Consider the following 56,878-nt stretch of genomic DNA (forward strand, 5'->3'; position numbering starts at 1 on the left):
AAACTTCACAAACTAATAATACTATAACGATTACCGTTGTCTTAACGACCCCCTACTCTGCTATAAATAATGAGACCTTGGCATCCGCAGTTGAGAACTTTATAGTGAGAGACTTAAATATGACAACAAACTTAATTCTCTCAAATGGGACATTGTTTTATGGGGATACTGCAGTGAATATTGCTGTGAGGGTAGAGGGATGAGGAGAGGTCAGCTCCTATCCATAGATGCACTGCTTTCACTTGTAATTGTCGTTATGGTCGTTGGGGTAGTTATAAATACAAATGATATGATAAAAGCTGAAATCACGAATTTGGTTGAATGGTATGACAGAGCAAACATTGCTAATAACATGCTGGATATCCTGACAAAAAGTCCGGGGTATCCTAAGGATTGGGATATCACTAATACCCCAATTAGGGTTCTTGGTTTAGTTTCTCCCAATTATCCTCCGTCTCTGGCTTATAACAAAATATTGGGGCTTAAAGAAAGAATTCAAGATGGAGATCCATCAGTTATAGATAGCTTAAGAAATCTAAGCTCTGGAAAAGATTTTATGTTTGAGATATATCTCAGAAAATATTCAATTAGCACAAGTGGATTTCCAATCACTGGGATATATATTATTGTTGGAGCACCGAATAACAATGTTAATTTTAGGCTTTCAGATAGTGGAAATTCGCCTTTTGATGTTGTTTGTGGTTCTGTAACACTTAATGGAGAACCTCTCTCATCATCTGCTGGAAACATCCTACTCGATTTAACTCCTGGTGACGTTGTTGAATTTATACCTCTTGAAACAGTTTATGTATATTCCAGAGGGAGTCTTTTAGGAACAATTCCTCCCAACGCGGTTGTAACTGTTGAGGTTATTGATGTGGGATCAAACCTACAGTTAAGATACAATGCAGCAACATGCCAGCTTCAGTTCACTGGAATTGGAAGGGTTTATGTTCAAGTTAAGGCTTATGCTCCTCAAGATGTCAACTTAACATATGATTTTACTCCCGTTTCCAATGTAACAGAACCATCCCTTAGAATAATTATGATAAATGGTACAATTTATGCTCCAAACGGCACTCTGTATACATATAATGATGCCCTGAGTTCGATGAATAATTCTCAATGGGTTGAAGTCGCAGAAAGATCACTATCAATGGTGAAGAAGATTTATAAAAGCAACCTAACATTAACTTCAGTTTTCAGTGGAGTGGAACCCATAATAATAGGAAAATTGAAGCTTGAAATACCCAACTATGCCTATTTGAACGTGACGTTGATAGGTACTGAGGCGAATGCATCATTTTTGGCTGTAAATGGAGATTCTGTTGTTGGTATATTTGCATATAAATCCGGAAACATAACTGAAGCTGTAATTGTCGAGAACGGCACAATAGTGAAGAAATATTCTGGCTTAAAGGGAAATGTTATGATACCATTGAAGGATATCTTTCCGGAGGTTAACATAGCGGAGCTTTACATAACATCTTTTGAAGGAACTGAACTTTTTATCAATATTACTTGGAACTTGGGAGTTATACTGGAGCCAAGGGTAGAGTCATGTAGACTAAAGCTTTGGGTGTGGGATGAGAAATGAGAAGGCGGGGATTTGTATTAACATTGGATGCCTTACTGTCACTGCTTTTGATAATGATATTTGTGTCCACGGTAGCTGTCATAGAGAATAATGTCGGTACATACACGACGTATATGAGAGAGCAAGAAAAGTACATAGCGGAGGATACACTAACCCTTTTAAGAAGTACCAGTTTAAAAGAACTCGTACCTCCACAAAAAATCCAAGAATGGCTTGCTGACGGGACTCTGAATACCACCCTTGTTTCTCCAGATATGTCACCGCTGGATATTGTATCGACATATTGGGCAACTGAACTTATATATCCCTCTGCAAATCTAAGACATAAAGCTGAGATAATTTTAGGGTATGTTCTCAACAGAACTTTGAGGGGATATAACTATGAGCTTATGATAAACAACTATACGAGCCCATATTTGAGAAAAACTGGGAGTAACTCCTCAAGGGTCCCAAACATATCTCCTGCTACCCTTATTTTAAGCGGCTATGCTTACAATCAGACTCCGAGAGGGTATATGGCAAGGGCGTACCTGACAAAGGCTACATACAGAAGGCAGGAAATAATTGGCATACAAAGGGTTTTGGCGTACTGTGGAGTATCTAACACGTTTAGAGTGGAAGCTCCAATTCGTTTGCCTGATGATGCTTCGATTAATAATGCAGACATTAGACTGGTTGCAAGGACTTCTGCTCAATATTCCTACTTCGAGCTAAATAATGTGACACTCCCATTGGGAACTTCTGACATAACTAATATCTTACACGGGGGATTAAACGTTTTGGAAGCCACCTTTACACCGGCATCTTGGTATTGTTACGAAATGGGATTCGGAAGCGGTTCAACTCTCTTTGCAGATTATACAACAAATAGTCTAAGTGTAGAAGATCCCGCCACGAGATATGGTGAGTTATATCAGCTTGAGAGTGACAGAACGGGAATCTACTATTTAAATGCTCTTTTCGTACCAGGGAACATAACGGAGATAAATATTCACTTGGAAACTGAGGGAGTAAGAGATATAAGGATTTATTATAGCTATGGGTCATATCACTATGAGCTTGTTCACAAAACTGTTCCCACCACAGGCAGGCAGATAGTTGATATAACAAACTCTGAAATCGTGTCTGCCTTAGCATCTTATGGATTTACATATGAGAATCTGAGTAGAACCTATTTCAAGCTGATAATAGCGCTTGACTCTTGGTGGGATGAATCTCAAAGGAGATTTGTGTACGACACTACTCCCAGGAGAAGAATACTCTATGGATATGGAGCTTCCAGAATAGAGATTAAGTACATTCCACGGGTTCTGGTAACTCAATATTCGATACCTCTGTCAATTTTTATTGATTATAATGACATTACATACAACGGGCCATGCTATGGCGTTAGATGTGCCGAGATGACATTTGATTATACTCTTCCAGAAAATGCGAAACCATGGTACGTGGATATATGGACTGCTATTCAGTTTACAACATTTACTCCAGACGCTACCATGACGCTTTCTGAAAATGGTTATACGTTCTACGACTATTACCCAGACATATATTTGATAAGGGTAGCATACACCCGATTAACTGACACCATGATGGTTCCTGGCCGTACAAATACATTCAGGGCATACAGTACCGATGCTTATCAGTTTGGATTCAGAGAGGGAGAAAGTAGGGGGGTTGTTAACTATTTCATAGAAGGATATGCTGGTTATGGGGATGTATTTCCCCAGCTTCTCCAAGGATATCCCCGATATAAAGGATATAACCTCACATATTGGTATTATGATGGTTCAAGTACTTATCAGCGACAAATATTGATCGGAGACCCTCCTTATAAGCCGATTACAGTTGATGATCTGGATCCTGAAAGGTATGCTGTTGACGATGCGATACTAAGGCTTTTCAATAATCTCAACTATATCAACGATGTAAATCCAGATGACTGGAAAACACCCCCATACGATGGATCTCAAAATAATCCGATAGATGTGGACTTACCTGAGGGTGTTAAGATAGCATTTGCCTCGATGGGAGAGATACCCGGGCTATTCAAACCTATCACAATAACCCTAAGAGTATGGAGGGAGCAATAATGAAGAGGAGAGGTTTTTTCTTAAATTCTGCAGTCCTCTTGCTTCTGATACCCTTGCTTCTGCTTTTAGCTACTTATGAGGATGTTTCCTCTCAAGTTATTCAAGCTCAGAGTGTAAGAACCCAAGCCGAAAGAACGTATAGAGTTGCCTCTTTTTTGGAGTTAGATTTTCAAAAAGCTCTGGAAATTTCTGGAAAAAGGGCAATTATCACGATCATTGATTATGTATCTGTGACAGGAAACTTTGTTTCTCCAACTTATATGGTAAACAATACGATAAGGGATTTAATTCTTGAGGGCACATCTCCAAGTTTAATTGGCTACGATCCAAATAGAGTTATGAGGGGACAGAGTCTTAGAAGATGGCTCCTCAACATCAGTGCTGATTTAAGGGATCAGGGATTTAACATCAGCCCCTCTATTGATGAAATACTGAACTCTATGGAGATTACAGTTGCTCCTTTGGACTCCTTCAGGGTAGTTATAAAAGCCAGGATACCCAACATAACAATACGGGATGTCTCAGGCAGGATAGTTTATACCGGAGCGATCCCAAGTAATGGAGGTTATATTTATTCAATAGTTGATATTCAGAATCTTGAAGATCCTATATTTTCTGCAATGACTGGTGGTAGATATTACAGATCAATTAGGGCATGTCCATATTCTTTTCCAGAGCTTTTAGATAAGCCAATTAAAGTTTTAGAGGGGAATGGTAGCAGTACAGTCAATCCTTTTGTGGAAGAGTTTTCAAGAACGGTTGATCCAGATAGAATATACTTTGGAGATTATTATCCCGGAACAGGAGCAGCGGCATATGTTTTGTTAAATGATCCAGAACAGAATGTCACCGAACCTATTGTTTTTAACACCACATTAAATGGAAGAAGAACTTCTCCCTTAGAGGTTTTCAATGAAGGAGATATGGGCGTGTTGGTCTTTGGAAATGTAAGCGGAGCGGGTGGAACAGGAACAGCCACAGGTTGGTGTTCTATTCTTAATTATCGGCTTAACCTTACAATTCAAAACAATGTGGGAGTAGATCTTGTTGACTATCAAATACCTCTTCTGTTGAGCACCTCGAAGGGATTTACATCCCAATTGCTTAATTTTATATTTACAAATACTCTCAATACATATGGAGGGGATCCCTACAACACAAATGCTTCAATTGCGATATATGACACAAATTGCAATCCTATCCCATTTTGGATTGAATATTGGGATCCAGTCAGTGAAACTGCCCTCATATGGATACGTGCTTCTATTCCTGCTGGAGGTCAGTTGAAAATAGAGCTGTATTTTGGCAATGAAACATCACCAACAAAGGGAGATGGGGATAGTGTTTTTGAGTTTTTTGATGACTTCAGTAGACCTTGGACCAACAAGTGGGTTGCAGTATCAAGAAATCAACCATATTCTCAGGCAAATGGAGAACTAACAATAAACGGTGGAAATAGCATATTTGCATTGAGAACCCAGCTGGCATTGGGATTGTATGGGGGATTTGCAGTTAGGTTTAGAATGAAAGCAGAGGGAGAATATGCAGACTGGGATGCGGGAATTGGCGTACAAGATTACGATGGAAATGTTCTTTTGTTTACAGATGACACGACTAATAGTGGAGATGGATTGGCCATTCATAGACCTTGGTGGAATTTTGAATCTTACACAATAGGGAGGTATCCCATAAGTACGTATCATGTATACGAGGCATTATTGAAACCGTATCTTGTATATTACAAAGACGCCAAATTTAATGATGTAACTGATTCCAGGTCCAATGACGACTTGGGGAGTAGGTACTGGGTGGAACCTTTAAACTATTTGTATCTTGTAATTGACAGTGAAAGAACTTGGAGACGGGCAACTTATGACTTTATTGCAATTAGGAAGTATACCATTGATTCAACCCTTCTGGAAGATCCATTTAATGGCATAACTTTTTACTGGTCTACAACATCTCTTGCGGACTTGGTGGAGACAAAACCCTCATCCACAACAACGGCTACAACAATATCAAGTGCAAGAGCATATGATGTCCAACCTTTTATAGACTGTATTATGGATCAGCGATATTTTGGTATTTACAATGCCCCATCTTTCTTTGAAAGACTCGAGGGAAGCACAATTAATCATGCCGCATATGAAGCCTTAGCTCACCAGCTACAGGATGAGCTTGGGGTTAAGTATGGGAGTCAGTATTACCCAATTGGATTAGTCAGTTTCATGATACCAGATCCTACATATGATCAGAAGCTCTTTGATCTCTTCAATACCCTGGGACTCTCTATAGAGGAAGGGCAAACGAGCTTTGACTATTATTTCCTCAAGTATTACTTCAAAGGAGGAGCAAAAGTAACTGGTTATAGGATGTGGGGAGTTTCCCAAGGAGTTACTTCTCAGGGAGATTTTAGCAGTGTGCCATTTTTCATAGATAATCAAACAGCTGTAGCCATATTTGGAGTCCAGGGGGCTCAGGATTTACTTCAGAGGTGAAATCAAATGAATCTTGAAGAGTTATTCTATAGAGTGGGCGAGTTTGTAGAATCAGCATGGGAAAAGATAAGAGACTTCATAAATCCAAAACCTCAAGAGGAGCCTCCAGCCTTTAAACTTTTGGGAAGAGTTGTAAAGAGGAAAGTTACAGTTCACGAATTGTTAGTTCTAAAACTTCAGTTGACTTTTCTGTTCTATCTGTTCTTAGCTCTGCTAATTGTGGTTTTTCTGCCAAATGAGTTATATTTAGTTATTTTGACGGTGGTATATTTTGTATATCTAAGAGCAATATTCCGCAAATATAGAGAGTTTTTTATTGAATATAAGCCGTATCAGGTATTTTATTATTCCATTAGCGTCATAGGATTCTTTGCATTTTTTGGGTATGTGCTTTTGAAGAGATTTTCTTTAGACATTCGTTATTCGTTGGGCTACCTTGTCTTTGTTTTTGTTGCAGTTCTAATGTTTAGATTTTATTTCAAATCAAAATACGGCAGGGATTGGACCTATGGTGTTATAGAGGATATTAAAGAAAATGTTGTGAAAATTAGTGTTCATGATGACATCAGAGCAAACGTTAAGCCCGGAGAATACTGGGTTGATAAAGTACCTGATGTTGAAATCGGAAGAATTGTGAAAGTTTTAGTTGAGGAAAGGACATTTAGGGGAGCAGTACCAATAAAGATAATTGAAGTTTATTTAAGCGACCACCCTTCATCATCAAAAGCCTCAACAGAAGCAAAAGAAGACAGGGAAAGCAACAAAAGCTTGTAAATTCCGGTCCAAGGCTGCTTCTTATAAGTTTTTACAGAGAGCCATTCATTTTCCTTAATTCTCATTAATTCTACGGAATCAGTTGGAGGAGTTATTAGTATCTCTTCATTTTTTTCGTATAATGTAAAGCCAAGTTCTTCTAAAATCTGTCTTATCACTTCTATGGCTTTTCTTCTGTCTTTAAACGTTATTTTGTAGTAGATGGTATAACCCATTTTAAACCCTCATTAGTACTCTTAAAAAAAGTAAGAATAGAAACCTTAAAAAGTTTTCTATTTTACTATTGTAGATTAAAAAGAAAATTAAAGTTCGCCACAAAGCTCAGCAAAGTTTCTATATATTTCACTTCCTTTTTCTGTGTGTGCAACTTCAGGATGGAACTGAACCCCATATATAAGTAATCTTTTGTGCTTCATTGCCTCAACTTCACAGAACTCGCTCCTTGCTAAAAGCTCAAAATCCTTTGGCAGTCTTTTTACCTCATCCATATGACTTTCCCAGACATTTAAACGTCTCGGTAAACCCTTAAAGATGTCATTTTCCTCTAAGATCTCGACCTCAACTAAGCTGTATTCTGCTTTTTCTCCTCTCCCGACTTTTCCGCCAAAATATTTTGCTATTAGCTGGTGGCCGAGGCAAATTCCCAAAATGGGAACATTGAAGTCTTCATAATTTTTGAGTATAGCTTCACAATTACCTGTTCTTTCTAAGCTTGGTCCTCCTGAAAAAATTATCCCCCTTGGTTTCATTGCCTTAATTTCCTCAAGAGGGGTTGTATTTGGTATTATCCTCGCCTCAACGCCTAAATACCGTAAAGTCCTCCAAATTCTGTGAACGTATTGTCCGTGGTTGTCCATTATGATTATCATCTTCACTCCCTCACTCAAACTCTATCGTCGCAGGAGGCTTGTTCGTTATATCATAGAGAACTCTACCCACTTGGGAGATTTCGCTTGTAATCCTAAAGGCTATCCTCTGCAGAACTTCCCAGGGAACGTTCATCGCGTTTGCAGTCATCCCATCTAAGCTCTCAACGATTCTAACGGCTATTGTCTCTTTGTAAGCCCTTATATCACCCTGAACTCCGACAGTCTTTACATTTAAGAGCACGGCAAAAGCCTGCCAAGGCTTTAAGCCAGCTTTTTCAATTTCCTCTTCAACTATTGCGTTTGCCTCTCTAACAATAGCGACTTTTTCGGGGGTTACTTCACCTAAAACCCTAACAGCCAGTCCCGGCCCTGGAAAAGGCATCCTATTATAGATTTTCTCTGGCAATCCAAGTTCTTTGGCGACTTCTCTAACCTCATCTTTGTACAAATCACGAAGAGGTTCTATGAGCTTTAAATTTAAGCGCTCTGGAAGACCGCCAACGTTGTGGTGGCTCTTTATCTTACCTTTGCTCTCAATCCAGTCTGGAGCAATTGTTCCCTGAATCAAAAACTTTGCATCTATTTCTTTGGCCACTTCTTCAAATACGTCGATGAAAACTTTTCCGATTATCTTTCTCTTCTGCTCCGGGTCGGTAACACCCTTCAAAGCATTGAAAAAGCGCTCTTGAGCATCAACGTAGATCAAGTTTAACCCAAACTCATTTCTGAATGTTTTTATCACGAATTCTGGCTCTCCTTTCCTTAAAAATCCAGTGTTTACAAAAACAGCATAAAGTTTATCTCCAATTGCTTTGTGAGCTAAGATAGCTGCTGTTGAGCTGTCAACTCCCCCAGATAAAGCTATTATCGCCTTTCCATCTCCAACTTTCTCTCTAATTTCTCTAACTTTTTCTTCGATGAAGCTTTCCCACATGAGCATCACCTTTTTCTTTTAACATTAAAGAGCAAATTTATAAATTTATGCTATGAATTTATTGACATTTTTATGTTAAAATTTCATCGAGCTTATCCTCATCAATGGCTTGCTTTATCTCCCTTGCAATCCTCCTTCCAGTGCTCATTGGCTTTTTGTACTTTAACCAGGTGTAAGGGGAGCCGTTAACAAATGGATTTGTTCCAGCGACAATTCTTGCAGAGATTTCAAACACCACAAATTCAAGCTCATCTGTGAGAATTGTCTCTAAGCAAAAAGGTCCCCATAGACCGCCCATAAGCTTTTCTGCGGCTTTAACAACTCTTTCACCCATCTCGATAACATCCATAAGGAGAGATTCTCTTAAGACAATGGGTATATTCCCTATGACAACATATGAGTTCTCTAAGCTTAAACCTAACTGGTCTCTTGCCGGAATCCTTCCAATTCCGTCAACGTTTGTTTCGTACCTTCTGTCAATGCTCATAAGCTCGAGCTCCTCGTTGAGCTTTGAGTAGAAGTAGTGTGGATATACTGGAACTCCAATTATGTATTCTTGGATTTGAACCTCCTTAAGCTGCTCTTTATTTTTGATTCCAACTTTTTCAGCTTTTGTCCAGAAATCTTCGGGGTTTTTTGCTAAAAAATAACCTTTTCCACCTTTTGCTCCATGAAATTTGACTATCACAGGCTTGTCAATATCGTCGGGGTCGTTGTAGACTCTTGGTATTTTTAGCTTTGCTTTTTCGAGCCATTTTCTCTCTAATTTCCTGTCACTTTCCCACTTAAGGACTGTTTTATTCCCATAATACGGAACCTTCATGCTCTCAACTTTCTCAATTCCGAGGTGAGCAACAAAAGACCCGTGTGGAATTACTATGGCATTTCTTTTAAAAAGTTCTTCTTCGGGACATTCTCCTATTAAATACTCATCAGCAACTGGAAAATATTTGGTGTATAGAGGTTTGACTCTCTCCCTTCCAAAGACTATGGTTTTGAATCCTTCATCCTTTGCACCCTTTAAAATCTGTAGTGCCGAATGAGAGGCATAAGTTGCTATCTTCCACTTCATTTACTCACCAAGAAAATGTTAAAATTTTATATTTTTAAGTTTTATTTTAACAAAAATATGTCTAAAAACAAAGCTTTCAGGTTTAAAATTCAAAAGCCCATTTTGGATAAATGCCATTTAAACAAGCTAAGCATAGATCATCCAATCCAACTGCTTTTATTAATCCTTTGATGCTCAAATATCTTAAGGAATCTGCCCCAATCTCTTTTCCTATCTCCTCAATCCTCTTCCAAGAGGCAATAAGTTCGTGTCGTGTTGGGATGTCAATTCCCATATAGCAGGGATATCTTATCGGGGGCGATGCTATTCTGACGTGGATCTCTTTTGCTCCTGCTTTTTTAAGCATTGAAACTATCCTTTTCATTGTGGTGCCTCTTACAATCGAATCATCAATCAAAATTATCCTCTTATCCTTGATGACTTCCTTAACTGGAGAGAGTTTGAGCCTAACTTTAAAATTCCTCTCAAATTGAGTTGGCATTATGAATGTCCTACCGATGTATCTGTTCTTTATTAAGCCTTCTTCATATGGAATTCCGCTTTCTGTGGAATAGCCTATTGCTGCAGCTCTCCCTGAATCTGGGACTGCTATGACAACATCTGCAGTGATGTTGTCTTCTTTTGCCAATTGCTTTCCCATTTCAACCCTTGCTTTGTAAACAGTTCTCCCCTCAATAACGCTGTCTGGACGAGCAAAATAAATAAACTCAAAAACACAGTGGGCATGCTTCTTCTTAGTCAAAACCCTATTTTCAACATCATCTGAGACAACAAAGGCTTCTCCTGGCTTTACATCTTTTGTTTCGACATCAAACATTCTTAGTGCTGAATCTTCAGAGGCGAAGTAATATCCATCCCCAGTTCCAAATGCTAAGGGTCTGAAACCTAAGGGGTCTCTGGCAACTAAGATTTTCCCATCAAACAGAAAAGCCAAAGAATACGCTCCTCTGACTTCGTTAAAAAGCATTCTCATGGCTTCAAATTCATCCTTTGTCTCTGAATAGTTTTTGAGAAAAATTAATCCCAGGAGTTCACTATCAACGCTTGTTTTGAATTTGAATTCTCCTTCATACTTTCTTCTTAATGTCAAATAATTAGTCAGGGTTCCATTATGAACTAAGGCAAGTCTTTTCCCACAGCATTCAACTTCAAGGGGATGAGCTTCATTTAATCCGCCAAAAGTCGAGTATCTTACATGTCCAATAGAGATATTTGATCTCAGCTTATTTAAAATGTGTCCCCTAAAAACTTCAGCTACAAGACCCAGCCCCTTGTATGTTCTTATTTTATTCCTCCAAACGCTGATTCCTGCACTTTCTTGACCCCTGTGTTGCAAAGCGAGAAGTGCATAGTATGCTTTTTGGTTTGCATTCTCTGTTTTTGCTGCAAATACTCCACACTTCTCCCTCATATGACCACCGTCTTAACAAGTAATAGTTAAAGAGAGCTTTATTTCCACTGGAACTTTACATTCACATGCTTAAAAACTTTGCCCTACATTTGACAGAAATTTGTCTAAAAAAGGCTTTTAAATTATAAATTTTAACAAATTCTTGGTGAAGATTATGGAGGCTTATGAAGGAAAAGCCAAGAAAATGATACCTTTGGATGAGGGAAAGTATTTGATGGAGTTTAAAGACGATGCAACAGCTTTTGATGGTAAGAAAAAAGCACAGTTCAAAGGAAAAGGTTGGCTAAATGCTCAGATTTCAGCAAAAATGTTCAAGCTTTTAGAGGAGCATGGTATTAAGACACACTTCATTGGCATTGCTGGAGACAACAAGCTGATTGTGGAAAAATTGGAAATGTACCCAATTGAAGTTGTTGTTAGAAATATTGTTGCCGGTAGCTTGAAGAAAAGGCTTCCATTAAGAGAGGGAACAGAGCTAAAAGAACCAATTGTTGAGCTTTATTATAAAAGTGATGAGCTTGGAGATCCGATGATAAACTATTATCACGCTAAAATTCTTGGAGTTAGCGAGGAAGAAATTAAAGAAATGGAGAAAATTGCACTTAAAGTAAATGGAGTCCTCAGAGAATACTTCAAAGAAAGGGGAATTCTGCTTGTTGATTTTAAGCTTGAGTTCGGCAAAAATGCTAAGGGGGAGATAGTTTTAGCCGATGAAATTAGCCCGGATACATGCAGATTTTGGGATGCAGAAACAAAGAAAAGCTTAGATAAAGATGTTTTTCGCTTTGATAAAGGAGACTTGATTTCGGCATATGAGGAGATTTATAGAAGGATAATGGGTTAATTTAGCTTTTTAGAACATGATTTTGTAGTTTTCAATTTTTATTTTGGGTTTTTTAATGATTTTTCCAATCTCATAGCTCAAATAATATTTGTTGAGAATCTGCAATGCCTCCTCCTTATCTCCTTGTGAAACTATCACAACAAGACCAATCCCCATATTAAAAACCCTAAACATTTCCTCTAAAGGAACCCCATTTTCGTAGATTAATTTAAAAATCCCACTAATTGGTGGCATTTCAAGGGAAAACCCATATTTTGTGAGCCTCTTTAAGTTTAAAAGCCCTCCACCAGTTATGTGTGCCAATCCTCCAACTTCAACGTTTTTCAAAAGCTCTAAAATCGGCTTTACATAAATTCTCGTTGGCTCAAGCAAATGCTCCCACAGCTTTTTGCCTTCAAACTCATATTCAAGCCCATACTTTGGAATTAAAAGCTTTCTCGCTAATGTTAAACCATTGGAATGAATCCCAGAGCTTTCAATGCCGATGACAACATCTCCCGGTTTAATTTTTTCTCCTGTAATGACTTTGCCCTTTTCAACGATCCCAATAGCGGTACCCGCCAGGTCAAATCCGTTGATTAGATCGGGCATTACAGCGGTCTCACCGCCTACAATTGCAATTCCGCTTTGTTTAGCTCCCTCGTAGAGACCTTTGGCTATTTCTTCGAAAATTCTATCATTAGGCTCCCTCACAGCTAAGTAGTCAACCAAAGCTATGGGCTCAGCTCCAACACAGATTAAGTCGTTTACGTTCATTGCGATCATATCAATTCCAATTGTGTCAAACTTTCCGACAGCTTCAGCCACAAGAATTTTTGTGCCCACTCCATCAGTGGTCATCGCTAAATAGAAGTTTTCAAAATCAATCAATGCAGCGTAATGACCGATATCTTTAGCAGGCACTCCTATCTTTCCCTCTCTTAATTTGAAGGTTGCTCTTGCGAGTGAAATTATGCTCTTTAGTGTCCTTTGTGTTTTTTCTTCATCCACCCCGGCTTGTGCATATGTGAGCATTTGGAATCACCAAGGGAAAATGGGGAAATAAGTTTAAAAATTTTGTCATTTTTATGTTTAAAAATGCTTAAATATATGCTCAATTTTAACATAGCAACGTCAATATTTTGGGTGATGCAAATGATTGAGATTAGAGATGAAATTGGAACTCCTCTAACAGACTCTGCTGTTAAGATTCTCCTCCTTGGAAGCGGTGAGCTTGGAAAGGAAATAGCCATTGAGGCTCAAAGATTGGGAATTGAGGTAATTGCGGTGGATAGATATCCCAATGCCCCAGCCATGCAGGTGGCTCACAAAAGTTATGTTGGAAATATGAAAGACAAAGACTTCCTGTGGAGTGTCGTTGAGAGGGAAAAGCCCGATGCAATAATCCCAGAGATTGAAGCAATAAACCTTGATGCACTTTTTGAATTTGAAAAAGAAGGCTATTTTGTTGTTCCAAATGCAAAAGCAACTTGGATCGCTATGCATAGGGAAAGAACGAGGGAGACACTTGCTAAAGAAGCAAAAGTTCCAACATCAAGATACATGTATGCTACAACCTTAGACGAGCTCTACGACGCATGTGAAAAGATTGGTTATCCCTGCCACACAAAGGCAATAATGAGCTCAAGCGGAAAGGGTTCATATTTTGTCAGGGGTCCAGAAGATGTTCCAAAGGCATGGGAAGAGGCAAAGAAGAAAGCTCGTGGCAGTGCTGACAAGATAATAGTTGAAGAGCACATAGATTTTGAGGTTGAGATAACGGAATTGGCTGTAAGGCACTTAGATGAAAATGGCAAAGTTGTTACCACCTTTCCAAAACCTGTGGGGCATTATCAGATTAAAGGGGACTACCACTCAAGCTGGCAGCCTGCTGAAATAAGTGAGAAAGCCGAGAGAAAAGTTTATGAAATTGCAAAGAAAATAACAGACGTTCTTGGAGGCTTAGGTTTATTCGGGGTTGAGATGTTCGTTAAAGGCGACAAAGTATGGGCGAATGAAGTTTCACCAAGGCCTCACGATACTGGAATGGTTACTTTGGCCTCTCATCCGACTGGATTCTCAGAGTTCGGTCTTCATGTTAGAGCGGTTTTAGGCCTGCCAATTCCAGCCATTGAAGAGAACGGTATTAGGAAATTCCCAATCCTAACTCCAGCAGCAACGCACGTCATTCTTGCAAATCAAGAAGGTTATGCCCCAAAGTTCAGAGGTATCTTTAAGGCTCTGAACATTCCGAATACAACTGTGAGATTATTCGGAAAGCCTTCAGCGTACAAAGGAAGGAGATTAGGAGTGGCTTTAGCTTGGGACAGAGATGTGAAAGTTGCAAAGAGAAAGGCAGAGCAAGTTGCTCACATGATTGAGCTGAAAACAAGAAGTGGGGAATGGCAAAGCCAAGAGTTCGTAAAGGAGAAGCACTTGCTTTAGCTTCTCATTCTTTCCCTGTACTCCTCGAGCTTTTTCTTTAAGCTTTCATCTTTTAGTGCCAAAATCTCAATTGCGAGCAAAGCTGCATTTTTTCCATTGTCTATTCCCACCGCAGCAACCGGAACTCCAGGAGGCATCTGAGCTATGCTCAAAAGAGCATCTAAGCCGCCAAGCTTGGCCGAAACAGGAACACCAATAACAGGTTTTGTGGTGTAAGAGGCTATAACTCCAGGTAAAGCTGCGCTGAGTCCAGCTATTGCTATGAAAACGTCGTAGTCTTTTTTTGCCAGCTCTTCAACTTTCTTTGGGTTTCTGTGAGCGGAGGCAACTTCAACGTCGTAGCTAACGCCAAATTCATCCAGCACTTTTGTGACTTTTTCAGCTATGTGGGAGTCACTTTTGCTGCCCATAACTACGAGCACCCTCATTCTACCACCAGCTCGCTTTTCTGTGTTTAAGCTTATAAAGTTTTCGACATATTTATGTTAAAATAAAGCTTAAAAAGTGAAAATTTTAACAAATTTTTGGTGAAGACTATGAAAGTTCTTTTAGTTGGTGCTGGTGGTAGAGAAAGTGCAATTTCCGAAGCCCTCGTAAAAAGCGGTGCTAAGCTTTATGTAGTTGCAAAGCATGTTAATCCAGGCATTAAAAGGTTAGCTGAATGTTACGGTTTGGCAAAAGAGACAGATGTCACGAAAGTCTTAGATTTTGCTCTAAAGTGGAATGTTGATTTAGCTTTCATCGGTCCAGAGGCCCCTTTAGAGAAAGGCATTGTCAACCTTTTGGAAGAGAATGGCATTCCAACAGTTGGGCCGTCAAAAGAGGCTGCTCGGCTTGAGACGAACAAAGCCTTTGCAAGAGCTTTGATGGAAAAGCATAAAATTCCAGGAAGAAAGCTCTTCAAAGTCTTTGATGACGTGAAGGAGATGGAAAGGTGGATTGACGAGTTTGGAAAGCCTGTTGTAGTTAAACCCCTCGGACTAACAGGTGGGAAGGGAGTTAAAGTAGTTGGCTACCAGCTTAAGGACAATGAAGAAGCAAAAGAATATGCCGAGCATTTGATTAAAAAAGATGGAAAGGTTTTGATTGAAGAGAGAACGGATGGTGTGGAGTTCACATTTCAGGTGTTTACGGATGGGAAGAGAGTTATTCCAATGCCTTTGGTTCAAGATTATCCACATGCTTATGATAGTGATGTTGGACCGATAACTGGCGGCATGGGGTCTTATTCGTGTAAAGATCATTTATTGCCGTTTATTACAAAAGAAGACTATGAGAAAGCTCTTGAAACGCTCAAAAAGACTGTTGAAGCTATGAGAAAAGAGGGAACTCCTTATAAGGGGATTCTCTACGGCCAATTCATGCTTGCCAAAGATGAACCGAAAATCATTGAATACAATGCCCGCTTTGGTGATCCAGAGGCTATGAACGTTCTACCGATTTTGGAAACACCTCTGCTTGAAATAGCTGAGGGAATAGTCGACGGAAATCTCAAGAAAGCGGAGTTTGAAAAGAAAGCTGTTGTTGTGAAGTACATTGCACCAAAAGGCTATCCGGAGAATCCAGTAAGAGGAGTTCAAATCCAAGTCGATGAAGCTAAAATTTTGGAAAGCGGAGCAAAGATTTACTATGCTTCAATTGATGAGAACCTAACTCTTCTCGGTTCAAGAGCTTTAGCAATTGTTGGAATTGCTGATTCATTGGAAGAGGCAGAAAAAATTGCTTCGGCTGGAATAAAGCACGTCAAGGGTGAAATATTCTACCGCAAGGATGTGGGAACAAGAGAGAGCATAGACAGGAGAATTGAGATTATGAAAGCGATTAGGGGTGAATGAACATGATTACAAGAGAGCAGATTTTGGAGGTTTTGGAAAAATACAATAAGGAGAACATAATCATTGGGGCAATTGGGAGTCATTCAGCTTTGGATATAGCCGATGGAGCCAAAGAGGAAGGCTTTAAAACACTCATAGTTTCCCAAAAAGGGAGACACAGAACTTATGCTCACTACTTCAAGAAAAAGAGGACAAAAGATGGTTTGACTAAGGGTTTCATTGATGAGGTAATAATTTTAGAAAAATTTGCTGAGATAGTTGAGATTCAGGAAGAGCTCAGAAAGAGAAACGTCATCTTTATCCCAAACCGTTCGTTTGTTGTCTATACGGGCATTGATAATGTTGAAAACGACTTTTTAGTGCCGCTCTTTGGAAGCCGTAATTTGCTCAGAAGTGAAGAGAGAAGTGAAGAGAAGAGCTACTACTGGCTCCTTGAAAAAGCTGGCTTGCCTTATCCAGAGAAAATTGAAGATCCAAAGGATATAAACGAGCTTGTAATAGTTAAACTCCCTCATGCAAAGAAAAGGCTTGAGCGCGGTTTTTTCACCGCTGCAAGCTACAAAGAGTTCAAAGAGAAGGCTGAGAAGCTGATAAAACTTGGTGTAATCACAGAGGAGGACTTAGCCAAAGCGAGGATTGAGCGCTATATCATTGGTCCAGTGTTTAATTTTGACTTCTTTTACTCTCCGATAGATCAGGAGATTGAGCTTTTAGGTATTGACTGGCGCTTCGAGACAAGCTTAGATGGACATGTTAGGTTGCCAGCTCATCAACAATTGACTTTGCCAGAGCATCAGTTTGAGCCAGAATATACTGTCTGCGGTCATACAAGCTCGACTTTGAGAGAGTCTTTGCTTGAGAAGATCTTTGACATGGCAGAAAAATATGTTGAGGCGACGCAAAAATACTATTCGCCTGGAATAATTGGACCTTTTACTTTGCAAACAGCTCTTGATAAAGATTTGAACTTCTACATCTACGATGTTGCCCCAAGAACGGGTGGAGGGACAAATATCCACATGGCTATGGGTCATCCTTACGGAAATGCACTGTGGAGGAAAGATATGAGCACCGGAAGGAGAATTGCGCTTGAGATTAAGAGGGCTATTGAATTGGATGAGCTTGAGAAGGTTGTTACGTGAGGTGATGCTCATGAAGTATAAGGCAAAAATCATTGTCCGCCTAAAGGAAGGGCTTAACGATCCGGAAGGGAGGGTAATTGGAAAGGCTTTGAAGAATTTGGGCTACAAAATTGAAGACTTAAAAGTGCCGAAATACTTTGAGCTCGTTTTTGAGAGTGAAAATCCAGAGAAGGATGTCAAAGAGATGTGCAAACGCTTGCTTGCAAATCCAGTTATCCACACCTACGAGTATCAAATCGAGCCCTTAGGTGAGTGAGATGCCAAAGTTCGCTGTTATAGTGTTTCCAGGGACAAACTGTGACTTTGAAACAGTTGAAGCAATTAAAAAAGCTGGTGGAAAAGCAGAGAGAGTTTGGTATAAGGAAAGCTTGAAAGATTTTGATGGTGTTGTTTTGCCTGGCGGTTTTAGCTATGCTGATTACCTAAGGGCTGGAGCGATAAGTGCGAGAGCTGAGATAATGGAAGAGGTTGAAGAGCTTGCTAAAGATGGAAAGCCAGTGCTCGGAATATGCAACGGTTTTCAAATTCTAACTGAAGCTAAGCTTTTGCCCGGTGCTTTGAGACCAAACAAAATTCCAAGATTCCTGTGCAAGTGGGTCCATCTTAGAGTTGCAGACACTGAAACAGCTTTTACAAGCTTTTACAAAGAAGGGGAAGTCATTAGAATGCCAATAGCTCATGCTGAGGGCAATTATTACACCAATAATTTGAGCAAAGTTAGGATAGTCTTTCAATACAGCGATGAGAATGGAAATATTAACGAAGAATCAAACCCCAATGGTTCTATTTTCAACATAGCGGGAATAAGCAACGGGAATGGCAACGTTCTCGGAATGATGCCTCATCCAGAGAGAGCGAGTGACAGATGGTTAGGAAGTGAAGACGGGCTAAAGGTGTTCAAATCTATGGTGGAGCATGCTAAAAGGTGAATTTTAATTTTTATTCAATTTCATTCAATTTTTTAATTGCTTTTTAAGGTTTACTTCATTAAAAATCGCAGATTTGTTAAAGGGAGCTTTCTGATAACTTACTTTTTTTGAAAAATCAAATAATACTATAACAAAGCTGAAAAATTTAAATATTAAAAACCACTTAGAGTAGTATGCTAGAGTGGCAATGAAGTATTGCCGAGTTACTCTAGTAAAAAGAAAAAGGGAGATGGGATATGAGGCGTCGGGCAATATTTGTTTTGCTTTTGAGTTTATTAATGTTTGGAGGAGCGCTCAGCAACTCAGTATACGCAAAACCAAGCTTTATACCAAAAATTTCAGTGACTAAGTTTGTTTTAGGAATTTACGATCCAAATCCCACTATGAATGATGACTTAAGAGACGCTAGGAAGACATTTGCCATTTTGAGAATACAAGGCAATAAGTTGACTGGCTTTTTGTTCTATGGCTTGAAGGTTAGAAGAATAAGCAAAAACATTAGGATTGTTGAATCTGAGTACTTTGACGGTTATGTTATTCTATTTGACTCAAAGGACACAGAAAATGGTATTATAGGACTACAGGGCAATATATACAAGAACGGGACGGTGTGGATATTTCTGCAGGAAATTGGCAAGAAGAATATCATAGCATTGTCTTTTGAGGATAAGCAATTAGTAGAAAGGCTCTCAAAAATGAAATTACCAAAAGAGAAAATAGATGACATAAGCTGGTCATTTAAAATTGTACCTCCTAAGATAAACATTCATGAAATCGCCTCCGGCAAAGAGATTATCTTAATGGGCGGGGTTCAGCAAAGATGCTCTTATAGCACTAAAGCAGTGTACATAACATCCTCATGGCCAACAAATTCACCCACAACGTACTATATTAAAGTACAGGCTAAGTTCTGTGGTCCAACAATTCTAAAAAGTACAGATGAATACAAGGTAATTGTTAAAAATTTAGATGAAGGAAGGATTGTATCTTACGGTACAAGTTATCGGGAAATTAGTGGGGATACTGCATTTGAAATTCGGGGATCTCCTTCTCGGCCAATAGATATAAAGGTAACGGTACCTTACAAGGATAGTCCCAATGAAGTACAAGATTTAATAATCAGGGTGTCAGGTAGTATCGTTAACTTTGGATATAGTGAAGTTAGTTGGGCTATTAAATGGGCGGCTGATTTAATAACATGGGCACTTAATCTTCCGCCAATACCCACTAAAGCAACACAAGGCCCAACTTTTCCTCCAATAATCATTGAAGGTGGAGAAGAGAAGAATACCCTAGCTGTAGCCTACAATAATTTGAATATTGGTGTTCCTGGACAGTTCTTGCAAATAGAGGGTATTGTCATTCGATACAATAATGGTCCTTCATATGACATTACAAGAAAGTTTTATGCACTATACAACGTACCGGTATACTATGGCCCATCTTCAAATCCCAGTCATGTAGCTGATGTAGAGACTCAATGCAGTTTAAGGGTTACCCACACTAACTAAAAGAAGTGATGTTTAGATGAAGCCTGAAGACTTTCTTCCCCTCCTTACTCTTTTACTTTTGTTTGGGGTCTTTTATGGAGTAATGGAACATAAATGCACAATTAGAGTATCTGAAGAAGTAAGTAAAGCTGTGGAAAAAGTGGAGAAGGAAGACATTGTTATGGATATTGGGCTTCACACAACCGAGCTCCGAAAGAACTCAGAACGGGCTCTTGCATGTCTCAACGCTAGCAAGTGTTCAAAAGCCACACTGATAAGATATCTCATGAAAGCATCATTTCACATGGAAATGTTGCACTCCTACTACAGTAGAGCTGTCACCTCTATCCTTAAGCCTGGTGAGGAAATCGAACCCTACATCAATACCACTACACTAGATTGTGCGAAAATGTTAGAGAGGTTTGCTACAATAATAATCGAGGACGACATAACTGAGAGACAGCTCAAAATTATAAAAAGAGCGCTAATAGACGTTAACAAATTTACGAACAATACACTCAAACTTAACAATATCACTTTAATCCTGCAGGAGAATGGAAAAATACAAGAAAAGTGCCAAACTTACCTAGTGGCGTTTAACAATACCACAAGGTGAGTGTTTTTCTTTTTCTGAAACTTCTCGCAGAGAGCACTAAGTTTCTGAACATTTTTATGTTAAAATAAACCTTAAAAGCTTTAAATTTTTTACATTTTTCTGATAATAAGGGAGGTGATTATAATGTTCCCTCATGAGGAAGAATTTGTCCGCGAAAAGCTTGGAAGAGAGCCTAATGAAGTGGAAAAGGCCATGATTGAAGTAATGTGGAGCGAGCATGCCTCATATAAATCAAGCCGCAAGTGGCTCAAACTTTTACCAACTAAAAACGAGCATGTGATTTTAGGACCCGGAGAGGATGCTGGAGTTATAAAGTTTGACGAAAATATTGCAATAGTCGTTGGAATCGAAAGTCACAATCATCCAAGTGCAGTTGAGCCCTATGGTGGGGCAGCAACAGGTGTTGGCGGAATTGTAAGGGATATACTGTGTATGGGGGCTCGTCCTATAGCTCTGCTCGACCCAATACGCTTTGGCCCATTGGAGAAAGAGCGCAATAGGTATCTCTTCGAGTACGTTGTTAAGGGAATAGCTGACTATGGCAACAGGATAGGGGTTCCTACTGTTGGCGGCGAAACGGAGTTTGATGAGACCTTGGACGGCTATACATTGGTGAATGTTGCATGCATTGGCATAATGCACCCCGATGAGTTAGTTCACAGCTACGTAACCGAGAGCGGTCTGCTTTTGGTTTTAGTTGGGAACAAAACTGGAAGAGACGGCATTCATGGAGTGACTTTTGCAAGTGAAGAGCTGAGCGAAAACGCTGAGGAGGAAGATCGCTCCGCTGTGCAGATTCCGGATCCGTTTACTGAAAAACTTTTAATTGAAGCAACCCTTGAGGCAGTGAAAACTGGTAAAGTTAAAGCCCTCAAAGATTTAGGCGGCGGAGGCTTAACTTGTGCATCTTCAGAAATGGCTGGAAAGAAAGGGTTTGGTGCAGTCATTTATGCAGATAGAGTGCCACAAAGAGAACCTAATATGAATGCTATGGAGGTAATGATTTCAGAGAGCCAAGAGAGGATGCTTTTTGCTGTTAAAAAGGAAGATTTGGAAGAGATGTCAAAGATTTTTGAAAAGTATGAACTTGAGTGGACAGTTGTTGGGGAGATAATAGACGAGCCAAGATACATTGTTTACTGGAATGGCGAAAAAGTCGCTGATTTGCCAATTGATCTGCTCACAGAAGTTCCAATAATAGAATGGGATGCCAAGCCGTATAGTGTTGAAAAAGATGTCCGAACTCCTGAAATCGCTCCACAAGATGCTTTTCTTAAAGTTCTCTCAAGCCCAAACATATTAAGCAAAGAATGGGTTTACAGGCAGTATGACCATGAAGTTCAAGGAAGGACAGTTTTAAAGCCCGGTCTGGATGCCGCTGTGCTGAAAATAAACGATGAATACGGCTTAGCTTTTGTGAGCGATGGAAATCCTTCATACAGCTACTTGAATCCATATCACGGAGCAATGGCTTGTGTGGTTGAAGCTATGAGAAACTTGGCTTCCGTTGGTGCTAAACCTCTATCTTTAGTTGACAACCTGAATTTTGCCTCCCCAGAGAGGCCTGAGGTGTATTGGAGCTTCATCGAGACAATTAAAGGACTCAGAGATGCGGCAAATGCTTTTGGATTAGCTTATGTCAGCGGTAACGTGAGCTTTTACAATGAGGTTGGCAACAAACCGATAAAGCCAACTCCAGTAGTTGCGGCTTTAGGAAAGGTCAAGCTTGAGCACATTACAACCATGGACTTTAAAGATGAAGGTAATTTGATTGCCGTTGTTGGAGTTACAAAGAATGAATTGGGAGGAAGTGAGCTCTATAGAGTTTTCGGCATTGGAGGTGGAATCGCTCCGAGAGTTGACTTAAAAGCGGAGAAAGAAAACGTTGAAGGCATCTTAAAGGCAATTGAGCATGGATTAGTAAAAGCTGTTCATGACGTAAGCAGGGGAGGTTTGGCGATAGCTTTAGCTGAGATGGCAATAATAAGTGGAGTAGGATTTGAGGTTGACATAAGTAAAGTTCCAGTGGAAGCAAAGCTCTCTCCCTTAGAAGTGCTGTTTTCAGAAAGTCAAGCAAGATTTATAGTCAGCTTTGAAGAAGAAAACCTTGAAAAGCTCAAAGAAATGTTTAAAGACTTTGCAGTTATAGGAGAAGTTGGAGGCAGAGAAATGGTGTTTAAGAGCAATGGGGACGAAGTAATTAGGGTAAGTGTAAAAGAAGGGAGAAAAATTTACGGTTCGCTTCCAAGGCTTCTTGGAGAGTAACTTTTCTTTTTATTTTCCGACTGGATAGTTTGGTGCTTCGTTCGTTATGAAGATGTCATGTGGATGGCTTTCCTTGAGTCCAGCGTGTGTTATTATCACAAACTCTCCTTTTTCTTTCAGCTCTTGAATGTTCTTTGCTCCAACGTAACCCATTCCAGCTCTTAGGCCTCCAATGAGCTGGTATAAAACTTCGCCAACACTCCCCTTATAAGGAACAACCCCTTCAACGCCCTCTGGGACGAACTTTCTTGTCTTCATGTGACCTCTCTGATAATATCTCTCTGCTCCTCCTTTCATCATTGCCCCTAAAGAACCCATTCCCCTGTACTGCTTGTATTTCCTTCCGTTGATAATTACCTCTTTTCCCGGAGCTTCCTTTGTTCCGGCTAAGAGATTCCCAAGCATTACAGCATCAGCCCCAGCCGCAATGGCTTTCACTATATCTCCTGAATATTTAATTCCCCCATCTGCAATGACCTTAATTCCGTATTCCCCTGCCCTGTCTGAAATCAGTGCTATTGCCGTTATCTGTGGAACACCAACTCCAGCTACTACTCTTGTTGTGCATATGCTCCCTGGTCCTATTCCAACTTTAACAGCGTCTGCAAAGGTTAAATCATCAACTGCCTTTGGATTTGCAATGTTTCCAACTATCAAGTCAGCATCAACTTTAGCTCTAATCTCCTTCATGGACTTTATTGCCTTAAGGTTATGCGCATGGGCAGTGTCAATGACTATGACATCGACCCCTGCCCTGTCCAATGCCAAAGCTCTCTTCAGATCAAAAGGCCCAACAGCTGCAGCGACTATTAAGTCTCCGTTTTCATCCCTCACAGCATTCTTGAACTTTTTCCTCAAAACAAGATCGCTCATCGTTATTAGACCAATAAGTCTGCCTTTTTTGTTTACAACTGGTAATCTGTCAATTCTGTTCTCAACCATTATTTTCATAGCCTCTTCAACGCTTATGTCCTCTTCAACTGTTATCACTTCTTTAGTCATGATGTCTTTCACTCTCTGCCCTTCTTTTGTTGCAATGTCTTTCTTAGACACTATTCCAACAACTTTTCCATCTTTGATAACTGGCAGTCCATCAATGTCGTGCTTCTCCATTAAAAATAGTGCATAATCTAAGGTTTCCTCTGGGCTTATGGTGATGACGTCTTCAATTATAAAGCGCTCTGCCCTTTTGACTTTTTTGACCATCTCAACCTGCTCTTCTATGCTCATGTTCCTGTGAATAACGCCTAAACCGCCTTCTCTTGCCATCGCTACTGCCATCTCCCATTCTGTAACCGTATCCATCGCTGCGCTCAGAATTGGGATATTGAGCTTTATGTTCGGCGTAATTTGAGTGGAAACATCGACGTCTTTGGGCTCAACTTCAGTTGCCTGGGGGATCAAAAGAACATCATCAAAGGTATAACCCTTAATTGCATTAACAAGTTTTTGTTCAAATTTGCCCATATTTTCCCGTCCTCCATCTCCTTTTTAACATAAACCTGACAACGGGTTTTTAAGGTTTTTGTATATGTATTTATGATGTCATGAAATCCCTCAGAAAATGGTATATTCATGAAAAATAAATCAACTGTCCGAGTTTCAATGCAAAGCAATTTTTAACAACATTTTTTTGGCATGTTTGAAATTTCTCGAATGTTTTTGCACAGTTTGACAACTTTACAAAGGTAAAGCTTATAAACTCATGACAGCGCCTAAGAATGAACATTCCCCGAGGTGAGGACAATGAGCAAGACAAAGATGATACTTGCCCACATAGCACCAATCGCAATCGTTTTAGCATTATTAGCACTTGCATGAAAATCTGACAATCATGCTCATCATTCCTTCCAATTTTTTGTCTTCTCTCTCTCCTATTCCGTGGTTCATTAAATATTTGACAACAACTTTGCCAAAAAGTATAATAAACAGTCAGCTTATCCTTTAGCGGTGATTTCCATGGTAAGGGGGGAGTACGAAACCAATTAGAAAAGAAATTAGAAAAGCCTATTCTGAAGCAGATATTTTGGGAGAAATTTTAAGAGAAGGAATTTATTGGGCGTTTATGGGCCGTCCGTTTGAGGTGCTACCGTTTTTGAGGGGTAAACTTTTGAGTGAAGCAGCAAAGCTCAATGGCGCAAGTGAAAATGCAAGGCTTGAAATTGAAAGGCTTTTGAAAGAGCTTGAGGGACTTTACAAAGAAATCAGCATGTCAGAAAAGGTTAATGAAGAGCAGATAGAGGCTGTTTTGTCCTATAGGGAGAAACTCGTTAAGATTGTGTATGGTTGAGGTAGGTTTATAACCTTCCTCCCTTCTATTATTCTTGGGATGATGACGGAGATTTCGCCCGATAGATGAGGACACTCGCATGGGCTGACCAATCTCCATACAAGCTTTTTCTTTCTTGAGATTTGAATAAGTTTGCACGTTAGCGCAGTTGTAGTGAGCTTTCAAAAATACGCCAATCATGGAGAAAACACTTTACAAACAGCTTTTTTAGAAGGATACACGAACCTTGATCAAACTTCGCTTTTTCGAAGTTTGTTAGAGAAAGGTTTATAAATACTCTCCATGAACAGCCTAAGGAACTTCACGATAATGGGATTAAAAACCCCGCTTCTTGGAGGTGTTGGAAATGGAAGCTGTCAAGATACCAGTCTGTACGTCATGTGGAAAGGAGATAACTCCAAGGGAGCACGCGACACACTTCATCTGCCCCAACTGTGGGGAGGAGATAATCTGGAGATGTGAAAGCTGCCGCGTATTGGGAGCACCATACAAGTGCCCCAAGTGCGGATGGGAAGGACCATAAAGGGGTGATTCAAATGAGCGATTTCAACATTGTTGGTGTTATTAAGGTTATGCCCACAAGTCCAGAGGTTGATCTGGATAAGCTTGAGGAGAACATAAAGAAGGCAATACCAGAGAAGTACGGTTTCGTTAAGATTGAAAGGGAGCCAATAGCATTCGGTTTGGTTGCTCTTAAAGTTTACGTCCTTGCCAAGGACGAGGAAGGATACTCCCTTGACGAAGTTGCCGATGCATTCAGAAAGGTTGAAGATGTTGAGAGTGCCGAGGTAGAAAGCGTCTCAAGAATTTGATAAATGGGGCAAATGCCCCACAGGATATTCTTTTTTAAATTCCAATGTTTAGAAACGTGGGGCTTTTTAGGTCTTCTAAGATCTCTCTTAATGATTCGTTGCTAATTTTGCTATAAACTTCCTCAAACTTATTCTCTTTACCTTCTTTCATCTTTGCGAGTTCTCGGATTGCCATGAAAAAGTTCTTGAGCTCTTTGTCTTCTTCAAAGGCATTCACTAAAACGTCGATGTTTTCATAAACTTCTCTGTAGAGCTTCTCGTTGAACAAATCTTTTATAAACCCAATTAATGTGTCAAATGCAAATTCAAAAAGCTCTTCATTTTCCTCAGCTTTTGCAAGTGCAAGGCTTAGCGATTTGAATGCCCCTTTATAATCCTCCCTACCCGCATATACTTCAGCCTCGATCAACCTTGCATTTATTTCAATGTCTGTATCTCTTGGGCTCTTCAAGACTTCCTTAATCAGTTCTTCTGCTTTCTCATCTTCCCCTTTTTCATAGTAGAAGTGGGCCAAATCGATTAGGCTTATTAGGTAGTTCTTTTCATCTCCTAATTCCTCAAATAGTTCTCTTGCTTCCTTCATAAATTTAATTGCCCTGTCTAAATCACCAAGCTCTTCGTAGTTTACTGCCATGTGTGCTAAAGTTAACGCTTCTTCTTTTTTGTCCCCTCTTTTTCTTTCCAGGTCTAATAACTTTTCATAGACTTCAATTGCTTTTTCCGGAAGTCCAAAATGCTCATAAGCATCTGCCAAGTAATACAATGCTTCGCTGTACTTCTCTTCACTTTCTCTATATTTCTCTGCAATTTTCTTGTAAACTTCAATGCCTTTTTCAATCTCATCAAGGTGTGCATAGATGTGTGCAATTTCATGAGCGAGCTCATAGGCCAACTCATCCTCACACTCCAAAGCTAAATCCTCAAGTCTTCTGAGGAGTTCTCTAAGCTCATCCTCTTTTTCGATCTCTTCAAGGTAATCATCAAGATGCTCAAGGACGGCTTCACAGTCTTTCCTTTTTAGGGCCTTTTCAAATTCCATCACCGTTCTCACCTGGAGAAGGTTATTTTTAGAGGTTTTAAAAACAGTTAGGTTATGTGCTTAAAGCCCTTGTGCTGGCGATGACACTGATTTTGAAGAAAAGGCAGATATGGACAACAATGGAATCATAGATCTTCACGATGTAATGCTTATCCTCCAGGAGGCTTGAGAACTTTCTTTTCTTTTAATTTTCTAAGATTTTCTCTACCTTCATCCCCCTCCACTCTGCATTTTGTAAAAATGTTTCTAAAGCGAAAAATTTATAAATAATCCAAAGGAACCTATGAGTGGAAACAACAAATTGTGAATAAAAGCTATTATGGTATAATTTAAAAAATCGAAGGAGGTGGGCGGAGATGGCCCAGCTCGCAGGACAACCAATCTTAATTCTGCCTGAGGGGACTCAGAGATATGTTGGTAAGGACGCCCAGAGGTTGAACATCTTGGCTGCAAGGATTGTTGCTGAGACCGTTAGAACAACTTTAGGACCAAAAGGAATGGACAAAATGCTCGTCGACAGCTTAGGAGACATCGTCATCACAAACGACGGTGCAACCATTCTTGATGAGATGGACATCCAGCACCCAGCTGCAAAGATGATGGTCGAAGTTGCTAAGACCCAGGACAAGGAGGCTGGTGATGGTACAACCACAGCAGTTGTCATTGCGGGTGAGCTTCTCAGGAAAGCTGAGGAGCTGCTCGACCAGAACATTCACCCAAGCATCATCGTCAAGGGTTACACAATGGCTGCCGAGAAGGCACAGGAGATACTTGACAGCATCGCAAAGGATGTTGATGTCAACGATGAAGAGACACTCCTCAAAGCGGCAGTCACTGCAATAACCGGAAAGGCAGCTGAGGAGGAGAGGGAGTACTTGGCAAAGCTTGCAGTTGAGGCTGTCAAGCAGGTTGCAGAGAAGGTTGGCGACAAATACCATGTGGACATTGACAACATCAAGCTCGAGAAGAAGGAGGGTGGAAGCGTTAAGGATACAAAGCTCATCAAGGGTGTTGTGATTGACAAAGAGAGGGTCCATCCAGGAATGCCAAAGAGGGTTGAGGGAGCTAAGATTGCACTCATCAACGATGCAATTGAGGTCAAGGAGACGGAGACAGATGCTGAGATAAGAATCACAAGCCCAGAGCAGCTCCAGGCATTCCTCGAACAAGAGGAGAGAATGCTCAAGGAGATGGTTGACAAGATCGTTGCAACAGGAGCAAACGTTGTCTTCTGCCAGAAGGGTATTGATGATTTGGCACAGCACTATTTGGCTAAGGCTGGAATCCTGGCAGTGAGAAGGGTCAAGAAGAGCGACATGGAGAAGTTAGCAAAAGCAACAGGAGCCAAGATCGTCACAAACATCAGAGACCTCACACCAGATGACCTCGGTTACGCAGAGGTTGTTGAGGAGAGAAAGGTCGCTGGCGAGAACATGATCTTCGTTGAGGGTTGCAAGAATCCAAAGGCAGTGACAATCCTCATCAGGGGTGGAACAGAGCACGTCGTTGACGAGGTCGAGAGGGCAATGGAAGATGCTATAAAGGTCGTTAAGGACATCATCGAGGACGGAAAGATTGTCGCAGGTGGTGGAGCAAGCGAGATCGAGCTCAGCGTCAAGCTCGACGAGTATGCTAAAGAAGTCGGTGGAAAAGAGCAGCTCGCCATCGAGGCATTCGCCGAGGCACTCAAGGTCATTCCAAGAACATTGGCAGAGAACGCTGGACTTGACCCAATCGAGACACTCGTTAAGGTCATTGCAGCCCACAAGGAGAAGGGACCAACAGTCGGTGTTGACGTCTTCGCAGGAGAGCCAGCAGACATGATGGAGAGGGGTGTTATTGAGCCTGTGAGGGTTAAGAAGCAGGCAATCAAGAGCGCAAGCGAAGCAGCAATCATGATCCTCAGAATCGACGACGTCATAGCAGCACAGAAGCTTGAGAAGGAGAAGGAAGGAGAGAAGGGAGGAGGAAGCGAGGACTTCAGCAGCGACCTTGACTGATCTCTCTAACTTTTCTTCTTAAGTTTTCTTTTGAATCTTTGGTGGATCTTAAAAATCCTCTTCTGGTTGTCTTGAAATGCCATATACTTCAAGAAGATTTCTCTTGGCTCTCCTTTTTAAAAGCAGCTAAAAAGAGGATGCAGTAGCATTAAGTTTCTCAATCTCTTTTTCAAGCCTCTTCAGCTTTTCCTTGGCTCTTCTCAGCTGGGCGTTGGCTAACTCAACTATTTTTTCAATGTATCCTTCACCCACCCAAAGGGCACCATTTTCTCCTAAGGGAACGTCCATTCTTTCTGTTGACCTTATTTCAACTACAAGCTTCTTGTGGCTGATGCTCTTGATGTTTGAATGCTTGAACCCGCAGTTTATTGCCAGATTTAAAAGCTCAACGGCATCTTCCAATGTTTTGGCAGAAACGTGAATTATGGGGCTGTGAAGCATGAACCAGAGCATCCCAGAGTTGTGCTTCTTGACCGCTGTTAAAACCTCTTCAAGAGAAACCTCTCTGTGCCACTTGCCGAGCCATTCAGCGTTAACCTTATCTCCAAACTCTGGCATCTGCATTACGGTTATCCTTCCGGAGCATGAAGATGTTGTGAAATAATTTGGAAGGGAGTTTATTTTCTCCAAAAGATGAATTATGTCTTCATCGACTAAGCCCTTCTCTAAGGCCTCGCTCAGACTTTCCATTGCTTTTCGCTTTTGGAGTTCAAAGTTCTTCTCGTAGAGGAACATGAAGGTAAATTTGTGAAGGTATTTAAAAAGATTGACATGCATTTAAGCAAAGGGTATGAATGCCCCCCTCTTCCTCACAAACTCCACAAACCTCTTGTAAGTTGGATGTGCACCCAAGGTCTCGCTGTCTCCAATAGCTATCAACTTGCGCTTTGCCCTTGTTAGAGAAACGTTTAGCCTTCTTAAATCAGTTAAAAATCCAAGCTCGCCCTTTTTATTGGAGCGAACAAATGAAAGAATAATAACTTCTTTCTCCCTCCCCTGATACCCATCGACGGTTTTTACTTCAATTTCATCGTTTTCTATGAGTGAGCTTATCAAATCTCTTTGATCATCATAAGGTGTTATAACTCCAACTGACTCTGGCTTAATACCCATCCTTAACAATCTTTTTACTATCTCCTTAACGAGCTTTGCTTCCAGCGGATTCTCCCTTGAAAGCGAACCTCTTCTTTGCCTTTCCCACTTTTCAGGATGTTTGGATGTGTCAACAAAGACTAAGGGTTCTTTTGGATTTAAGATGGAATCCCAGGGCTCTCCAAAATGGAAAACCCTAATGCCCAAATCGAGCAAAGTTATGTTTTTGACTCCATCATGAGCCTTAATTCTTCCATTGTAAAATTCTCTGCTTGGGAACTCCATGAGTCTTTCATTCATTCTGTACTGGATTTCAAGCATCTTTGCCTTTGATGGGTAAAGTTCAATAAGCTTTTCAAAGAGCGTTTCGCTGAGTTCTTTTGCCTCCTCACTCAAAATCGTTGGGGGCAATTGCTTATGGTCACCAGCCAAGATGAACTTTTTGGCTTTTGCTATTGGAATTAAAACGCTTGGAATCGTTGCCTGTGAAGCTTCGTCTATGACAGCTACATCAAAGTTAACGTCTTTTATGAAATCAAGAACCGCTGAAGAGTTTGTGCTTAAAACAACATCCGCTTGTTTTATTATCTCTCCTATTATTTCTTCCTCAAGCTTTTTGGTTTCATCATACAGCTTTTGAACTTTTTCGTTAAATGCTATCCATTGGGCCATTGATTTCACAACCCTTGCTGGAACGCCTCTTGCTCCAATTCCCCTCTCTGCGAGCCTTAGAATTTGCCTATCTGTAAGACCCCTCCGCCATTGGGGTGTTGGTTTTGTGTACTGATCTCTGAGCATTGCCAACCTTTCAGCCTTACTCCTGAGCTCTTTCACTCTCCTATACTTCTTGTGGACTTCAACCTGATAAGCCAGTGTTGATTCCTTTAGGTGCTTTGATACCCTGGAGGGATGTCCCAAGCGAACGAGCTTAACTTTCCCCCATAAGCGCTCGACTAAGTTATCAACAGCCACGTTGCTCTCTGCAGTTGCCAAAACTTTCTTCCCTCTTTTTACTTCTTGAAGAATAACTTCAGCAAGTGTTCTTGTCTTTCCAGTGCCGAAGGGACCATGGATTAGGAAGAAGTCTTCACTCCCCAGAGCCAAGCTTACAGCCTTCCTTTGGCTTTCGTTTAGCTGCTTATCAAATGGTTTAAATTCAACCTCAGCACTTTCTCTGGGCTTTTCTAATCCAAGAACAAACCTTAATGCCTGCTTTCCACTTTCGCTGAGCCTTTCAAGGTTTTCTATCTGCCTCTTAAAGGTTACATCATTGGCATAGAGGTCGATTCTAACGTTTCTTAATGCCCAGGTCGGGACGCTCTCAAGGGCAACGACAAGAAAGCGCTTCCCCTTTTCAGTCACGGTTCCGATTAAGTCACTTGCCAAAGGATTTCCCCTGCTTATCACAACCAAATCCCCAACGCTGATTTCAGTCTTTATCTCCTGCTTTCTGCCGTATTTAACGAGTTTGTAACCAAATTCCTCTCCAATAATTTTTCCATTTAAGCCAAGAACAGCTCTCCCTGCTTTTTCTCTCTCATATCCGGTTAGCTTCCTCATCTCCTCTCGCATAGCCTCTATCTCTGCCTCTCGCTCAAGCTCAACAAGCTCTTTGAGATGGTTAATGTATCGAACTATGTTCATCTTATTCCACGCTCCCTCATATCTAACTCTCGATCTTCATTAAAAGCGTTGGGTTATCTGACCATAAATTATTTAAGATTGAATAATTTAAAGTTGAATAATGTGATGATACATAATGGAGAACCCATTTATATTTGGAGAACCCGCTAAAGGTGAGAAATTTATAGATCGAAAAAGAGAGCTTGAGAGGCTTAGGAACTACATCATAAATGCAAGAAATGTGATCATATATTCGCCAAGAAGATTTGGCAAAACATCTCTCGTATTGAAGGTGCTTGAAGAACTGAGGGGGGAGATAATTTCCCTTTTTATTGATTGCTATTCAGTAACCTCTGAGAAAGACCTTGCGAACAGGCTTACAAAAAAAGTTCTCCAGCATTACAAGGGGAAAGAGATATGGCATGCTGTAAAGAAGCTGTTCCAGAACATAACTCCAAAAATTACAATTGAAACGACACCCAACGTACAAATTGAAATCAGTTATGAGGGCGTTGAAAATTGGGAGGAAGCGTTAGATTTGCCCCAGAAGTTGGCGTTAGACAAAGGTAAGAGAGTTGTTGTGGTTTTTGATGAATTTCAGGAACTTGTAAAATTTGGTAATTTGCTTAAGCTCCTACGATCAAAATTCCAGCATCACGATAGAGTCAGCTACATCTTTATTGGCAGCAAAAGGCACCTAATGGAGTGGATATTTAAGTCAAAGGAGAGCCCCTTTTATAATTTCGGTGCTCACATTACTCTCAAAGAGATACCTAAGGAGGAATTTAAAATATACATCTGGAATGCTTTTAAAAAAGGGAATATTGAAATTGGGGAGCATGTTATAGATAGAATCCTCTCTTTAACTAAATGCCACCCATATTACACACAAAGACTTTGCTTTGAGCTTTGGTATGTTGGGACTCTCAAAAAGGTGGTGGACGAAAAAGATGTGGAAAGAACCTTAAATGAACTTATATCAGATTTAGAGGACTCTTATCTGCTTATTTGGGAGTCTTTAACTCCAAACCAAAGAAAAGCTCTACTTGCAGTAGCCAAAGGAGAAGAAGACTTATTTTCAGGAGAATTCTTACGTAAATATGACTTTAAAAGCCCAGCAAGTGTACAATCTGCCTTGAGAAAGCTTGTAAAAAAGGAGATAGTTACTAAAATTGGAGAGACCTACAAAGTATCAGACGTTTTTATGGAGTACTGGTTGAAAAAACGATTCCTTGAAGAATAGTTGCTGGTGGGCCCGCGGGGCTTCGAACCCCGGACCTCCCGCTTATCAGGCGGGCGCTCTGACCAGGCTGAGCCACGGGCCCTCTTCAACTGGTGCCCCGGCCGGGATTTGAACCCGGGTCGCGGGATCGAGAGTCCCGCATGATTGACCGGGCTACACCACCGGGGCGCCGATAATCCTAAGCTCTGTCAAATTTATAAATTTTTCGGTAATTTGGGCATTGCTTACTCTTGGCTTCCGTAATCCTTATATCCTCTTCTTTCAACATTAATGTACTGGCGTGGGGTGAGTGTTATGAAGGTTTTGATCATGGCTGGCGGTTATGCCACTCGTCTCTGGCCCATAACCAAGGACAACCCAAAAGCTCTGCTTCCTCTGGGGGACAGATACATCATCGATTACATCCTTGAAAAAACAAAGGAGCTGGGCTTAGAAGTTTACGTATCAACCAACAGATTCTTTGCGAAGTACTTTGAGGAGTGGAGCAGGGATAAGGATGTCGAGCTCCTGGTTGAAGATACATTTCGCGAAGAGGAGAAGCTTGGCACCATTGGAGCCCTCCAAGAAGCGGTAAGTAGGCTCGGCTTGGACGATTATCTCGTCATCGCTGGCGATAATCTATTCTCCTTCAGCTTGAAGGACTTCTTGGACAAATACAATGGAAAAACGCTGATAGCTGTCTATGATGTCGGCGACTTTGAGCTTGCGAAGAGGTATGGTGTGGTTCTTCTTGAGGGAGATAGGGTGATTGATTTTGAGGAAAAGCCGGTAAAGCCCAAATCGACTCTCATAAGCACGGGAGTTTATGTCTTCCCAAAGGATGCTATGGAAATGATACCCCAGTACTTGGAGGAGGGCAACAAAGATTCTCCAGGCTACTTTATTCAGTGGCTCCTATCTAAAGGGATTGAAATTTATGCATACAAATTCGATGAGTACTGGTATGACATCGGAAGTGCGGACAGTTATTTGGAGGCATTGAAAACCCTTTTGAGGGAGAGCTACATTGAGGAGATACAGATAAGTCCCTATGCGAAGATTATTTCCCCGGTTGTTATAAAGAGGGGAGCAAAGATCCTTGGAAGATCAATAATTGGGCCATATGCCTACATTGGTGAGGGGTGTGTTGTTGAGAATTCTGACATAAGCGACTCAATAATTTTTAAAAACACCATAATAAGGAATTCAACAATCTGGCGTTCGATAATTGATGAAAAGTGTGAGATAAGGAATTTGGAGCTTAAGAAGAGCTTAGTCGGTGGGCATGCGAAGATACAGAGGGGAGATTAATCAATAAAAATGAGGGACACCGCATAGAATTCGACCTTTAAACGGAGTTTCACCTTGAAGCAAAGCTTACATCCCATCCAAACCCTGCAGCTCTGGGCAAACTGCAGAATTTGTTCAGGCTATAAACCTTGGATCGAGATGAAGCTTCGTTTTTGGTCTCTTTTCTATACAGTGCCCCTCACTATACAGCTCTCGCTTAACATATATAAAGCTTTCTTGTTTTTAATGCTTGTTTTAATTAAAGTTTTAATTTCAAATAATAAAACAAAACTTCCCAAGATAGTGGGCAAGCTTTTCACCTGTTTTACGATTGCCATATAATCGAATCTTTACTCTTCAGGTGGGCAAAAAGCTTATATATCATCGGCGGTGCTTAATTAAATGTAATTAAATGTCATTAAAGCTGGAGGTGATTTAAATGGCAGAGGATGAAAGGAAATACACAACAGTCTCAATTCCGAAGCCCCTCTATGAGAAGATAAAGAAGAGAATTGAAGGGACAGGCTTTACATCAGTTTCAGACTACGTTACATATGTTCTGAGGGAAGTGCTGGCAAGCTTGGAGGAGGAAGAGAAGGAAGAGGTCTTCAGTGAAGAGGAGGAGGAAAAGGTTAAGGAGAGACTTAGGGCTCTCGGCTACCTCGACTGACTTCTGTTAATTTTTATTTGGGTGATTGGAATGGTTTCTAAGCCACATGGTGGGAGATTAGTCAGGAGAATAGCCGCTCCAAAAACGAGGGAAAGGATTCTAAGCGAGCAGAGAGAATATCCGAGGGCTGAAGTTGACCACGGAAGAGCAATTGACCTTGAAAATATAGCCCACGGTGTTTATTCCCCACTTAAGGGCTTTTTAACGAGCGATGATTTTCAGTCCGTTCTGGATCATATGAGGCTTAGCGATGATACCCCATGGACAATCCCTATTGTTCTTGACGTAAAAAAGCCTGAATTTGAAGAGGGTGATGCAGTTCTGCTTTACTATGATGATCTGCCTATAGCGAGGATGCATGTTGAGGAGATTTATACCTACGATAAGAAAGAATTCGCCCAGAAGGTTTTCAAAACAGCTGATCCTAATCATCCCGGCGTTGCTAAGGTCTATGGGATGGGCAAATATTTAGTTGGCGGCGAGATTGAGCTTTTGAACGAGCTACCAAATCCTTTTGCAAAGTACACCCTCAGGCCAGTTGAGACGAGGATTCTGTTTAAAGAGAGGGGGTGGAAGACGGTAGTTGCCTTTCAGACGAGGAACGTTCCCCACATGGGACATGAGTACGTTCAAAAAGCTGCACTGACTTTCGTCGATGGTCTCTTCATAAATCCAGTCTTAGGAAAGAAGAAGAGAGGAGATTACAGGGATGAGGTGATTATCAAAGCCTATGAGGTTCTGTTCAAGCACTACTATCCAAAGGATGCAGCTACACTTGCAACCGTCAGGTATGAAATGAGATATGCTGGACCGAGAGAGGCGATACACCATGCAATCATGAGGAAGAACTTTGGGGCGACGCACTTCATAGTTGGGAGAGATCATGCAGGAGTAGGGGACTATTACGGACCTTATGAGGCATGGGATCTGTTCGATGAGTTTCCGGATCTGGGCATAACCCCCATGTTCATACGTGAGGCTTTTTACTGCAAAAGATGCGGCGGAATGGTCAACGCTAAAATCTGCCCGCACAGCGAGGAGTTCCACGTGAGGATAAGCGGAACAAAGCTCAGGAAGATGATAATGAGCGGTGAAAAGCCTCCTGAATATATGATGAGACCAGAAGTTTATGAGGTCATAAGGAGCTTTGAAAATCCATTCGTGGAGTGATGTGAATGCTTATAATCCACCACTGGGACACCGACGGCATAACATCGGCAGCTTTAGTTGCCAAAGCCCTTAGCTTAGGGGAGTTTGAAAATTTGAGTCCTCCCATTGGGGAGTTCAGGTTTGATGAAAGGATTAGAAAAGCAATCGAAAGAGCTGACACAATTTACGTGCTCGACCTGAACCTGCCGAATGAAGTTGAAGACGTTGATAAGGAGACGGTCTTCATCGACCACCACATACAGCCCAAAATTGAAAATCCAAAAGTTAAGCAGATAAATCCAGCTTTGAATGGAGAATATGCTCCTTCAGCCTCTTTTGTTGTTTCCCAATATTTTGGCATTTGGAACGAATGGTCTGCTTTGGGTGCTTTAGGCGACATAGGCAAGAAAGCACTTGAAATCCCTAAAGTTAGAGAGCTTTTAACTGGATTAACTGGTGATGAAGCCCTTAGATTGGTCCAGCTCATTGATTCAAACTATGTGGTAATGGATAGGGAAGGTGTGGAAAAAGCTGTGGAGGTTCTCCTAACACATAGCCTGAAAGAGCTTTTGGAATATGAGCCTTGGGTTAAGAAAGCTGAGGCAATTGAAAAGACAATTAATGATGCAATTGGTAATTTGGAGCTTAGAGATGGATTTGCCGTTATAACCTTTGAGAGTCCCTTCAATGTGATCTCCAAAGTCGCAAGGAAAGCTGTCTGGGAGCTTGGATACAACGGAGCGGTGGTTGTGAACAGGGATTTTCACGGAAAAGCCCAGATATACTTTAGAATTTCTTCCAAGCTCGCTGAAAAAATATATATGGGTGGAATAATTTCTGCTTTAAAGGAGAGGGGATTTAACGCTGGCGGAAAGAGGGAAGTTTTAGGGTGTATATGTGAAAAATCCAAAGTTGATGAGGTTTTGGATATAATTAACGCTCATCTGAGGTGATTGGGATGAATGAGAAAATTAAGGAAAGCTTGGAGAAGGTTAAGAAGGTCTTTGTGATTGGTCTTGACTCTGCTCCTCCCGAGCTTTTATTTAACAGATTTTTGGATGAGTTGCCTAACATAAAGTGGCTTGTAGAGAGGTCAATTTACGGCCCAATGCAGAGCACGATTCCAGCCATAACAATTCCAGCCTGGATGGTGATGGCGACTGGAAAAACCCCTGGTGAGCTTGGCTTGTACGGTTTTAGGCACAGGAAAAAGGGAACTTACAATGACATCTGGATTGCCCACAGCCTGATGGTTAAGGAGAAGGCAGTTTGGCACTACATAGCTGAAAAGAGCAAAAAATCGGTTTTGGTTGGAATTCCACCGAGCTATCCTCCAAAGCCAGTTAACGGCTGGCTTATCTCGTGCTTCATCACTCCAGACGCTTCCGTTGATTATACGCATCCAAAAGAACTTAAGGGGGAGATTGAGCGCTTAGTTGGTGAATACATCTTTGATGTGGTCTTTAGGAAAGAGAACAGGGACGAGGTTAAAGAGCAGCTCTGGGAGATGACAGAAAAGCGGTTTGAAGTGATTAGATACCTCATTCAGGAGAAGGATTGGGACTATTTTGAATTCGTTGAGATTGGTCTTGACAGAGTCCACCACGCATTCTGGAAGTACTTCGATGAGAACCACCACCTCTATCCTGGCGACGACAACCCCTACAAGAACGTCATTCCTGATTACTACAAGCTTCTTGATAAAGAAATTGGAAAGACTTTGAAGCTTTTGAACTTGGATGAGACGGCTGTAATAATCGTTTCAGATCACGGGATAAAGGCAATGAAAGGTGCATTTGCAATCAACCAGTGGCTCATTGAAGAAGGTCTCTTGAAGATTAAGAATCCGGAGATTTTGAAGGAAGGAAGGCAGGTCAAATTCAACGAGCTCAAAGTTGACTGGAGCAAAACTATTGCATGGGCCTGGGGCGGCTATTACTCCAGGGTTTTCCTCAATGTGAAGGGGAGGGAACCAATGGGAATAATTGAGCCCGAAAGGTATCATCAGGTTAGGGATGAAGTTGCCGAGCTGATAAAGACCATAAGGGGACCAAACGGAGAAAAGTGGGACACGAAGGTGTTCTATCCTGAAGAGATTTACCCAGTTGCCAAAGGTGACAAGCCGGACATGATGGTTTACTTAGATGATTTGAACTGGAGAGCTGCAGGAACTCTCGGCTATGAAAGTCCCTATCTGTTAGAGAACGATTTGGGCCCGGACGATGCAGTTCACGCTGAGTATGGAGTTTTCTCTCTCTATCTGCCCGGCATGAGCGAAGCAAAAAGAACACAGCTGACAATCTACGACTTTGCTCCAACTGTGCTCAAGCTCTTTGGAATGAAAAAGCCTCTCAGAGGGAGGAATGTTGTATGAACAAAAGGGACATAACCTTCATCCCTCATGCGCTGGAAAGGATGAATGAGAGAGAAATTTCAAAAGAGCTTGTGATTGAGGCTTTACTTAATCCAGATAAAGTTGGAGAAGGGTATTTTGGGAGAAAAGTCGCTCAGAAGGTTATAGATGGAAAATTGATCAGGGTCATTTACGAAGAGCATGAAGATAGCATCATTGTGATAACAGTCTATATAACTTCGAAAGTTGATAAATACCTGAGGTGATGCAAATGAAAATTTCATATGATCCAAAGTATGATGTTATGTACATCAAGTTTTCAGATGCAAAGATAGTGGACACCGTTGAAGTCGATGAGGGGATTATCATAGACTACGGGGAGCATGGAGAAATCGTAGGTATAGAGATAATTAACGCATCGGTGAGAATCAAATCGAAACCCCTGAGCGAGATCACCATAAAAATAGAAGAACAAGCTGCCCCTTAGGTGAAGGCTATGGAGGGCTTTACAATCTGGCTCACCGGTCCGAGCGGTGCTGGAAAGACAGTTTTAGCACATACTTTAAAGAAGAAGCTGAAAGAGATGGGATATAAAGTTGAAATTCTTGATGGAGATGTCGTAAGGAAAACACTCTATCCCAACTTGGGCTTTTCCAAGGAAGCGAGGGAGATGCACAACAGGATAGTGATCTACATGGCAAAGCTCTTATCAAGGAATGGTGTCATAGCTATAGTTTCTCTGATTTCGCCGTATAGAGCTGTTAGGGAGTACGCAAGAAAGGAGATAGGTAGATTTATTGAGGTCTATGTGTATGCACCTTTAGAGGTCAGGATTCAGAGGGATCCGAAGGGATTATACAAGAAAGCCATGCGCGGTGAAATAAAAGGATTGACGGGCTACGATGGAGTTTATGAGGAGCCGGAGAATCCAGAGGTTAAGGTGGACAGCTCAAAGATGACCCCGGAGGAAGAGGCTGAAGCAGTGCTGAGGAAGGCTAAGGAATTGGGCTATCTGCCTTGAGGTGGGTTTTATGCTCCCCTTTATTTTTCTCGGCTTTTTTGTTGGATTTTTGGTTGGGCTGACTGGCATTGGTGGGGGTGCTTTGATGACTCCCTCACTTATCTTCCCGGGAGTTGAACCTTTGATGGCTGTTGGGACTGACCTTTTATATGCAACTGTTACGAGAATTTTTGGTGTGTTCTTCCATCATAGGAAGGGGATTATTAGGTTTGATCTGGCTTTAAGGCTCTTTGCTGGTAGCTTGCCCGCAATTTTACTTGGATCTGTTCTACTTAGAGTTATTGATAAAAGCACGCTTAATAATTATCTCACCTTATTGCTTGGCGTGATTCTTGTTGTCAGCTCACTCCTCAGCTTAGTTAAGGGAGAACTCCATGTTCCCATAAGACCCAAGAGAGAATATCTGTATCTTTTAGGATTCATTGTTGGCTTAACCGTTCAGTTCACTTCAGTTGGTGCTGGAGTCATAGTGAGCTTTGCATTAATGAATTTAGCCAAGCTCAATCCAGGGGAGGTTGTTGGTATTACAATATTTTATGGTTTAGCTTTATCATCTTTTAGTGCTTTGAACTATGCGTTTTTAGGAAGTGTAAATTATCATTTGGCCTTGCTCCTGATTGCTGGAACCTTACCGGGTGTGTATCTTGGAACCCATGTGAACAGAAAGGTGGATGGAGATAAGCTGAAAAGGGTTATTAACGTGATAATTTTGGTCATTGGAGTCTTGACACTCTTTCAGAGGGTGATTTGAGTTGTTCTCGATTATGAGTTAGGGGGCAAAGTTCTTTAGATCCTGTTTTATTTCTCTATCTGGGCGCTTACGCGCCGCATAAAGGGCAAGTAGATGTTTAATGCTTCAAAACTTCCTCTAAACTCTCTATTGGAGAGTAGAAGCCACTTTTAATCATTGCTCCTAGAAGTTGGTTTGCCTCTTCCAATGTTAGAACATCAGTTTTAACGCCTAACACCAAAACACCAATTGTACCTGAGACTTTAACACCTAGGAGGTATGCAGCTTTTCTGGCATCCAAATCATCGCTAAGGAGTATCCTTCCCCTATTTTTTGCCACTGCGATGCTGGAGGCTTCTCCCTTCCCCAAGCTTGTACAAAGTTTTCTGTACAGTTCAATTTCCTCGTTTTTGAGTTCTACAACTTTAAAGGGAAGTTTGACCTTTGGCAAAATACCTCTTTCAATTCCAAGGTTGAATTCTTCTAAGACTTGCTTTGTGATTATGGAGTCTTTCAAAATGTCTTTTAGTAATTCAAGCTTTTCGACTTTAGCAAAGTTCGATAGTACTGTGTTATCAATTACAAACAATTCAGTGCCTCCACCTCTGCTATGACATCTTCCTTGCTCAATTTTCTAATAGGGATGCCTCTTTTATGAAACTCTTCGATTAGCTCCTCTCGGGTCATTTCTAAAAGTTCTGCTGCCTTACTCAAGCTGATTTTTCTGTCAAGGTAAGCACTAACCACAACTTCCCAAAATAGTTCTTTGTCTTTTTTTAGGAGCCTTATTACCTTATCCGGATTGAGTGCTACAATCTTCTCGAACTCGCTTATCAGCCAAAGCTCTTCCATGATCTCACCACTTGGATTTTTATGATTGTAGTATATTAACTATTTGGTTTGAGCTTCTTTTGCCTAAGGGACGGGCTTTCAAGTGGGAAAATCTGAATGAAATATTAATAAAAAGTTGTGGTAATGGGTTAGAATAATATAAGGTGCTTCATTCCTTAAGACACTGTTTTTATTTCTTTTACCTCGTGCTTATGTGCCCCAACATATATTCCAAAAAATATAAAAAGTGTGATAATTTATATTATTGGGGATATAAAATGCTGAGGGATGAAGAGATATTGGAGGCATTAGTCCCTTATAATTTTTGGGGAAAACCTCAGGAGACTGGTATTGAAAGAGAGGAATATCTGGAAAAGATTGAAACTTTTTGCAGGGCTGGGAACTTTATAATAGCAATTATAGGCCCAAGGAGAGCTGGAAAGACATTTTTGGCGAGACAGTTTTTAAAAAGGAAAATATCACAAGGGCTGAATCCCAAACAAACCCTGTATGTGAACCTCGAAGATCCTAAATTCCATGCATACCTCAGCTTGGAGCTCCTTGATGAGATTTATAGGGTGTATAAAATCCACATTAATGACGAAGATTTTTCTCTCATAGTTTTAGATGAGGTGCAAAACCTTCCAAACTGGGAACGATGGGTCAGGAGCATAGCTGAAAAGGAGAATGCTAAAGTGATTGTAACTGGCTCAACATCTTCTTTGCTTAAAACTGAAGTTTCTGGAGTGCTGACAGGGAGGAGCTTAACTTTAGAAGTTTTTCCTTTAACCTTCAGGGAGTTTTTGAGTTTTAAAGGTTTAAATTTGAGGAGCTTCGCAGAAATCGTTGCACATGAAATAAAAATTGAGCGTCTTTTGGCTGAATATATGGAATTTGGGGGTTTTCCACAAGTTGTGCTGGTTGGAGATGAATATTTGAAAAGGGAAATCTTGAAAGAACTTTTTGAGGGAATAGTTATCCGGGATATTGCTTTTCGTCATGGATTTAAAGAGTTGAATACTGTGAAGCTGATTGCAGAACTATCAGTGAACAGGTTCGCTTCGCTTGTAAGTGGGAGTTCCCTTAGGAATGAAGTTGCCGGGATCGTAAAGAGAAAAGTTTCTCCAAATTTTGTGATAGAAGTTTTAGAGGCACTGGAGGAGAGCTATTTGATCTTTAGAATTCCACCGCTTTCATATAAGGTTAGTGATATTAAACGGCATCCGAGGAAACTCTATGTGATTGACACCGGTATAATAAATGCTGTAACACTCAGGTTTTCTAAGAACATTGGACGGTTGGCTGAGAATATTGTGGCACTGCATTTAATAAAAAAATTTGGAAAAGAGAATGTGTTTTATTATAAAGGAAATAGAGAAGTTGATTTTTTAATTAAGGAAGGCTTGGAGGTAACAAAAGCAATACAAGTGAGCTGGAACTTAAGTGAGAGTAAGAAGAGGGAAGTTAAAGGTTTGCTGGAGGCCATGGAAGAGTTTTCGCTGGAAAAAGGAGTGATAATAACATCAGCCTATGAAGGATTAGAGGAAATTAAAGGAAAACGTATAAGATACATCCCGCTGTGGAAGTTCTTGCTGTTAGAATAAAGGAGCCTCATTTCTTGCTCTTGTTTATAAGGTATTAAACTAGCTTTGGATTTTATACTCAACGGGTCTGACCTCCTCCCCGCCCTGAAGGGCGAGGCTTTCAAAAGAAAAATGTAATGGCATTGCCAAGATATTTTTAAAGAGTTGGTAATGCAAATACTAACATAACTGGACAGTTATGGTAAAAGGAAATCTCATCCTTCAGGTTTGGACTTCTTGCGTATAGCGATGAAAAACATGTGCTCATCTTTTCTTCTCCAGAAAATCATCCATAACGGCAAATTGCCAATTCTTGATTCCTTTATGATGTCCCCTCTAAGTTTGATGATTTGTCTTATAAACCCATAAATCTTTGGTGCTTTTCTGCCTGAGGTCTGCATGCTCATAAAGGCCCTAATTCCTTTCCACCCCTCTCTGTAAAATATGAGTTGCACTGTGTCGGATTCTAAAAGCTGTTTTATGACCCGCTTCATTGGGGATTTAATTTTAAGATTAATCGGTTCCTTGAGTTCTGCTTTCTGGAAGGACCCACAAAAGGGACAGGTAAACTCGTAGTAGCTTTCTCTGCTTAGTATATCCATCCCAACGTTCAGATCTTCTTTGGTTAGCGGCATTCCACAGGAGGCACATGTTAAATAGGATTCTTCACTTTCAGACTCTTCAAGGGATACTTTGTACAGCTTGGAATCCTTTGATAGCAGGAACATTTCTCTTCCTATGATATGGAGGTCTGGGAAAAGATCTTTCAGAATGTTGTATACTGCAATGGCTTCGTGGTTGTTTAAATCCAAGCTGATAACATTTTTCCAGCCGCGTGATGTGCCTTCATAAAGCGTTAGGATTACCCTCTTTCCAATTTTCTCCAGTGTCTCTACAATTCAGCTTCGTTTAACTGAAATAACGTCATATCTGTCGGTTATTTTACCATTTTCAACCTTTATTTCGATATCTATGAAGCTATGACAAAAGGGGCATGATGTATACGCGTGAATTCTATCAGCATTAACCGTATCGCCAATTCGATAGTGCTCCAGCATGTTTTCCAGCGATTTTGTTTGGAAATTTTTCAGTTTGTGTCCGCATACGGGGCATTTAACGTGTATATGAACGTAGTCGAACATTCCCATCAAACAACACCCCTTAATTCTTTTAACCGATGAAGTTAAAAATTTACCCTTTAGCAGTATAAAAGGGGATTAAGGTGGAATACAGTCTTCATCGGAAGGAATTCTATAACGGTTCTTTAATAATTATGGCTCAAAAATATGCACTAAACTGCACAAATTTTTCAAGCTTTGTGTATTATACTTCCTTAGGTGCACGAGATGAGCGGGCTCCGTTCCTAGATCACGTTGTTTGTGACTCAAAAGTACACCAGAGATCAGACGCTGCATTTTTTCTTTTGAAGGCTGATTTTAAAAACAGTTAATCACCCCTCAAAATTTGGAGTATTGCATTCTCATCCAGCACTATTAACTCATCAGGCACGTTCTTAGCTTTCCTGCATATTAGGAGGTAGTGGCTTTCTCCTTTCCAGTTGCTTAGCTCGACTTTTCTTTTCAGCTCTTCGAGGATTTCTTCACCGTTTATGGGCTTGTTTCTCCACTTGCACTCGCCAAATAAGGCTTTTTTCTTGTCTCGACTGAGGGCAACTACATCTATTTCATAGACTTTTCGCTGTCCATTTTCTCTGTAGTAGCCCCAGTGCCGTCCTATCTCAGTGAACTTGAAGGGTAAATCTCCTTTGACATTTAAAATCCAGAGCAGTTCTCTGCAGATGAAATCGAACCTCCTTCCAGTGTAGTCAGGCAGCATGGAGATCACTTCTTCCCCAAGGTCTTCACGCATTGCTTCATACTCACTCAGCCTCGGATGGATGAAACGGAACCAGAAGTTGAGCAGTGGATGTCTTATGTAAATTACTCTCTCCTTTCCAAGAATAGCTCTATCATAGGAGAGCAACTTGAAGTAATCAACCAGTTCCTTTATCTGTCTCGTTAGTGATGTCTCTTCTCGATTCATATAGCCCGCTATCTTGCTTAGTGATGTAGCTCCATTGGCCACAGCCTCAAGTATATCATAATAAACTCCAGAACGCCTTCCAAACTCAAGGGAGAGTATCCTTGGCACTTCCTCTTCTAATGGCGCTGAGGGAGAGAAGAAAAGAGCTCTAATTATTTCCTCTGCGCTTTTTCCTTCGAGTCCTTCATCTTCAATAGCTACGTAGTACTTGGGAAAGCCGCCAAAAACTGCATAAAGCTTCATAAAGTCATCTATGTCATCTATTCCAAGTTCCCTTGACATTTCGTAGCTGGCTTTAATTCCAAGCTCCTTCACGTGAAGTTCACGCTTTATCCTTCCGTAGAGCGGCTCCTTCGAATCCCTGAAGAGCTTTTTAATCATTCCAACTGTTGAGCCGGTGAAGATTAGCATGAGATTTTTCCTGTTCTCATGGAGGTCTATGAAGTTTTGAAGGGTTGAGAACACCGAAGGCTCAACCCTCTGAAAGTCCTGAAATTCATCGAAGACGACAGCGCCGTTAAATCTCTCGAAAAGTACTTCAAAAAACTCATCCCATGTTGAGACATGCTCATATTTTGTTATAACTCCTTTTTTCCTCAGAATTTCTTCGTACTCTCTCAAAAGGGATTCAGAAGTCTTGCCTCTATTCACGAAGAAATAAAGGTCTTTCTCTCCCAAGAACTCAAGAAGAAGCCTCGTTTTACCAACTCGCCTCAATCCATAAACCACGATGGTGTAAAGCTTCTTTTTTGAGCGTTTCCTTGCTTCTTCGAGTATTTCCATCTCAATTTCTCTGTCAATGAAGCGCACTATATTCACCTACTGAATTATTCACTTAGTGAATATATAAATTTATCTGTGTGGGGACTGGAGAAACGGAAGATGTGGGGAGTAACCGTTCCCCCGAATGCCATCCAATGAAGATGGGAGGGTGGAAGCCTACCCGATACGAAATTAACACACTACACACAATTAACGGGTAGGCAGAACGGTTGCTTTGTGATCCTAAGAGCCTTAGAGGTGTGCTCCAGCAAGAACCTGAGGATAGGTTTAAGCTGTATTATACTTATACTGAGGATAAGGATTTGATAATAATAGTGGATGCGAAGCATGTTAAAAGTAAGTTGAGATTAATAGTGGTGACTGTATTTCCGCAACCCTCTAAGAGGAGAACGAAGGTGAGAGAATATGAAAGAGAAGGTTGAGTTTAAGCCTGTGGATTATGATCCCGTAGTTGATTCACTCTTTGTAATGGTGCCCAAAAGTGAGTATGAGCATTCTGTTATGCTTGGAGACGATGTTATTCTGGACTTTGGTCGGCTTTCAGGCAGGGATAAGTTGGATGTCATTGGCTTTGAAATACTTGAAGCTTCCAAAAAGTTTGGGTTGGACAAACATTTGCTCAGAAACATTAAGAGACTCTACGCGGAGATTAAGATTAGCGAAGATAGGGTTGAAATGATGATTTCAATAGTCATAGTACAAAGAAAGAAGGAACGGGAGCGCTCAAGGATATTGGAAATGGCAAACGTCGGTCTTCCCACAGCTGTCACTTCAATTAGTGTCTAGGCTTGGTCTTCATATTTTCACATCCAAAACGGCTTCTCTTAAAGGATGCGAGTGAGTTCCTAAAAAGCTCCGCAAACTTGGGATTAGAAAAGACAACCTTTTCAACAAGCTCCAAGGATTGTGGGAGGGCAAGCCATTGCTGCTTTATGTAGGCCTACATAAAGGAGAAACCGAAGCAATAATCTTGGCGAAGAGGAACAACTGTTGGGTTGCTTTGGATGATTTAAAAGCCCGAAAAGTTGCGAGAAGCGAAGGAGTTAAGGTAATCGGACATTGGGCATTCCAAAGCGTTTAAAAGAATTAAACTTAGCAGAATTTGAGCCTGAAGACCTTTTTAAAGAGTTAACTCAAATAGGTTTTAGAATTAAAAAAGAGCTGTTCTTTGAGATTTTCAAAGATTAACTTGTTTCCGGTGTGTCCGCACTTCTGCTTTTTGAGACCTCAATCTCCCCTTTGTATCTTTGCATGTCCACCAAGATGCTTTTCTTAAGCTCAATCTGACTTTTTTCTTTTGAAAGTCTCGCTCTTTAGGGGCGGGGAGGAGGTCAAATGAAGAAAACAAAGTTGTGGTCAGGAACTCACATAATCTTTTTATTTCTGAACGACAGTTATGATATACGAGGTGAGAGGATGGGTACAAACGTTAAGCTCAACATTCCGGAGGATGTTTTAAAGACTGTTGGAATAGAGAGAGTTATTAAGATGATTGAGAGAGAGGTTATGATTGAGTACAGTGTTAAAAAATTGCATGGAAAGTTCAGAGGGAAGAATCTGCGCAAATTACTGGAATTCTAGGATTTTATAGAGATAAATGAAAAGTACAGCTGATTTTGCGTAATCTTTTTAGTCTTTAGTTATTATTAAAAGATACGGGAGGTGAAAATGTGGGCAAGGTTGTGATCACACTTAATGTTCCGGATGGTATGGAGGATGTTGTTAAGTCCTTCCTTGAGAGGGAGGCAAAGCTGATTATGAGAAGGCTTTCAAGGGCTGATTTTAAGGGTACATTTGGGATTTTAAAGGGGAAAAAGAAAAGCGTTGATGAAATTGAGGCTGATGTTTATGACGAGTGGGAAGTTTAGGTTCTTCATTGACAGCAATGTTATTCTGAATTATTTTTATGGAGATGAGAATGCGAGAGAAATAATAGAGATTGCAGAAAATGCCGGTGAGATTTTCATAAATGGAATTGTTTTAACTGAAGTTTCAATAAGATACTTGAAAGATGAAACTGGCGAGAAAAGCTACACCTTGAAGCACAAACCGGAACTTGTTAAAAACGTTGATAAAAGCCCGCTCTACTCCGTTCTTGGTAATTTCTTATATCTCCCAGATAATGTACTTATTGGAGAAGATGCAATAGCATTAATGGACATTTACGGTCTTCTCCCGAATGATGCTGTAATCCTGGCAACCTGCAAGTTTTATGGGATTAAGTACTTGATATCATTTGATAGTGACTTTAGAGAGGCATGTGGGAGAGAAGGAATTATTCTCATTGATAGCAAAGAGAAGCTTAATGAAATAATTGGTTCTGGTGGCTCAAGATGAGGGTTGCAATAATTGGGGCGAATGGGCAGTTGGGGACGGATTTAGTTGAAATCTTTGGAGAAGAGGCGATTCCCTTGACTCATGAAGATTTAGATGTTACTGATTTCGAGAGCTTGAAGATTTTGAAGGAGCTTAAGCCTGATGTGATAATCAATACAGCCGCATACGTTAGGGTTGATGATGCGGAACTTTATCCAGAGAAAGCGTTTCAGGTCAATGCAATTGGAGCTTTAAACGTTGCAAGGATAGCCAGCGAAATTGATGCTGTTAATGTTTACATCAGCACGGATTACGTTTTTGACGGAACTAAAGGAGAGCCTTACACTGAGGAAGATGTTCCAAACCCAATAAGTGTTTATGGTTTAAGTAAATATACTGGGGAAATTTTTACGAGAAATTATTCTAAAAAATATTACATCATTAGAGTTGCGAGTTTGTATGGGAAAGCTGGAGCGAGCGGAAAAGGCGGAAACTTCGTTGAGTTCATGATTCAAAAGGCCAAGAAGGGAGAGGAGATTAGAGTTGTTGACGACATGTTTATGAGCCCAACTTATACTAAAGATGTCGCCAGAACATTGAAGAATTTCTTGGAGCTAAAGTCAGAGTTTGGAGTCTACCACATGGTGAATGAAGGTTACTGCAGTTGGTATGAATTTACGAGGGAGATATTTAAAATTTTAGAATGGGATGTTGAAGTGAAGCCAATAAAAGCAAGTGAGCTGAAGAGACTAGCAAAGAGGCCAAGATTTTCGGCGTTGAAGAATGAAAAGCTGGAAAAGCTTGGGCTCAAAATGAAACGTTGGGAGGGGGCTTTGGAAGAGTATTTAGAGGAGAAGGGATATCTCTAGATGTCTTTGGACGAAGGGACTCCGCCCCTTAAAACCCCGCTTTATTTTTCTATTACTCGTCAAGGAATACAAAAAGCTAATAAAAAGCATGTTTGCTTTTATGAGCTAATGCTTTCTCTTTTTGAGTTTTAGACTTTCCATTTATATTTTTCTTTCACGTATTTTATGAATTCTGGATCCTTGAATATATAAAACCAGTGCCTTTTGAGATTAAACTTAAGTGTCTTTGGATTCCGCAGTTTTACTAAATGCCTGACGTTCATGCTGATCAGATAACGAGATTTTGAAGCATAAACAACATTCAGGAACTTGACATCATCAGCATGACCAACCAGCTTAACAAGTTCTCTATCTTCTTCAAATCGAACTCTTGGAGAAACTCGCTTAGTATGATTCAAAACCAAATGATAAATAGCTTTGGCTTTTTCAGGTTTTCCAACAAGTATACCAACAATTGCAAGAGTTTCTTTCATCTCTTCAATGGTCTCCTTAGAACCATAATTAACTAATTTGTCCTCACTAAGGAGAGTTAAAATCTTCCAAGAAGGACTCCGCTTAATATCTCTCGATTTTAAAGCACTGATTAAAATAGACGTATCCAAAACAACCTTGAGCTTAGGCATTCAAATCACTCCAAGCTTCTTAAGCTTAGCCTCAATCCTCCTAAATTTTCTCAACTCTCTTCTTGCAGTTTCAAGAAGCTCCTCAGTGCTCATTTTAACGGACTTTTTGTCCTTCACAATAATCTTCCATGCCTTTTCATCGCTCATTGGCTTATCCATCTCATTCATTAACTCTCTAACTTGGAAAAACCAGATGACATCCTCTGGTTTTTCTTTTATGGCTTTAGCAAGACCGTCTACAATTGACTCGAATACTTTCCGATCCGCACTCTTAACAGCCATACAGCTCACCATTCCACTCTTAAACTCACAACCTCTTAAACTTTTAGTTTAGATATATAGAACGGGACTTCGCCCCTTAAACCCCGTTTTTATTTCTTTATCTCGGCGCTTCGCGCCACAATATGTGTTTTATGTGGACATCATTTCTTTCTTTTGTTTATGCTTGCTAAAACCAAAATATTTAAATATTCGAGTCATGTTTATTATAATCATGATTCGAAAATTTGTAAACCGGAAGAGAGAGCTCGAAGTCCTAGAGAGAGCATGGAGGGAAGGATTTCGACTTTTTGTGGTCTACGGGAGAAGAAGGGTGGGAAAGACCGCCCTTTTGAAGAAATTCTTGGAGAATAAAAGGAGCATATATTTTCTCTGCTCCCAGAGGGGATATGAGAAAGACATCGAGAGATTTTCTCACGAGATAAGTTCTTTTATTGGTGCTCCGGTAAGATTCGAAAGCTTTAGGGATGCATTTAAGTTCCTAAGGGGGCTGGGGAGGCTTTTGGTGATTCTTGATGAGTTCTCTTACTTGATAGAGGCAGACAAGGGTGTTACATCCGAGTTTCAGGAGGTGGTGGATATAGTGCTTGAGGGTTCAGAGATCACCATTATCCTCTGCGGTTCGAGCGTTGGAATGATGGAGCGTGAGGTTCTCAGCTACAAGAGCCCCCTCTACGGTCGGGCAAGTGGGGTTCTGAAGGTCAAACCATTCCGCTTCTTCGACATGGTCGAATGGTTTGGAGAGGACTTTGAGAGACTTGTGAGGCTTTATGGAGTCACGTGGGGGATTCCCAGGTACATGGAATTCTTCAAAACGGGGAGCGATGATGAGATTATCAACAACTTCTTTGATCCGAGTGCATTTCTTTTCAACGAGGCGAGGCTTCTCCTCATGGAGGAACTGAGGAACCCAGCCAGATACATGCAGATCATCGAGGCCATAGCCATGGGGAAAACCCGGCTTAACGAGATCGCTCAGTACGTTGGGATGGAGGCCAAAGATCTATCTGCATATCTTAGGGTGCTCTCGAATCTTGGAATTGTGAGGCGGGAAGTTCCAATAACAGAGAGGAAAGCCAAGAGAGGGATTTATGTTATAGAAGATGAGTACTTTCGTTTTTACCACCGCTTCGTCAGTCCGCATTATGAGGAGATAGACTCCCTCAACCCTGAGCCAGCAATTCAGGACTTCCTGAGGAACTTTAACACATACCTTGGAAAGACCTTCGAAAAAGCAGCCAGAGAGTTTCTGATAGAACTTAACAAGCATGGCAGGTTGCCATTTAAATTTACGAAGATCGGAAAGTGGTGGCATAAAAATGAGGAGATTGACCTCGTTGCACTGGACAAAAGGGAAAATAAGGCTCTACTGGTGGAGGTAAAGTGGAAGGAGCTGAGCGAGAGGGAAGCGAGGGGAGTTCTAAAAGATTTGGAGCGTAAAAGTGGGCTTGTTGGGTTAGAAAACTGGCAGAAGTATTACGGGGTGATAGCGAAGGGTATTAAAGGTAAGGAGGCTCTTAAAAGTGGGGGCTGGCTCTTGTGGGATTTGGAGGACTTCGAGGATTTGAATTTTAAGATAAGAAAACTCTGAATTTCGAACATAAGGAGAATAAGGCAATCTCCAGAAATTTGTTGTCTTTTGAATCTCTGCAAAGAAGAGTAACGCTTCTTTAGAGTTACATTTTCTTTTGAAAGCCTCGCTCTTTAGGAAGGAGGTCAGCTTCTCAGCTTGTCTTAACAGCATCAGGAGGTAATACAAAACACATATATATCTGTATTACAAATATGTCCTTGGGTGAATTACGTGGGAAATGTTATTAGTATTCGTGTTCCGCCAGAAATTAAGCACGAAATGGATAAGTTAAAGGGTGAGGTTAACTGGAGCGAGGAAATTAGGGAATTCATAAAAAAGAAAATCAAAGAGCACAAAAAGAGAAAAGCGCTCCAGGAGGTTGTGGCTTATATCCAAACCTTGCCCGATGCACCAAAGGGAACAGCACAAAAGTTGGTGAGGGAGGATCGTGATAGTCATTGACTCTTCGGCCTTTTCAAAGTTCTTATTAAATGAAGAAGGCTGGGAGAAAGTAATCCCATACTTAGACCCCGACTTAGAACCACATGCCGTGGATATGTTGACCATTGAGACGACGAATGTGATATGGAAATACATGAAAAAGTACAAGCTAATAACGAGAGAACAAGCTATAGGACTTTACAAGCAGATGACAAAGCTCATAGGGGAGGAGGTAATAATATTGGAGCCAAGTGAAAAATATTTGCAAGAAGCTTTGAAAATTGCCATGGATTATGACATTTCCATTTATGACAGCCTGTTTTTGGCACAGGCAAGAAATCTGAAAGCTGAACTAATAACGAGCGATAAAAGACAAAGAGATGTGGCGAGAGAAATTGGAATGGAGGTAGAGTACATAAAATAACACCCATGAGCGGGATAAATCATGCTTTACAGAAGATTGCAAGGGGGACAGGATTGTTTTCACACCTTTCAAAAACTTATTGATCGTCCTTAAACTCCGTTTCTTATTTCTTTATCTCGGCGCTTTCAGGCTGATGGACTGGACAATATTTGAGACACAGTATTGGTAATAGCATTACCAAAATATTTTTAAAGAGTTGATAATACAAATACCAACATGATTGAACAGTTTAATCCATGGTGGAAGGGGAAGGAATTTATAGAGGAAGATGAAGATTACAGCAAATGGAAAGAAAGCAGGATTAAATGGATTCCGGAAGCGATTGAAAAAATTTCACTTGAGCCATTTTCTTTGAATTTCGTATTTGGCCCAAGGCAAGTGGGCAAGACAACTCTCCTAAAGCTTATCATAAAAAAGCTCTTGGATAATGGAGTTGATCCCAAATCGATATTTTATATGCGGTGTGATTACCTGAGTGATTACAAAGAGCTTATGGAGGTTTTAGATGAGTACATGGAGTTCAGGAAGATTGAAGGAATTGAGAGCTCTTATTTCCTCTTAGATGAAATCACATTTCCGAAGGAATGGTTCAGAGCAATAAAGCTCTACATTGACATGGGGAAATTCAAAAGGGATGTTCTAATCCTAACGGGTTCTCTCAGTATGTATCTTAAAGGTGAAGTTGAAACTTTTCCAGGTAGGAGAGGAAGAGGAAAGGATATTATCATGTATCCTCTGAGTTTTAGAGAATTTGTAAAAGTTGTTGCACCAGAGCTCTACTCAAGAATTCCCAAGATTAAAGACGTTGCTGAGATTGAAAAGTGTCTAAAGTTACGCCCATGGAAAGAAGAACTGCATGACCTTTTTATTCTTTATTTAAGGAGTGGTGGGTTTCCAAGGGCCGTGAAGGATATTCTTGAGAAAGGTAAAATAAGTGAGGAGACTTATGATACTTACCTCTCTTGGATCAGGGGAGATTTGATCAGGCTGGGGAAGAGCGAAGGCGTCGCAAAAAGGATAATAAAAGCCATCCTTGAGAGGGTTCCATCTTCAGTAGGATGGAACACAATTGCAAAAGAGGTTGAAGTTGGTTCTCATAAAACAGTTTTTAGCTATGTTGAATTTTTTGAGAAAAGTTTTGTCCTTAAGGTTCTGCAGTACTTTAATCCTAACACTCTTGAACCAGATTTCAAAAAAGAGAAGAAAATCCATTTCATAGATCCATTTTTGTATCATCTTTTTTCACGCTGGTGCCTGATTGAGAAGCCGAGTGAAGATAAGATGGTTGAAAGTGTCGTTGCATCACATTTGGCCAGAAAATACGACGTTGGCTATTGGAGGAATGGAAGTGAAGTTGACGTGGTAGCAAAGGATGGTATTGGCTTTGAAGTTAAGTGGAGAAGGAATGCCAAGCCTTCGAGGGTTAGAATAGGGAAAATAAAAAACGTTGTAACTCTCTCAAAAGATGATTTTTCAATTGATCCTTTGATGATTCCGGTTTATCTGTTTCTTGCGTGTTTTGATGTCTGATTAATATCTGTTATCTCATTAAGGTTCCTAAAGTCATCAAAGAAATCATAAAGGGCTCATAAAGGTATCATGAATTTGAAAGGGGACTCCCACGAGTGAGGCAAGCAGAGTTTTGCAGAAGATTGTTAAGAAATGCCGAAAAATTTATTAAGTTAGTGACCAAAACAGTCACTATATGATGAAGAATTACTACCTTTCAAGAACTGAACAGGAATTAATGAGCATTCTTAAGAGTGCGGAGATAGTGACTATTCAAGAGGTAGAGAATCTGTTCCCAAGGCTAAGTAAGGATATGATTAAAAAGGTGCTCTCAAGCCTCGTCAAAAAAGGCTACCTCTACAGACTTAAAAGAGGGCTATACCTTGTGAATGAGGAACCGGGAAAGCCTCTGATAAAAAACCCATACAAGATAGCACTCATGCTCTTTCCGGGCTATGTAGCGTTCTCATCAGCATTGAGGCTCTATGGCCTTATTGAGTATGAAGCGTTCACGATCTTCGTGGCAACGCCAAGGAAGTCGGGTGAAAAAGAAATTGGGGAGTACACCATAAAAGCTGTTGCCCTAGGTGAAAAAGCAGTGGGGATAATCATCAAGAACGGGGTCTATACATCCACCTTGGCCAAAACGTTCTTTGACTGTTTTTACAAACCAAGCTACTGTGGAGGCTATTCCGAGGTAACAAAAGCACTTTATGAAGCTGAGAAAATAGACTGGGACGAGTTCTTGAGCTACTTTAAACGGTTTGCGAGCAATTCTCTCTGCCAGAGGACGGGCTACATCTTGGAGCTCGTGAAGGATATCGGTGTTGATGTTCCAGAGGATGTCATTGAGTACCTGAGGAGCAGGGTTAAAACATGGACCAAGCTTGTTCCGACGTTTCCATCCAGAGGAAAAAGTGTTAGAGAGTGGAAGCTGATTGATAACCTCGGAGAGGAAAAAATTTTGGGGTGGGCGTATGGATGAGAGGATACTCAAATACACGGCTGCTAGGACGGGACTGGGTTTAAACTATGTTGATAAGGAAGAGAAGATTTCATTGCTCTTAAGACAGCTGTGGGAGATTTTTGGTGAGAAGGCAATTCTAAAAGGAGGAACTGCACTCAACAGGGTTTATTTAGCCAGGATTGGGGCGGCAAGATTCTCGGAGGACATAGATATCGACTACTTCAACGGCAACGTTGAGGTATCGGCCGAGGAAATAGTTAAGGGAATGAAGAAAATTAAGGACTTCAATGTGAAAGGGCCAAGAGTCCTGCACAGGACGTTTCGCTTTGACTGCTATTACACCAATACGCTTGGAAATAGGGATAGAGTAAAGGTAGAGTTTTATCTCAGCAGACCGCCATACATTGAAGCAAAGGTTGAGCTGGTGAAGTCGCCATTCATTGATAGCTATCCCACGATGTTTAGGGTTTATTCTTTAGAGGATCTGCTTGCAAGGAAGATTGTTGCTTTATACAACCGCATGGAGGGCAAGGACATCTATGACCTTTTTCATGCTCTTAACATGGAGTTTGAGATGGACAAATTTCTGAAAGCTTTGGAGCTTACCACAAAGTTTTACCACATCGAGGGAGATTTTTGGGACGAATTGATTAACAAGTTGAGTCAGGCAAAGAAAAATGCCCGTCAGATCGGTAATTCAACCAACCACTTTATTCCCAAGACGCTACGTCCGAACTGGGAGGAGCTCATTGAAAGCCTGCGCTTCAGGATAGAGGAATTGAGAAGGATGAAAGAGGATATTTAGAAAAATCGGAGTAACTAAAAAGGGAACTTGTAATCCTTCGATGCTATCACGATTAAATGGTGAAATCCATGAGCGAGGCAAGCGGTAAAGGATTGTTAAGGGGGCGGAGATAGTTTTTTTGCCGGAACGGTTATCTCGATGTTTTTTGGGTTTTTGGGCAGGGCGGTGATAGCGAGGTATTTTTCGACTTCAGAGCATGATATGTTTAATTTAGCTTTGACTGTTTGGGACATAGCCCCTGTTGTGTCTTCTTTTGGAATCCCTGTACTTCAGGACGGGAATCATTGCAAGATTTAATTTAGGATAACATTTTTAGGAGTGAGTTGCTTATTTAAAACAGCAGTTGGTATTGCAGCGATAATCCCAAGGTGGTACTTTATGAGAAAACTCGATAAGATATTTGAGCCAAAAGTTGCATTGCCTTTGATAATTTTAATTGCTGCAGTTTTCAGAGTGATTCCATTGAGGTATTAAGTATAGGTATAAGGAGGTATCAGAACAATGCAGAAAATAAAAAAAGATATCTTCCGTTTGCCCTATCTATCTACTCTTTTCACGTCATCCTTATATAGGAACTCAATTTATTTGATGCTTTCCAGCATTTTGGGAGCTGGTTCGGGATTTATTTTCTGGATAGTTGCTGCTAGATTTTATTCTTCTGGAGATATTGGGATAGCTTCTGGAATTGTTTCGTCTTTAAGAATTTTAGGTATGCTTTCTGTTGTTGGGCTTGATTTAACGCTTGTACGATTTTTATCTGAGAAAAAGGAAAAATCAAACTTAATAATTAGTGCTATCTTGTTTTCCTCTGTTATTTCAATCTTGCTTTCAATTGTATTTCTTATTTTTATCAATTTTATCTCTCCCTCATTGTCGATTTTAAGGATACCAAAATATGCAAGCCTGTTTGTACTTTTCACTATTTCATTGTCTATAACGTTTATTCAGGGGCAAGGAGTTTTTGTAGCGTTTAGGGAAGCAAAATACACCCTTATTCAAAACTTAGCTATGCTCATTAGAATGATGCTTTTGCCTTTCCTTGTAACACTTGGTGCTCTTGGTATTTTTTTATCCTTTGGACTTGGGATATTTTTTGCTGCCATTATTGGTTTTATTTTAATGGTAAAATATCTTCACCTTAGTTTTAATAAGGTACCCGAAGTTAATGGGTTATTTGAGCTGATACCTTTCTCTTTAGGAGTGTATTTGGTTAGAATTTTTGAAAACTTACCAAGCCAAATTTTGCCAATATTGGTACTTAACGTGTTGGGCCCTGTAGAAAACGCATATTTCTTCATTGCATGGTGGACAATGTTTTTTATTACGATGATTCCAAGAATGACATCATTATCTTTAGTAGCTGAAGGAAGCTATGATACAAAAACTTTTAATCAAAAGCTCTTGGGGAGTATAAAATTTGTTGTACTTCTAACATCTATAGCAGTGCTTATCTTTTTCTTCTTTGGTCAGTTTATCCTTTTAATATTTGGTAAGGAGTACGCTATACATTCTTTACACATTTTAAGGATTCTTTTGTTAGGAAACATTCCATATTCGATTAACGTTCTTTATGTTGCCAATATGATAGTTAAAAAGGACGTTAAAAAAGCAATTTTGATTTATGGAACTATCTCTTTAAGCACGATTTTACTTGGTTACATTTTCTTAGGCTTTTTTGGTAGTTTGGGTATAGGCTATGCATGGATACTTGGAAATGTTATGGTAATGCTTGCAATTTTTGCATATGT

59 protein-coding genes and 2 tRNA genes (2 of these 61 cut by a window edge) are annotated in these 56,878 nt (G+C 40.6%); 42 read left to right on the top strand and 19 right to left on the bottom strand.

What is annotated here, in order from left to right:
- The 5 genes in view from VFC49_RS08435 to VFC49_RS08455 are tightly spaced (at most 6 nt apart) and all read left to right on the top strand, a layout consistent with a single transcriptional unit that may run on beyond the window.
- A protein-coding gene (locus tag VFC49_RS08435) for a hypothetical protein (RefSeq protein ID WP_324735174.1) crosses the window boundary here: on the top strand, positions 1–203 show its end. The gene continues 268 nt to the left of window position 1, outside the view; only the last 203 of its 471 coding nucleotides appear in the window; the start codon falls outside the window, past its left edge; it ends in the stop codon at positions 201–203.
- Positions 200–1,597, top strand: a complete 1,398-nt coding sequence (locus tag VFC49_RS08440) for a hypothetical protein (protein WP_324735175.1) — start codon at positions 200–202, stop codon at positions 1,595–1,597. Before VFC49_RS08435 ends, VFC49_RS08440 begins: the two co-directional genes overlap by 4 nt.
- Entirely contained in the window at positions 1,594–3,690 is a 2,097-nt protein-coding gene (locus tag VFC49_RS08445) for a TPM domain-containing protein (RefSeq protein WP_324735176.1), read from the top strand. Before VFC49_RS08440 ends, VFC49_RS08445 begins: the two co-directional genes overlap by 4 nt.
- A complete protein-coding gene (locus VFC49_RS08450; RefSeq protein WP_324735177.1) occupies positions 3,690–6,188 on the top strand; it encodes a DUF2341 domain-containing protein in 2,499 nt (832 codons plus the stop codon). Before VFC49_RS08445 ends, VFC49_RS08450 begins: the two co-directional genes overlap by 1 nt.
- A 6-nt stretch (positions 6,189–6,194) precedes the next feature.
- The gene (locus VFC49_RS08455; protein WP_324735178.1) at positions 6,195–6,962 is read left to right on the top strand and encodes a DUF2101 family protein; all 768 of its coding nucleotides are present in this window, start codon (positions 6,195–6,197) and stop codon (positions 6,960–6,962) included.
- A 302-nt stretch (positions 6,963–7,264) separates the two neighbouring features.
- Here the strand turns inward: VFC49_RS08455 and VFC49_RS08460 are convergent, their stop codons facing one another.
- The 4 genes from VFC49_RS08460 to purF form a co-directional block, all read right to left on the bottom strand.
- Positions 7,265–7,831, bottom strand: coding sequence for a GMP synthase subunit A (locus tag VFC49_RS08460; RefSeq protein WP_324735179.1), 567 nt, complete (start codon positions 7,829–7,831; stop codon positions 7,265–7,267).
- A gap of 10 nt (positions 7,832–7,841) precedes the next feature.
- The gene (gene guaA / locus VFC49_RS08465; RefSeq protein WP_420719629.1) at positions 7,842–8,765 is read right to left on the bottom strand and encodes a glutamine-hydrolyzing GMP synthase; all 924 of its coding nucleotides are present in this window, start codon (positions 8,763–8,765) and stop codon (positions 7,842–7,844) included.
- A 70-nt stretch (positions 8,766–8,835) separates the two neighbouring features.
- Entirely contained in the window at positions 8,836–9,837 is a 1,002-nt protein-coding gene (locus tag VFC49_RS08470; protein ID WP_324735181.1) for a formate--phosphoribosylaminoimidazolecarboxamide ligase, read from the bottom strand.
- A gap of 82 nt (positions 9,838–9,919) precedes the next feature.
- Positions 9,920–11,248: an amidophosphoribosyltransferase gene (purF, locus tag VFC49_RS08475; protein ID WP_324735182.1), complete on the bottom strand. Its 1,329-nt coding sequence runs from the start codon at positions 11,246–11,248 to the stop codon at positions 9,920–9,922.
- 154 nt (positions 11,249–11,402) lie between these two features.
- Here purF and purC point away from each other — a divergent pair, with 154 nt between their 5' ends.
- A complete protein-coding gene (gene purC, locus VFC49_RS08480; protein WP_324736704.1) occupies positions 11,403–12,092 on the top strand; it encodes a phosphoribosylaminoimidazolesuccinocarboxamide synthase in 690 nt (229 codons plus the stop codon).
- A 9-nt stretch (positions 12,093–12,101) separates the two neighbouring features.
- Here purC and purM read toward each other — a convergent pair whose 3' ends face one another.
- Positions 12,102–13,106 carry a phosphoribosylformylglycinamidine cyclo-ligase gene (gene purM, locus VFC49_RS08485; protein WP_324735183.1) on the bottom strand — a complete coding sequence of 335 codons (1,005 nt, stop codon included), beginning with the start codon at positions 13,104–13,106 and terminating at the stop codon, positions 12,102–12,104.
- A gap of 120 nt (positions 13,107–13,226) precedes the next feature.
- Here purM and purT point away from each other — a divergent pair, with 120 nt between their 5' ends.
- Complete coding sequence (purT, locus tag VFC49_RS08490; protein ID WP_324735184.1) at positions 13,227–14,516, top strand: phosphoribosylglycinamide formyltransferase 2; 1,290 nt, start codon at positions 13,227–13,229, stop codon at positions 14,514–14,516.
- Here the strand turns inward: purT and purE are convergent.
- Positions 14,513–14,944: a 5-(carboxyamino)imidazole ribonucleotide mutase gene (gene purE / locus VFC49_RS08495; protein ID WP_324735185.1), complete on the bottom strand. Its 432-nt coding sequence runs from the start codon at positions 14,942–14,944 to the stop codon at positions 14,513–14,515. The two genes, purT and purE, sit on opposite strands and share 4 nt — an antisense overlap.
- Before the next feature lie 108 nt (positions 14,945–15,052).
- On the opposite strand from purE, the gene purD reads away from it, so the two are divergent.
- From purD to purL, 7 genes are all read left to right on the top strand, one after another.
- A complete protein-coding gene (purD, locus tag VFC49_RS08500; RefSeq protein WP_324736705.1) occupies positions 15,053–16,351 on the top strand; it encodes a phosphoribosylamine--glycine ligase in 1,299 nt (432 codons plus the stop codon).
- A 2-nt stretch (positions 16,352–16,353) separates the two neighbouring features.
- Positions 16,354–17,493, top strand: coding sequence for a formate--phosphoribosylaminoimidazolecarboxamide ligase family protein (locus VFC49_RS08505; protein ID WP_324736706.1), 1,140 nt, complete (start codon positions 16,354–16,356; stop codon positions 17,491–17,493).
- A gap of 10 nt (positions 17,494–17,503) precedes the next feature.
- Complete coding sequence (purS, locus tag VFC49_RS08510; RefSeq protein WP_324736707.1) at positions 17,504–17,749, top strand: phosphoribosylformylglycinamidine synthase subunit PurS; 246 nt, start codon at positions 17,504–17,506, stop codon at positions 17,747–17,749.
- Position 17,750: 1 nt separating this feature from the next.
- Positions 17,751–18,422: a phosphoribosylformylglycinamidine synthase I gene (gene purQ / locus VFC49_RS08515; protein ID WP_324735186.1), complete on the top strand. Its 672-nt coding sequence runs from the start codon at positions 17,751–17,753 to the stop codon at positions 18,420–18,422.
- Between the two features lie 236 nt (positions 18,423–18,658).
- Positions 18,659–19,933: a hypothetical protein gene (locus VFC49_RS08520; RefSeq protein WP_324735187.1), complete on the top strand. Its 1,275-nt coding sequence runs from the start codon at positions 18,659–18,661 to the stop codon at positions 19,931–19,933.
- Between the two features lie 16 nt (positions 19,934–19,949).
- Entirely contained in the window at positions 19,950–20,528 is a 579-nt protein-coding gene (locus VFC49_RS08525; RefSeq protein ID WP_324735188.1) for a hypothetical protein, read from the top strand.
- Between the two features lie 123 nt (positions 20,529–20,651).
- A complete protein-coding gene (gene purL / locus VFC49_RS08530) occupies positions 20,652–22,793 on the top strand; it encodes a phosphoribosylformylglycinamidine synthase subunit PurL (RefSeq protein WP_324735189.1) in 2,142 nt (713 codons plus the stop codon).
- 9 nt (positions 22,794–22,802) lie between these two features.
- Here the strand turns inward: purL and guaB are convergent, their stop codons facing one another.
- Entirely contained in the window at positions 22,803–24,260 is a 1,458-nt protein-coding gene (gene guaB / locus VFC49_RS08535; RefSeq protein WP_324735190.1) for an IMP dehydrogenase, read from the bottom strand.
- A 598-nt stretch (positions 24,261–24,858) separates the two neighbouring features.
- Between guaB and VFC49_RS08540 the strand changes: the two genes are divergently transcribed.
- The 3 genes from VFC49_RS08540 (at position 24,859) to VFC49_RS08550 (ending at position 25,895) form a co-directional block, all read left to right on the top strand.
- Positions 24,859–25,083, top strand: a complete 225-nt coding sequence (locus tag VFC49_RS08540; protein ID WP_324735191.1) for a hypothetical protein — start codon at positions 24,859–24,861, stop codon at positions 25,081–25,083.
- 346 nt (positions 25,084–25,429) lie between these two features.
- A complete protein-coding gene (locus VFC49_RS08545) occupies positions 25,430–25,606 on the top strand; it encodes a zinc finger domain-containing protein (RefSeq protein ID WP_324735192.1) in 177 nt (58 codons plus the stop codon).
- A 13-nt stretch (positions 25,607–25,619) separates the two neighbouring features.
- A complete protein-coding gene (locus VFC49_RS08550) occupies positions 25,620–25,895 on the top strand; it encodes an elongation factor 1-beta (protein ID WP_013468318.1) in 276 nt (91 codons plus the stop codon).
- 34 nt (positions 25,896–25,929) lie between these two features.
- Here the strand turns inward: VFC49_RS08550 and VFC49_RS08555 are convergent, their stop codons facing one another.
- On the bottom strand, positions 25,930–26,934 hold the full coding sequence (locus tag VFC49_RS08555; protein WP_324735193.1) for a tetratricopeptide repeat protein: 1,005 nt from the start codon (positions 26,932–26,934) through the stop codon (positions 25,930–25,932).
- A 356-nt stretch (positions 26,935–27,290) separates the two neighbouring features.
- On the opposite strand from VFC49_RS08555, the gene thsB reads away from it, so the two are divergent.
- Positions 27,291–28,934, top strand: coding sequence for a thermosome subunit beta (gene thsB / locus VFC49_RS08560; protein WP_324735194.1), 1,644 nt, complete (start codon positions 27,291–27,293; stop codon positions 28,932–28,934).
- 126 nt (positions 28,935–29,060) lie between these two features.
- Here the strand turns inward: thsB and taw3 are convergent, their stop codons facing one another.
- Positions 29,061–29,669, bottom strand: a complete 609-nt coding sequence (gene taw3 / locus VFC49_RS08565) for a tRNA(Phe) 7-((3-amino-3-carboxypropyl)-4-demethylwyosine(37)-N(4))-methyltransferase Taw3 (protein WP_324735195.1) — start codon at positions 29,667–29,669, stop codon at positions 29,061–29,063.
- A 42-nt stretch (positions 29,670–29,711) separates the two neighbouring features.
- Positions 29,712–31,670 (bottom strand): IGHMBP2 family helicase, encoded by a 1,959-nt coding sequence (locus VFC49_RS08570; protein ID WP_324735196.1) that lies wholly within the window; start codon positions 31,668–31,670, stop codon positions 29,712–29,714.
- A gap of 115 nt (positions 31,671–31,785) precedes the next feature.
- On the opposite strand from VFC49_RS08570, the gene VFC49_RS08575 reads away from it, so the two are divergent.
- Entirely contained in the window at positions 31,786–32,892 is a 1,107-nt protein-coding gene (locus VFC49_RS08575; RefSeq protein WP_324735197.1) for an ATP-binding protein, read from the top strand.
- A gap of 4 nt (positions 32,893–32,896) precedes the next feature.
- On the opposite strand, the gene VFC49_RS08580 is transcribed toward VFC49_RS08575, so the two are convergent.
- A tRNA-Ile gene (locus VFC49_RS08580) sits at positions 32,897–32,974 on the bottom strand.
- Between the two features lie 8 nt (positions 32,975–32,982).
- Positions 32,983–33,060, bottom strand: a tRNA-Glu gene (locus VFC49_RS08585).
- Between the two features lie 126 nt (positions 33,061–33,186).
- Between VFC49_RS08585 and VFC49_RS08590 the strand changes: the two genes are divergently transcribed.
- From VFC49_RS08590 to VFC49_RS08630, 9 genes are all read left to right on the top strand, one after another.
- Positions 33,187–34,182 (top strand): NDP-sugar synthase, encoded by a 996-nt coding sequence (locus VFC49_RS08590; RefSeq protein ID WP_324735198.1) that lies wholly within the window; start codon positions 33,187–33,189, stop codon positions 34,180–34,182.
- 418 nt (positions 34,183–34,600) lie between these two features.
- Positions 34,601–34,831, top strand: a complete 231-nt coding sequence (locus VFC49_RS08595; RefSeq protein ID WP_324735199.1) for a ribbon-helix-helix domain-containing protein — start codon at positions 34,601–34,603, stop codon at positions 34,829–34,831.
- Positions 34,832–34,861: 30 nt separating this feature from the next.
- A complete protein-coding gene (sat, locus tag VFC49_RS08600) occupies positions 34,862–36,001 on the top strand; it encodes a sulfate adenylyltransferase (RefSeq protein WP_324735200.1) in 1,140 nt (379 codons plus the stop codon).
- A gap of 5 nt (positions 36,002–36,006) precedes the next feature.
- The gene (locus tag VFC49_RS08605) at positions 36,007–36,933 is read left to right on the top strand and encodes a DHH family phosphoesterase (protein WP_324735201.1); all 927 of its coding nucleotides are present in this window, start codon (positions 36,007–36,009) and stop codon (positions 36,931–36,933) included.
- Between the two features lie 5 nt (positions 36,934–36,938).
- Positions 36,939–38,354, top strand: coding sequence for an alkaline phosphatase family protein (locus tag VFC49_RS08610; protein ID WP_324735202.1), 1,416 nt, complete (start codon positions 36,939–36,941; stop codon positions 38,352–38,354).
- Positions 38,351–38,599 (top strand): DUF4258 domain-containing protein, encoded by a 249-nt coding sequence (locus VFC49_RS08615; protein WP_324735203.1) that lies wholly within the window; start codon positions 38,351–38,353, stop codon positions 38,597–38,599. The genes VFC49_RS08610 and VFC49_RS08615 overlap by 4 nt, the downstream gene beginning before the upstream one ends.
- Entirely contained in the window at positions 38,599–38,820 is a 222-nt protein-coding gene (locus VFC49_RS08620; protein ID WP_324735204.1) for a DUF2283 domain-containing protein, read from the top strand. The genes VFC49_RS08615 and VFC49_RS08620 overlap by 1 nt, the downstream gene beginning before the upstream one ends.
- A gap of 9 nt (positions 38,821–38,829) precedes the next feature.
- Entirely contained in the window at positions 38,830–39,354 is a 525-nt protein-coding gene (gene cysC, locus VFC49_RS08625) for an adenylyl-sulfate kinase (protein WP_420719614.1), read from the top strand.
- A 10-nt stretch (positions 39,355–39,364) separates the two neighbouring features.
- Positions 39,365–40,105 carry a sulfite exporter TauE/SafE family protein gene (locus VFC49_RS08630; RefSeq protein ID WP_324735206.1) on the top strand — a complete coding sequence of 247 codons (741 nt, stop codon included), beginning with the start codon at positions 39,365–39,367 and terminating at the stop codon, positions 40,103–40,105.
- Between the two features lie 97 nt (positions 40,106–40,202).
- Here the strand turns inward: VFC49_RS08630 and VFC49_RS08635 are convergent, their stop codons facing one another.
- Positions 40,203–40,673, bottom strand: a complete 471-nt coding sequence (locus tag VFC49_RS08635; RefSeq protein WP_324735207.1) for a DUF3368 domain-containing protein — start codon at positions 40,671–40,673, stop codon at positions 40,203–40,205.
- The gene (locus VFC49_RS08640) at positions 40,664–40,936 is read right to left on the bottom strand and encodes a UPF0175 family protein (protein ID WP_324735208.1); all 273 of its coding nucleotides are present in this window, start codon (positions 40,934–40,936) and stop codon (positions 40,664–40,666) included. Before VFC49_RS08640 ends, VFC49_RS08635 begins: the two co-directional genes overlap by 10 nt.
- A 257-nt stretch (positions 40,937–41,193) precedes the next feature.
- Between VFC49_RS08640 and VFC49_RS08645 the strand changes: the two genes are divergently transcribed.
- Entirely contained in the window at positions 41,194–42,519 is a 1,326-nt protein-coding gene (locus VFC49_RS08645; protein WP_324735209.1) for an ATP-binding protein, read from the top strand.
- Between the two features lie 194 nt (positions 42,520–42,713).
- Here the strand turns inward: VFC49_RS08645 and VFC49_RS08650 are convergent, their stop codons facing one another.
- From VFC49_RS08650 to VFC49_RS08660, 3 genes are all read right to left on the bottom strand, one after another.
- The gene (locus VFC49_RS08650; protein WP_324735210.1) at positions 42,714–43,226 is read right to left on the bottom strand and encodes a hypothetical protein; all 513 of its coding nucleotides are present in this window, start codon (positions 43,224–43,226) and stop codon (positions 42,714–42,716) included.
- A 171-nt stretch (positions 43,227–43,397) separates the two neighbouring features.
- Positions 43,398–43,646, bottom strand: a complete 249-nt coding sequence (locus VFC49_RS08655) for a hypothetical protein (RefSeq protein WP_324735211.1) — start codon at positions 43,644–43,646, stop codon at positions 43,398–43,400.
- 298 nt (positions 43,647–43,944) lie between these two features.
- Positions 43,945–45,360, bottom strand: a complete 1,416-nt coding sequence (locus VFC49_RS08660; RefSeq protein WP_324735212.1) for an ATP-binding protein — start codon at positions 45,358–45,360, stop codon at positions 43,945–43,947.
- A 369-nt stretch (positions 45,361–45,729) separates the two neighbouring features.
- On the opposite strand from VFC49_RS08660, the gene VFC49_RS08665 reads away from it, so the two are divergent.
- From VFC49_RS08665 to rfbD, 6 genes are all read left to right on the top strand, one after another.
- On the top strand, positions 45,730–46,110 hold the full coding sequence (locus VFC49_RS08665) for a DUF2283 domain-containing protein (protein ID WP_324735213.1): 381 nt from the start codon (positions 45,730–45,732) through the stop codon (positions 46,108–46,110).
- A gap of 136 nt (positions 46,111–46,246) precedes the next feature.
- The gene (locus VFC49_RS08670) at positions 46,247–46,405 is read left to right on the top strand and encodes a hypothetical protein (RefSeq protein ID WP_324735214.1); all 159 of its coding nucleotides are present in this window, start codon (positions 46,247–46,249) and stop codon (positions 46,403–46,405) included.
- A gap of 254 nt (positions 46,406–46,659) precedes the next feature.
- Positions 46,660–46,905 (top strand): hypothetical protein, encoded by a 246-nt coding sequence (locus VFC49_RS08675; protein ID WP_324735215.1) that lies wholly within the window; start codon positions 46,660–46,662, stop codon positions 46,903–46,905.
- Positions 46,906–46,994: 89 nt separating this feature from the next.
- On the top strand, positions 46,995–47,192 hold the full coding sequence (locus VFC49_RS08680) for a hypothetical protein (RefSeq protein WP_324735216.1): 198 nt from the start codon (positions 46,995–46,997) through the stop codon (positions 47,190–47,192).
- Positions 47,152–47,661, top strand: a complete 510-nt coding sequence (locus VFC49_RS08685; protein ID WP_324735217.1) for a type II toxin-antitoxin system VapC family toxin — start codon at positions 47,152–47,154, stop codon at positions 47,659–47,661. Before VFC49_RS08680 ends, VFC49_RS08685 begins: the two co-directional genes overlap by 41 nt.
- Complete coding sequence (gene rfbD, locus VFC49_RS08690; RefSeq protein ID WP_324735218.1) at positions 47,658–48,509, top strand: dTDP-4-dehydrorhamnose reductase; 852 nt, start codon at positions 47,658–47,660, stop codon at positions 48,507–48,509. Before VFC49_RS08685 ends, rfbD begins: the two co-directional genes overlap by 4 nt.
- 128 nt (positions 48,510–48,637) lie before the next feature.
- Here rfbD and VFC49_RS08695 read toward each other — a convergent pair whose 3' ends face one another.
- Positions 48,638–49,132, bottom strand: a complete 495-nt coding sequence (locus VFC49_RS08695) for a putative toxin-antitoxin system toxin component, PIN family (RefSeq protein ID WP_324735219.1) — start codon at positions 49,130–49,132, stop codon at positions 48,638–48,640.
- A complete protein-coding gene (locus VFC49_RS08700) occupies positions 49,133–49,414 on the bottom strand; it encodes a hypothetical protein (protein ID WP_324735220.1) in 282 nt (93 codons plus the stop codon).
- 211 nt (positions 49,415–49,625) lie between these two features.
- Between VFC49_RS08700 and VFC49_RS08705 the strand changes: the two genes are divergently transcribed.
- The 7 genes from VFC49_RS08705 to VFC49_RS08735 all read left to right on the top strand — a co-directional run.
- Complete coding sequence (locus VFC49_RS08705) at positions 49,626–51,002, top strand: ATP-binding protein (protein ID WP_324735221.1); 1,377 nt, start codon at positions 49,626–49,628, stop codon at positions 51,000–51,002.
- A gap of 213 nt (positions 51,003–51,215) precedes the next feature.
- Positions 51,216–51,446, top strand: coding sequence for a hypothetical protein (locus tag VFC49_RS08710; protein ID WP_324735222.1), 231 nt, complete (start codon positions 51,216–51,218; stop codon positions 51,444–51,446).
- Complete coding sequence (locus VFC49_RS08715; RefSeq protein WP_324735223.1) at positions 51,433–51,849, top strand: type II toxin-antitoxin system VapC family toxin; 417 nt, start codon at positions 51,433–51,435, stop codon at positions 51,847–51,849. The genes VFC49_RS08710 and VFC49_RS08715 overlap by 14 nt, the downstream gene beginning before the upstream one ends.
- Positions 51,850–52,065: 216 nt before the next feature.
- Positions 52,066–53,379, top strand: coding sequence for an ATP-binding protein (locus VFC49_RS08720; RefSeq protein WP_324735224.1), 1,314 nt, complete (start codon positions 52,066–52,068; stop codon positions 53,377–53,379).
- A gap of 175 nt (positions 53,380–53,554) precedes the next feature.
- Positions 53,555–54,343 carry a type IV toxin-antitoxin system AbiEi family antitoxin domain-containing protein gene (locus VFC49_RS08725; RefSeq protein WP_324735225.1) on the top strand — a complete coding sequence of 263 codons (789 nt, stop codon included), beginning with the start codon at positions 53,555–53,557 and terminating at the stop codon, positions 54,341–54,343.
- Positions 54,336–55,130 (top strand): nucleotidyl transferase AbiEii/AbiGii toxin family protein, encoded by a 795-nt coding sequence (locus tag VFC49_RS08730; RefSeq protein ID WP_324735226.1) that lies wholly within the window; start codon positions 54,336–54,338, stop codon positions 55,128–55,130. The genes VFC49_RS08725 and VFC49_RS08730 overlap by 8 nt, the downstream gene beginning before the upstream one ends.
- Positions 55,131–55,631: 501 nt before the next feature.
- Positions 55,632–56,878: the 5' portion of a lipopolysaccharide biosynthesis protein gene (locus VFC49_RS08735; protein ID WP_324735227.1), read on the top strand. Its footprint extends 40 nt past the window's final position; only the first 1,247 of its 1,287 coding nucleotides appear in the window; its start codon is at positions 55,632–55,634; its stop codon lies off the right edge, out of view.

The organism is Thermococcus sp. SY098, assembly GCF_035621495.1.
Lineage (GTDB): Archaea > Methanobacteriota_B > Thermococci > Thermococcales > Thermococcaceae > Thermococcus_B.

Coding starts and splice junctions, on each gene's coding strand:
- VFC49_RS08440 (WP_324735175.1), top strand. CDS start 200: ATGAGGAGAGGTCAGCTCCTATCCATAGATGCACTGCTTTCACTTGTA.
- VFC49_RS08445 (WP_324735176.1), top strand. CDS start 1,594: ATGAGAAGGCGGGGATTTGTATTAACATTGGATGCCTTACTGTCACTG.
- VFC49_RS08450 (WP_324735177.1), top strand. CDS start 3,690: ATGAAGAGGAGAGGTTTTTTCTTAAATTCTGCAGTCCTCTTGCTTCTG.
- VFC49_RS08455 (WP_324735178.1), top strand. CDS start 6,195: ATGAATCTTGAAGAGTTATTCTATAGAGTGGGCGAGTTTGTAGAATCA.
- VFC49_RS08460 (WP_324735179.1), bottom strand. CDS start 7,831: ATGATAATCATAATGGACAACCACGGACAATACGTTCACAGAATTTGG.
- guaA (WP_420719629.1), bottom strand. CDS start 8,765: ATGTGGGAAAGCTTCATCGAAGAAAAAGTTAGAGAAATTAGAGAGAAA.
- VFC49_RS08470 (WP_324735181.1), bottom strand. CDS start 9,837: ATGAAGTGGAAGATAGCAACTTATGCCTCTCATTCGGCACTACAGATT.
- purF (WP_324735182.1), bottom strand. CDS start 11,248: ATGAGGGAGAAGTGTGGAGTATTTGCAGCAAAAACAGAGAATGCAAAC.
- purC (WP_324736704.1), top strand. CDS start 11,403: ATGGAGGCTTATGAAGGAAAAGCCAAGAAAATGATACCTTTGGATGAG.
- purM (WP_324735183.1), bottom strand. CDS start 13,106: ATGCTCACATATGCACAAGCCGGGGTGGATGAAGAAAAAACACAAAGG.
- purT (WP_324735184.1), top strand. CDS start 13,227: ATGATTGAGATTAGAGATGAAATTGGAACTCCTCTAACAGACTCTGCT.
- purE (WP_324735185.1), bottom strand. CDS start 14,944: ATGAGGGTGCTCGTAGTTATGGGCAGCAAAAGTGACTCCCACATAGCT.
- purD (WP_324736705.1), top strand. CDS start 15,053: ATGAAAGTTCTTTTAGTTGGTGCTGGTGGTAGAGAAAGTGCAATTTCC.
- VFC49_RS08505 (WP_324736706.1), top strand. CDS start 16,354: ATGATTACAAGAGAGCAGATTTTGGAGGTTTTGGAAAAATACAATAAG.
- purS (WP_324736707.1), top strand. CDS start 17,504: ATGAAGTATAAGGCAAAAATCATTGTCCGCCTAAAGGAAGGGCTTAAC.
- purQ (WP_324735186.1), top strand. CDS start 17,751: ATGCCAAAGTTCGCTGTTATAGTGTTTCCAGGGACAAACTGTGACTTT.
- VFC49_RS08520 (WP_324735187.1), top strand. CDS start 18,659: ATGAGGCGTCGGGCAATATTTGTTTTGCTTTTGAGTTTATTAATGTTT.
- VFC49_RS08525 (WP_324735188.1), top strand. CDS start 19,950: ATGAAGCCTGAAGACTTTCTTCCCCTCCTTACTCTTTTACTTTTGTTT.
- purL (WP_324735189.1), top strand. CDS start 20,652: ATGTTCCCTCATGAGGAAGAATTTGTCCGCGAAAAGCTTGGAAGAGAG.
- guaB (WP_324735190.1), bottom strand. CDS start 24,260: ATGGGCAAATTTGAACAAAAACTTGTTAATGCAATTAAGGGTTATACC.
- VFC49_RS08540 (WP_324735191.1), top strand. CDS start 24,859: ATGGGCCGTCCGTTTGAGGTGCTACCGTTTTTGAGGGGTAAACTTTTG.
- VFC49_RS08545 (WP_324735192.1), top strand. CDS start 25,430: ATGGAAGCTGTCAAGATACCAGTCTGTACGTCATGTGGAAAGGAGATA.
- VFC49_RS08550 (WP_013468318.1), top strand. CDS start 25,620: ATGAGCGATTTCAACATTGTTGGTGTTATTAAGGTTATGCCCACAAGT.
- VFC49_RS08555 (WP_324735193.1), bottom strand. CDS start 26,934: ATGGAATTTGAAAAGGCCCTAAAAAGGAAAGACTGTGAAGCCGTCCTT.
- thsB (WP_324735194.1), top strand. CDS start 27,291: ATGGCCCAGCTCGCAGGACAACCAATCTTAATTCTGCCTGAGGGGACT.
- taw3 (WP_324735195.1), bottom strand. CDS start 29,669: ATGTTCCTCTACGAGAAGAACTTTGAACTCCAAAAGCGAAAAGCAATG.
- VFC49_RS08570 (WP_324735196.1), bottom strand. CDS start 31,670: ATGAACATAGTTCGATACATTAACCATCTCAAAGAGCTTGTTGAGCTT.
- VFC49_RS08575 (WP_324735197.1), top strand. CDS start 31,786: ATGGAGAACCCATTTATATTTGGAGAACCCGCTAAAGGTGAGAAATTT.
- VFC49_RS08590 (WP_324735198.1), top strand. CDS start 33,187: ATGAAGGTTTTGATCATGGCTGGCGGTTATGCCACTCGTCTCTGGCCC.
- VFC49_RS08595 (WP_324735199.1), top strand. CDS start 34,601: ATGGCAGAGGATGAAAGGAAATACACAACAGTCTCAATTCCGAAGCCC.
- sat (WP_324735200.1), top strand. CDS start 34,862: ATGGTTTCTAAGCCACATGGTGGGAGATTAGTCAGGAGAATAGCCGCT.
- VFC49_RS08605 (WP_324735201.1), top strand. CDS start 36,007: ATGCTTATAATCCACCACTGGGACACCGACGGCATAACATCGGCAGCT.
- VFC49_RS08610 (WP_324735202.1), top strand. CDS start 36,939: ATGAATGAGAAAATTAAGGAAAGCTTGGAGAAGGTTAAGAAGGTCTTT.
- VFC49_RS08615 (WP_324735203.1), top strand. CDS start 38,351: ATGAACAAAAGGGACATAACCTTCATCCCTCATGCGCTGGAAAGGATG.
- VFC49_RS08620 (WP_324735204.1), top strand. CDS start 38,599: ATGCAAATGAAAATTTCATATGATCCAAAGTATGATGTTATGTACATC.
- cysC (WP_420719614.1), top strand. CDS start 38,830: ATGGAGGGCTTTACAATCTGGCTCACCGGTCCGAGCGGTGCTGGAAAG.
- VFC49_RS08630 (WP_324735206.1), top strand. CDS start 39,365: ATGCTCCCCTTTATTTTTCTCGGCTTTTTTGTTGGATTTTTGGTTGGG.
- VFC49_RS08640 (WP_324735208.1), bottom strand. CDS start 40,936: ATGGAAGAGCTTTGGCTGATAAGCGAGTTCGAGAAGATTGTAGCACTC.
- VFC49_RS08645 (WP_324735209.1), top strand. CDS start 41,194: ATGCTGAGGGATGAAGAGATATTGGAGGCATTAGTCCCTTATAATTTT.
- VFC49_RS08650 (WP_324735210.1), bottom strand. CDS start 43,226: ATGTTCCTGCTATCAAAGGATTCCAAGCTGTACAAAGTATCCCTTGAA.
- VFC49_RS08655 (WP_324735211.1), bottom strand. CDS start 43,646: ATGGGAATGTTCGACTACGTTCATATACACGTTAAATGCCCCGTATGC.
- VFC49_RS08665 (WP_324735213.1), top strand. CDS start 45,730: ATGAAAGAGAAGGTTGAGTTTAAGCCTGTGGATTATGATCCCGTAGTT.
- VFC49_RS08675 (WP_324735215.1), top strand. CDS start 46,660: ATGAAGAAAACAAAGTTGTGGTCAGGAACTCACATAATCTTTTTATTT.
- VFC49_RS08685 (WP_324735217.1), top strand. CDS start 47,152: ATGAAATTGAGGCTGATGTTTATGACGAGTGGGAAGTTTAGGTTCTTC.
- rfbD (WP_324735218.1), top strand. CDS start 47,658: ATGAGGGTTGCAATAATTGGGGCGAATGGGCAGTTGGGGACGGATTTA.
- VFC49_RS08695 (WP_324735219.1), bottom strand. CDS start 49,132: ATGCCTAAGCTCAAGGTTGTTTTGGATACGTCTATTTTAATCAGTGCT.
- VFC49_RS08700 (WP_324735220.1), bottom strand. CDS start 49,414: ATGGCTGTTAAGAGTGCGGATCGGAAAGTATTCGAGTCAATTGTAGAC.
- VFC49_RS08705 (WP_324735221.1), top strand. CDS start 49,626: ATGATTCGAAAATTTGTAAACCGGAAGAGAGAGCTCGAAGTCCTAGAG.
- VFC49_RS08720 (WP_324735224.1), top strand. CDS start 52,066: ATGATTGAACAGTTTAATCCATGGTGGAAGGGGAAGGAATTTATAGAG.
- VFC49_RS08725 (WP_324735225.1), top strand. CDS start 53,555: ATGATGAAGAATTACTACCTTTCAAGAACTGAACAGGAATTAATGAGC.
- VFC49_RS08730 (WP_324735226.1), top strand. CDS start 54,336: ATGGATGAGAGGATACTCAAATACACGGCTGCTAGGACGGGACTGGGT.